The sequence below is a fragment of the Pseudomonas cavernicola genome (assembly GCF_003596405.1).
Classification (GTDB): Bacteria; Pseudomonadota; Gammaproteobacteria; order Pseudomonadales; family Pseudomonadaceae; genus Aquipseudomonas; species Aquipseudomonas cavernicola.
Window position 1 is genome coordinate 1,142,758 of sequence record NZ_QYUR01000006.1, and the last position, 57,671, is coordinate 1,200,428.

46 protein-coding genes and 7 pseudogenes (2 of these 53 only partly in view) are annotated in these 57,671 nt (G+C 62.8%); 27 read left to right on the forward strand and 26 right to left on the reverse strand.

Annotation, left to right across the window (positions count from 1 at the left end):
* The 6 genes from D3879_RS21470 to D3879_RS21490 all read right to left on the reverse strand — a co-directional run.
* Positions 1-1,163: the 5' end (the start) of a spermine/spermidine synthase domain-containing protein gene (locus D3879_RS21470; RefSeq protein ID WP_119956241.1), read on the reverse strand. Its footprint begins 1,255 nt before the window's first position; only the first 1,163 of its 2,418 coding nucleotides appear in the window; its start codon is at positions 1,161-1,163; the stop codon falls past the left edge of the window.
* Between the two features lie 2 nt (positions 1,164-1,165).
* Entirely contained in the window at positions 1,166-1,909 is a 744-nt protein-coding gene (locus D3879_RS21475; RefSeq protein WP_218567850.1) for a protein-L-isoaspartate(D-aspartate) O-methyltransferase, read from the reverse strand.
* A gap of 132 nt (positions 1,910-2,041) precedes the next feature.
* Complete coding sequence (locus D3879_RS21480) at positions 2,042-2,362, reverse strand: hypothetical protein (protein WP_147411204.1); 321 nt, start codon at positions 2,360-2,362, stop codon at positions 2,042-2,044.
* Positions 2,363-2,389: 27 nt separating this feature from the next.
* Entirely contained in the window at positions 2,390-2,899 is a 510-nt protein-coding gene (locus D3879_RS21485; RefSeq protein WP_119956244.1) for a BRO-N domain-containing protein, read from the reverse strand.
* Between the two features lie 66 nt (positions 2,900-2,965).
* Positions 2,966-3,091, reverse strand: coding sequence for a lysogeny maintenance protein PflM (pflM, locus tag D3879_RS28030; protein ID WP_158592105.1), 126 nt, complete (start codon positions 3,089-3,091; stop codon positions 2,966-2,968).
* Between the two features lie 3 nt (positions 3,092-3,094).
* Positions 3,095-3,310, reverse strand: coding sequence for a DNA-binding protein (locus D3879_RS21490; RefSeq protein WP_119956245.1), 216 nt, complete (start codon positions 3,308-3,310; stop codon positions 3,095-3,097).
* 127 nt (positions 3,311-3,437) lie between these two features.
* Here D3879_RS21490 and D3879_RS21495 point away from each other — a divergent pair, with 127 nt between their 5' ends.
* The 12 genes from D3879_RS21495 (at position 3,438) to ureC (ending at position 14,490) form a co-directional block, all read left to right on the forward strand.
* Entirely contained in the window at positions 3,438-3,707 is a 270-nt protein-coding gene (locus D3879_RS21495) for a DNA-binding protein (RefSeq protein ID WP_119956247.1), read from the forward strand.
* A gap of 75 nt (positions 3,708-3,782) precedes the next feature.
* Positions 3,783-4,196: a hypothetical protein gene (locus tag D3879_RS21500; RefSeq protein WP_119956248.1), complete on the forward strand. Its 414-nt coding sequence runs from the start codon at positions 3,783-3,785 to the stop codon at positions 4,194-4,196.
* A 235-nt stretch (positions 4,197-4,431) separates the two neighbouring features.
* A complete protein-coding gene (gene urtA, locus D3879_RS21505) occupies positions 4,432-5,700 on the forward strand; it encodes an urea ABC transporter substrate-binding protein (RefSeq protein WP_119956250.1) in 1,269 nt (422 codons plus the stop codon).
* 370 nt (positions 5,701-6,070) lie between these two features.
* Entirely contained in the window at positions 6,071-7,642 is a 1,572-nt protein-coding gene (gene urtB, locus D3879_RS21510; RefSeq protein ID WP_119956251.1) for an urea ABC transporter permease subunit UrtB, read from the forward strand.
* A complete protein-coding gene (urtC, locus tag D3879_RS21515; RefSeq protein ID WP_119956252.1) occupies positions 7,639-8,730 on the forward strand; it encodes an urea ABC transporter permease subunit UrtC in 1,092 nt (363 codons plus the stop codon). The genes urtB and urtC overlap by 4 nt, the downstream gene beginning before the upstream one ends.
* Positions 8,727-9,587 (forward strand): urea ABC transporter ATP-binding protein UrtD, encoded by an 861-nt coding sequence (urtD, locus tag D3879_RS21520; RefSeq protein ID WP_119956254.1) that lies wholly within the window; start codon positions 8,727-8,729, stop codon positions 9,585-9,587. The genes urtC and urtD overlap by 4 nt, the downstream gene beginning before the upstream one ends.
* A gap of 232 nt (positions 9,588-9,819) precedes the next feature.
* Positions 9,820-10,518 carry an urea ABC transporter ATP-binding subunit UrtE gene (gene urtE, locus D3879_RS21525; RefSeq protein WP_119956255.1) on the forward strand — a complete coding sequence of 233 codons (699 nt, stop codon included), beginning with the start codon at positions 9,820-9,822 and terminating at the stop codon, positions 10,516-10,518.
* 112 nt (positions 10,519-10,630) lie between these two features.
* The gene (locus D3879_RS21530; protein WP_119956257.1) at positions 10,631-11,470 is read left to right on the forward strand and encodes an urease accessory protein UreD; all 840 of its coding nucleotides are present in this window, start codon (positions 10,631-10,633) and stop codon (positions 11,468-11,470) included.
* Positions 11,470-11,772 (forward strand): urease subunit gamma, encoded by a 303-nt coding sequence (ureA, locus tag D3879_RS21535; RefSeq protein ID WP_119956258.1) that lies wholly within the window; start codon positions 11,470-11,472, stop codon positions 11,770-11,772. Before D3879_RS21530 ends, ureA begins: the two co-directional genes overlap by 1 nt.
* A 74-nt stretch (positions 11,773-11,846) precedes the next feature.
* Complete coding sequence (locus tag D3879_RS21540; RefSeq protein WP_119956259.1) at positions 11,847-12,365, forward strand: GNAT family N-acetyltransferase; 519 nt, start codon at positions 11,847-11,849, stop codon at positions 12,363-12,365.
* Positions 12,362-12,667: an urease subunit beta gene (locus D3879_RS21545; RefSeq protein WP_119956261.1), complete on the forward strand. Its 306-nt coding sequence runs from the start codon at positions 12,362-12,364 to the stop codon at positions 12,665-12,667. The genes D3879_RS21540 and D3879_RS21545 overlap by 4 nt, the downstream gene beginning before the upstream one ends.
* Positions 12,668-12,789: 122 nt before the next feature.
* Positions 12,790-14,490, forward strand: a complete 1,701-nt coding sequence (ureC, locus tag D3879_RS21550; protein WP_119956262.1) for an urease subunit alpha — start codon at positions 12,790-12,792, stop codon at positions 14,488-14,490.
* A 732-nt stretch (positions 14,491-15,222) separates the two neighbouring features.
* On the opposite strand, the gene D3879_RS21555 is transcribed toward ureC, so the two are convergent.
* A complete protein-coding gene (locus D3879_RS21555) occupies positions 15,223-15,489 on the reverse strand; it encodes a DksA/TraR family C4-type zinc finger protein (RefSeq protein WP_119956263.1) in 267 nt (88 codons plus the stop codon).
* Between the two features lie 93 nt (positions 15,490-15,582).
* Entirely contained in the window at positions 15,583-16,446 is an 864-nt protein-coding gene (locus tag D3879_RS21560; protein WP_119956265.1) for an isocitrate lyase/PEP mutase family protein, read from the reverse strand.
* Positions 16,447-16,933: 487 nt separating this feature from the next.
* Here D3879_RS21560 and ureE point away from each other — a divergent pair, with 487 nt between their 5' ends.
* The 4 genes from ureE to D3879_RS21580 all read left to right on the forward strand — a co-directional run bounded on the left by ureE (position 16,934) and on the right by D3879_RS21580 (position 19,496).
* Positions 16,934-17,434 carry an urease accessory protein UreE gene (gene ureE, locus D3879_RS21565; protein WP_119956266.1) on the forward strand — a complete coding sequence of 167 codons (501 nt, stop codon included), beginning with the start codon at positions 16,934-16,936 and terminating at the stop codon, positions 17,432-17,434.
* Positions 17,431-18,105 carry an urease accessory protein UreF gene (locus D3879_RS21570; protein WP_119956268.1) on the forward strand — a complete coding sequence of 225 codons (675 nt, stop codon included), beginning with the start codon at positions 17,431-17,433 and terminating at the stop codon, positions 18,103-18,105. The genes ureE and D3879_RS21570 overlap by 4 nt, the downstream gene beginning before the upstream one ends.
* Before the next feature lie 173 nt (positions 18,106-18,278).
* Positions 18,279-18,893: an urease accessory protein UreG gene (ureG, locus tag D3879_RS21575; RefSeq protein WP_119956269.1), complete on the forward strand. Its 615-nt coding sequence runs from the start codon at positions 18,279-18,281 to the stop codon at positions 18,891-18,893.
* 30 nt (positions 18,894-18,923) lie between these two features.
* Positions 18,924-19,496: a HupE/UreJ family protein gene (locus D3879_RS21580; RefSeq protein ID WP_119956271.1), complete on the forward strand. Its 573-nt coding sequence runs from the start codon at positions 18,924-18,926 to the stop codon at positions 19,494-19,496.
* A 42-nt stretch (positions 19,497-19,538) separates the two neighbouring features.
* On the opposite strand, the gene D3879_RS21585 is transcribed toward D3879_RS21580, so the two are convergent.
* The 8 genes from D3879_RS21585 to D3879_RS21620 form a co-directional block, all read right to left on the reverse strand.
* Positions 19,539-20,252, reverse strand: a complete 714-nt coding sequence (locus tag D3879_RS21585; RefSeq protein WP_119956273.1) for an NAD(P)H-dependent oxidoreductase — start codon at positions 20,250-20,252, stop codon at positions 19,539-19,541.
* Positions 20,253-20,314: 62 nt separating this feature from the next.
* On the reverse strand, positions 20,315-21,733 hold the full coding sequence (locus D3879_RS21590; RefSeq protein WP_119956274.1) for an aldehyde dehydrogenase family protein: 1,419 nt from the start codon (positions 21,731-21,733) through the stop codon (positions 20,315-20,317).
* The gene (locus tag D3879_RS21595; RefSeq protein WP_119956379.1) at positions 21,726-22,916 is read right to left on the reverse strand and encodes a pyridoxal phosphate-dependent aminotransferase; all 1,191 of its coding nucleotides are present in this window, start codon (positions 22,914-22,916) and stop codon (positions 21,726-21,728) included. The genes D3879_RS21590 and D3879_RS21595 overlap by 8 nt, the downstream gene beginning before the upstream one ends.
* Before the next feature lie 25 nt (positions 22,917-22,941).
* Positions 22,942-24,552 carry a 5-guanidino-2-oxopentanoate decarboxylase gene (locus tag D3879_RS21600; RefSeq protein ID WP_119956276.1) on the reverse strand — a complete coding sequence of 537 codons (1,611 nt, stop codon included), beginning with the start codon at positions 24,550-24,552 and terminating at the stop codon, positions 22,942-22,944.
* A 113-nt stretch (positions 24,553-24,665) separates the two neighbouring features.
* Complete coding sequence (locus D3879_RS21605) at positions 24,666-26,771, reverse strand: acetate--CoA ligase family protein (RefSeq protein WP_119956278.1); 2,106 nt, start codon at positions 26,769-26,771, stop codon at positions 24,666-24,668.
* An 18-nt stretch (positions 26,772-26,789) separates the two neighbouring features.
* The gene (locus D3879_RS21610) at positions 26,790-27,950 is read right to left on the reverse strand and encodes an acyl-CoA dehydrogenase family protein (RefSeq protein ID WP_119956280.1); all 1,161 of its coding nucleotides are present in this window, start codon (positions 27,948-27,950) and stop codon (positions 26,790-26,792) included.
* 29 nt (positions 27,951-27,979) lie between these two features.
* Entirely contained in the window at positions 27,980-28,771 is a 792-nt protein-coding gene (locus D3879_RS21615) for an enoyl-CoA hydratase/isomerase family protein (protein WP_119956281.1), read from the reverse strand.
* Positions 28,772-29,062: 291 nt separating this feature from the next.
* On the reverse strand, positions 29,063-29,605 hold the full coding sequence (locus D3879_RS21620) for a helix-turn-helix domain-containing protein (RefSeq protein WP_119956283.1): 543 nt from the start codon (positions 29,603-29,605) through the stop codon (positions 29,063-29,065).
* Positions 29,606-29,764: 159 nt separating this feature from the next.
* On the opposite strand from D3879_RS21620, the gene D3879_RS21625 reads away from it, so the two are divergent.
* Both D3879_RS21625 and D3879_RS21630 read left to right on the forward strand, forming a co-directional pair.
* A complete protein-coding gene (locus D3879_RS21625; RefSeq protein ID WP_119956285.1) occupies positions 29,765-30,547 on the forward strand; it encodes an aldolase in 783 nt (260 codons plus the stop codon).
* Positions 30,548-30,607: 60 nt separating this feature from the next.
* On the forward strand, positions 30,608-31,495 hold the full coding sequence (locus tag D3879_RS21630; protein WP_119956287.1) for a dihydrodipicolinate synthase family protein: 888 nt from the start codon (positions 30,608-30,610) through the stop codon (positions 31,493-31,495).
* 56 nt (positions 31,496-31,551) lie between these two features.
* Here the strand turns inward: D3879_RS21630 and D3879_RS21635 are convergent, their stop codons facing one another.
* Positions 31,552-32,964, reverse strand: coding sequence for an amino acid permease (locus tag D3879_RS21635; RefSeq protein ID WP_119956288.1), 1,413 nt, complete (start codon positions 32,962-32,964; stop codon positions 31,552-31,554).
* Positions 32,965-33,704: 740 nt separating this feature from the next.
* Here D3879_RS21635 and D3879_RS21640 point away from each other — a divergent pair.
* The 3 genes from D3879_RS21640 (at position 33,705) to pfkB (ending at position 37,406) form a co-directional block, all read left to right on the forward strand.
* Positions 33,705-35,069: a pyridoxal-phosphate dependent enzyme gene (locus D3879_RS21640; RefSeq protein WP_238474291.1), complete on the forward strand. Its 1,365-nt coding sequence runs from the start codon at positions 33,705-33,707 to the stop codon at positions 35,067-35,069.
* Between the two features lie 44 nt (positions 35,070-35,113).
* Positions 35,114-36,271: a trans-sulfuration enzyme family protein gene (locus D3879_RS21645; protein WP_119956289.1), complete on the forward strand. Its 1,158-nt coding sequence runs from the start codon at positions 35,114-35,116 to the stop codon at positions 36,269-36,271.
* A gap of 181 nt (positions 36,272-36,452) precedes the next feature.
* Positions 36,453-37,406 carry a 6-phosphofructokinase II gene (pfkB, locus tag D3879_RS21650; protein ID WP_119956291.1) on the forward strand — a complete coding sequence of 318 codons (954 nt, stop codon included), beginning with the start codon at positions 36,453-36,455 and terminating at the stop codon, positions 37,404-37,406.
* Between the two features lie 199 nt (positions 37,407-37,605).
* Here pfkB and D3879_RS21655 read toward each other — a convergent pair whose 3' ends face one another.
* The 6 genes from D3879_RS21655 to D3879_RS21680 form a co-directional block, all read right to left on the reverse strand.
* Complete coding sequence (locus D3879_RS21655) at positions 37,606-39,897, reverse strand: ATP-binding protein (protein ID WP_238474292.1); 2,292 nt, start codon at positions 39,895-39,897, stop codon at positions 37,606-37,608.
* Complete coding sequence (locus D3879_RS21660; protein ID WP_119956293.1) at positions 39,894-40,667, reverse strand: substrate-binding periplasmic protein; 774 nt, start codon at positions 40,665-40,667, stop codon at positions 39,894-39,896. Before D3879_RS21660 ends, D3879_RS21655 begins: the two co-directional genes overlap by 4 nt.
* Positions 40,668-40,672: 5 nt before the next feature.
* Positions 40,673-41,395 (reverse strand): response regulator, encoded by a 723-nt coding sequence (locus D3879_RS21665; protein WP_119956295.1) that lies wholly within the window; start codon positions 41,393-41,395, stop codon positions 40,673-40,675.
* 113 nt (positions 41,396-41,508) lie between these two features.
* Entirely contained in the window at positions 41,509-42,156 is a 648-nt protein-coding gene (locus D3879_RS21670; protein WP_119956296.1) for a TetR family transcriptional regulator C-terminal domain-containing protein, read from the reverse strand.
* Between the two features lie 124 nt (positions 42,157-42,280).
* Entirely contained in the window at positions 42,281-42,811 is a 531-nt protein-coding gene (locus D3879_RS21675; protein ID WP_119956298.1) for a hypothetical protein, read from the reverse strand.
* Between the two features lie 242 nt (positions 42,812-43,053).
* Complete coding sequence (locus D3879_RS21680) at positions 43,054-44,526, reverse strand: amino acid permease (RefSeq protein WP_238474296.1); 1,473 nt, start codon at positions 44,524-44,526, stop codon at positions 43,054-43,056.
* Between the two features lie 932 nt (positions 44,527-45,458).
* Here D3879_RS21680 and D3879_RS27675 point away from each other — a divergent pair.
* Positions 45,459-45,938: pseudogene (locus D3879_RS27675) on the forward strand (IucA/IucC family protein); the annotation flags it as partial.
* A 97-nt stretch (positions 45,939-46,035) separates the two neighbouring features.
* On the forward strand, positions 46,036-48,144 hold the full coding sequence (locus tag D3879_RS21690) for a TonB-dependent receptor (RefSeq protein ID WP_119956300.1): 2,109 nt from the start codon (positions 46,036-46,038) through the stop codon (positions 48,142-48,144).
* Between the two features lie 551 nt (positions 48,145-48,695).
* On the opposite strand, the gene D3879_RS21695 is transcribed toward D3879_RS21690, so the two are convergent.
* The 3 genes and pseudogenes from D3879_RS21695 to D3879_RS21705 form a co-directional block, all read right to left on the reverse strand.
* Positions 48,696-49,514 carry a carbon-nitrogen hydrolase family protein gene (locus D3879_RS21695; protein WP_119956302.1) on the reverse strand — a complete coding sequence of 273 codons (819 nt, stop codon included), beginning with the start codon at positions 49,512-49,514 and terminating at the stop codon, positions 48,696-48,698.
* A gap of 13 nt (positions 49,515-49,527) precedes the next feature.
* Positions 49,528-51,213, reverse strand: a pseudogene (locus tag D3879_RS21700) (flavin monoamine oxidase family protein).
* A 178-nt stretch (positions 51,214-51,391) separates the two neighbouring features.
* Positions 51,392-51,852: pseudogene (locus D3879_RS21705) on the reverse strand (Lrp/AsnC family transcriptional regulator).
* Positions 51,853-52,214: 362 nt separating this feature from the next.
* Here D3879_RS21705 and D3879_RS21710 point away from each other — a divergent pair.
* From D3879_RS21710 to D3879_RS21725, 4 pseudogenes are all read left to right on the forward strand, one after another.
* Positions 52,215-53,018, forward strand: a pseudogene (locus tag D3879_RS21710) (class I SAM-dependent methyltransferase).
* Between the two features lie 2,051 nt (positions 53,019-55,069).
* Positions 55,070-55,489 (forward strand): annotated as a pseudogene (locus tag D3879_RS26730) (Lrp/AsnC family transcriptional regulator).
* Between the two features lie 178 nt (positions 55,490-55,667).
* A pseudogene (locus D3879_RS21720) lies at positions 55,668-57,352 on the forward strand (flavin monoamine oxidase family protein).
* Positions 57,353-57,365: 13 nt separating this feature from the next.
* Positions 57,366-57,671 (forward strand): annotated as a pseudogene (locus D3879_RS21725) (carbon-nitrogen hydrolase family protein) (it continues 512 nt past the right edge of the window).

Here is a 57,671-nt window from a genome sequence, read left to right on the forward strand (position 1 = left end):
AGGGCGATCTGGATCAGGTCGTAAAGCTCGCTGCGCGAAGCCACCAGGCCGCGCGCCTCGCCGATCAGCACACGGACGTTGGGCGCGCTGTACGGCTTGCCGGAGAAGTCGGCGAAGCGGCGCTGGACCAGATCGATCACCTGCGGGTTCAGTTCGATGGCATCCACCGCGCTGGCGCCGTGGTAGAGCGCCTGCAGCACATCGGCGCCGGCGCCACTGCCCAGCACCAACACGCGGGGCTGCCGCAGCAGGTGGTAAGGCAGGGCCGAGGTCAGATAGTCCAGATAGGCGAGCGGCTCGCGGCGCCCGTCATGGCGGTTCAGTACGGAAAGGCCGTCACCGTCGGTGAAGATGGCCAGTTGCGCGGGGGGCTCCTGCGTGGCGTTGAGGCTCAGTCCCGGTGCGTGGCGCAGGGGAATGGTCGGGCTGTCGACCACCGTGAGCAGGCCCAGCGGACTCCAGGTCTGGGCGATCGCGCGGGCATTCTTGATGCGCAGCGTCTGGCTCAGCTCCTTGTACTCGGAGGGCGACAGGGCGATCCAGCGCCCGGGCACGCCGGCCGGCAGCGCCACCGCCAGCGCCAGCAGCAGCGCCGCCAGCCAGCGCTGGCGTCTTCCGCAGGCCAGCGCCCCGGCGGCGATGCCGCTGCCGCCCAGCAGGCGCAGCGCATCGACCGGCGTCAGAACGAACAGCGCGGCGACGATCGCCAGGCTGCCCATGCCGGCACCGAGGATGTCGAAGGCGTAGATCCGGTGAATCTGTTCCTGAAAGCAGGTGAAGGTCAGGCAGATGCACAGCGCCGCGCAGAAGAACGGCACGAACAGCAGCAGGTAGATCCACAGCAGACGCGCCAGCTGCCCAGGGTCCCAGAGGATCTCAAGGGGATTGAACGGAACGTGCTGGGCCAGGCTGAAGCAGGCGATGGCGCTAAGCCCGAACAGCAGCGCGCCACCGATGAACACGCCGTGGAAGCGCGGCGCCAGCACAGGCCGCGCCAGCGCCACGGCGGTGCCGGCGGCGCCGTAGCCGAGCAGCGCGACGCTGATCATCATGTAGGCGAAATGGTGCCACTGGATGATCGACAACAACCGCACCAGGAGCACCTCATAGCCCAGTGCGGAGGCCGACAGCAGCGCCAGGGCGAGCAACGGCGGCGAATGCATGCTCAGCCGCCCCCGACCAGCGGCACAAAGCGGACGGGCAACACCTGCCGGGTGGACAGGCTGCCATCGCCGGCCTTCTCGATCAGCAGCAGGTACTGGGTCATGAACGGCGCGCCGACCGGGATCACCATCCGCCCGCCGGCCTTGAGCTGGGCGATCAGTGGCGGCGGCACATGGCTGGCGGCGGCGGTGACGAGGATGGCGTCATACGGGCCATGCTCGGGCCAGCCTTGGTAGCCGTCGCCCAGCCGGGCCCGCACTTTCGAATAGCCCAGCCGGCCCAGGCGTTCCCTGGCCTGCATTGCCAGCGGCTCGATGATTTCCAGCGTGTAGACCGCCTGCGCCAGCTCGGCGAGGATCGCCGCTTGGTAGCCCGAGCCGGTGCCGATCTCGAGCACCACGTCGCCGGGCCCGACCTGCGCCAGGTCGGTCATCAGGGCGACGATGTAGGGTTGGGAGATGGTCTGGCCGTAGCCGATCGGCAGCGGCCGGTTTTCGTAGGCGTAGGGTTGCTCATCGGGCGGGACGAACTGGTGGCGCGGCACCCTGACCATGGCGACCATTACCGACGCCGCGAACTCGGCCCGGCCGGTTTCGGCGCGGGTGACGGACGACATGGCGGCGATTTCCCGCACCATGGCGTCGCGCAACGGCGCGAACTGGTCGTCGGCATGCAGGCCGGCGGATGCCAGCGCCAGGGCGATGGCAGGCGCCAGGATGCGCATCAGGAGCGTCACCGGTTTCACGATGACTCCTCCGGCTGAGGAACAGTCGAATCGTATGACTGGTGGCCAGGCGCAGCAAGTGCCGGAAGCGCCATTTCGCGAATGGCGTAAGGATACTTTCGCAGTCTCTGCGTTCAGCCTACGCTCCGCCGTTCAACCGGCGAGCAACTGGCGGACATCGAGGCGATACCAGTTCACGCCACTAACATCCTGGTCGGCCACCACCTGCCCTCGCAGCTGCAGGTGATTGAGGGTGGCCAGCGCCTCGCGGGTGGCGAAGGACAGCAGGTCGCTGCCGATTTCCCGGGTGAACAGCGCACCGAACAGATCGACCGCGCGTTTCGGCCCTTCCGCCAGCGCCGCCCGCACCCGGAATTGCCGCGCGGGTTGCACCCGCCCTACCAAAACTTCATCCGTAGGGTCTGCGAGTTGCCACTTCACGCCCTGAGACAGTCCGGCAACCTGCGGACTCATGCCGCTGAGCCCTGAGTCTGTCGGCGATCAGTGCGGCCTGCGCAGAATCAGGCTGCGCCAGACCGATTCGTGGTTTGACGGGGCGCCGTGGTGGTGGCAGAAGTTGGGTAGGTCGTGTATCGGCACCCAGAGCTCGCCCTGCCACTCCAGCACGCTGACCCGTTTCGAGCCCCAGCCCATCAGCACCCGGCGTGGGGCTGCGCTGGCTTCATTGCGCATGTCCAACAAAGCGGGAATCACTTCATTGCTGAGCCAGACTCGCAGGCTGCGGTTTTCCGGATGCTGGAAGCGGAACAGCGCCTTGTAGGCGCCGGATTCGTTGATGACCTGCACCTGCTCCTTTGTGCCTGAAGCATGCCCCAGCCAGATGGTGCCGAGCTGGTCTTCGTCCATCCTGCGGCAGATGCGGTCGCTGTGGCGTTCGCTGATCAGGCGACCGAAGTCATCGGCGACGAACCAGGGCTGCTGGTCGATCAACACCGTGCGCAGTTGGCGGTTGTAGCGTTGAAAAACGATCGGGGTGTATGCGTCATGCATGGGTGGAGCTCCAATGTCGAAATGAATACCCATGTGCCCGATATAGACAAACATTGGGTGCGCGGGTCAGCACTGCTCACATGCAGTGGGCCGGCAGCGAGCGCTCCTAGCTGCCTCGCGTTGCGACCAGCAGACAGAGCAGTCGCCGTTGGCGGCACGCGTGGGCTGTAGATAGCTGCTCAGGCTTTTCATGGTTCACGCCGTCCACTTCTGTTCCAGCAGCCAGTTGCGGAGCATTGCGCTGTTAACCATGCGGCGTTTGCCAAGCTTCACCGTCGGGATCACGCACTTCATTGCCCAGGCACGGGCTACGCCGTAGGGAATGCCGTTACGGTCAGCCCAGCTCTCTATGGTTTCTACGTCCTGTTGTGGCCCCACCAGCTTGGAGGGCTCTAGCTCTTCCAGTTCCATGCTCGTTCCGTCACTATTCGTGTCATTTACAGAATTCGCACTGATAAATAATTTATCAATGGACGCATCTTATCTTTGATTAACTATTCATCAATAAATTATTTATCATTTTTAAGAGCTTTTTGGAATGATTGAAGAAAGGCTTAGAACCTTGGTTCGCCACATCGGGGCAACCACTCTGGCCGAAGCTACGGAGATCAAGGAGCGCCAGCGGTGGCAGACCGTGGCCACCAATCGGAAGGTGAAAGCTCGAATCGAGGACATGGAAGAGCTGCTGAAAGCTTTCCCCCAGTACGAGCTATGGCTTTGGAAAGGCGAAACAGACCCAAATAGAGGTCAAATTTCCCCGGACTATGAAGCGGCTGGTTCAAACTTGACCGAACAAAACGCGGGATAGCGATCACAACGGAAGTGGCTAGGCGCTGGTTTGCCCGAGCACAGGAAGTCAAGAAGGGTTAGCAAGGAGCACTGAATGAAAGCGGACTGGGATGACGCCCCGCACTACCTAAAGGCATCGAGAGGGGCTGGCAATATCGGCAAATGGCTAATCGCTGGCCTCATCGGAACCTGCATCACTGGAGGCCTGCTTCACCTGGCAGGCGTCCAAATCCCCTTCCTGCAAGACTCCACTCCGGTGGCACAGATCGAGCAGCCGCAAGAGGGCTACTCTTCCCTCCCCTCTTTCGAAGAACCGGACCCAACACAGCCGACCGCTGAAGAAATGTTCTGGTCCAGCGTCAAACAGCAAGATGCAGAGCGGAAAGCCCGGATCAAACAAATCGACTACAACGACCAGAACTACACACCGCGAACCGATCAGGCTTTGCGACACGCAGCGCGGCACTCCTACCGACCACTCGACATAGACACCTTCCAGTCGACCTGACCCGCATCGCCCATAAACGGTGCACCAATGTACCTATACCGTTCTCACCGCCCCCATATCGCCCCAAATGTGCGCAGCAAATCCTTCGTAAAAAAGCACCTGAGAGAGCCGGCAAGCCCAGCCGCATAAGGCTCTTGGCTGTTTGGCACGGATGCTGCCATTGCATTCAGCGCTGCACCGACGACTTCGTCGCCCTACCCCAGTGTTGTGCATGGACCGCCAAGGAGCTGCCCACATGAAACGCCGCCCGTTCCTGAAAGCCACCCTCGCCGCCAGTACCCTGATGCTCAGCGGCCTGTTCCCGTTCAGCCTGCAGGCCGCCGAAACCATCAAGGTCGGCATCCTCCATTCGCTGTCCGGCACCATGGCGATCTCGGAAACCTCGCTGAAAGACATGGCTCTGATGACCATCGACGAAATCAACGCCAAGGGTGGCGTGCTCGGCAAGAAGCTCGAGCCGGTAGTGGTCGACCCGGCTTCCAATTGGCCACTGTTCGCCGAGAAAGGCCGCCAACTGCTGACCCAGGACAAGGTCGATGTGGTCTTCGGCTGCTGGACTTCGGTGTCGCGCAAGTCCGTACTGCCGGTGTTCGAGGAGCTCAACGGCCTGCTGTTCTACCCGGTGCAGTATGAAGGCGAGGAAATGTCGCCGAACGTGTTCTACACCGGCGCCGCGCCGAACCAACAGGCCATTCCGGCCGTGGAATACCTGATGAGCGAAGACGGCGGCGCCGCCAAGCGCTACTTCCTGCTCGGCACCGACTATGTCTACCCGCGCACCACCAACAAGATCCTCCGCGCCTTCCTGCACAGCAAAGGCGTGGCGGACAAGGACATCGAAGAGGTCTACACCCCGTTCGGGCATAGCGACTATCAAACCATCGTCGCCAACATCAAGAAGTTCGCCGCCGGCGGCAAGACCGCGGTGATCTCCACCGTCAACGGTGACTCCAACGTGCCGTTCTACAAGGAGCTAGGCAACCAGGGCATCGAAGCCACTGAAGTGCCGGTGGTGGCTTTCTCCGTGGGTGAAGAAGAACTGCGCGGCATCGATACCAAGCCGCTGGTTGGCCAGCTGGCGGCGTGGAACTACTTCGAATCGCTGGATAACCCAGCGAACACGAAGTTCGTGGACAACTGGAAGGCTTATGCCAAAGCGAAAAACCTGCCGAACTACCAAAGTGCCGTGACCAACGACCCGATGGAAGCCACCTATGTGGGCATCAATATGTGGGCTCAAGCGGTCACCAAAGCCGGTACCACCGATGTCGACAAGGTCCGTGAAGCAATGGCCGGGCAGACCTTCACCGCGCCGGACGGCTACACCCTGACCATGGACAAGATCAACCACCACCTGCACAAGCCGGTGATGATCGGCGAAGTCCAGGAAGACGGTCAGTTCAATGTGGTCTGGCAGACCGAAGGCCCGGTCCGCGCCCAGCCGTGGAGCCCGTACATCCCCGGCAACGACAAGAAGCCGGAATACGCGGTGAAGTCGAACTAAAAGGACGAATCGTAGGCTGGGTAGAGTCGCGCAGCGCCGAAACCCAGCATGGCAGTCGAGCGCTGGGTTTCGCTGCGCTCTACCCAGCCTACGTCTGTACTCCCCTCTCCTGTTTACGGGAGAGGGGCCGGGGGAGAGGATTGCGGATGCACATACCCTCTCCCTAACCCTCTTCCATAAATGGGAGAGGGGACTGATTCGGCGTACCGGTTGAGCACCGCACTCACCCCAAACTCGAACCTGCTTGTCTCCCCTCTCCCGTTCACGGGAGAGGGGCCGGGGGAGAGGGTTGCGAATGCATATCCCCTCTCCCTAACCCTCTCCCATAAATGGGAGAGGGGACTGCCGGTGCACTACGAAGGACCTTGTAATGCCCACTGCCCTGTATCGAATACTCCTGGCGCTAGCCCTGCTGCTCCCGCTGGCCGCGCACGCCGGTGACGCTGCGGACTTCGTCGCCGCCAACCCGACCAAGCAGGCCGAACTGCTGGAAGGCTGGGCCGCGCGGCCCGATCCCGCACGCCTGCCGCTGCTCGAAGCCCTGCAACAGGGGCGCGTCGGCAATGACAGCAACAAGATCCCCTTTATCGAAAACGCCGGCACCTGGCAGGCCGCCGAAGGCGATGCCCAGCCCGCACAAACGCCGCGCAAGCTGCGCCTGAATAACCGTCTGCGTGGCCTGCTGACCACCGCCCAGGCCAGCCACCAGTTGCTAGTCGCCGAGCCGGCCGCGCGCCTGGCCGCCGCCCAGCAGCTGCAGAAGAGCGCCAAACCGGCGCAACTCGAACTGCTCAATGCGCGCGTCGCCAGCGAAAGCGACGATACGGTGCGCGCCGCTCTGGCCCTGGCGTTGGCCAACCTGCAGTTGATCGACCCGGACCCGGCGATCCGCCTGGCCGCCGTGCGCCTGCTCGGCGACACCGGCGAGCCGCTGGCTCGTACCCGTCTGGAGGCCCTGCTCGCCGCAGACGCGGAAAGCGATACCGGCGTGCGCACCGCCGCAGAGACCAGCCTGGCCCAGGTCAAGCGCCGGCTAATGGTCGGTGAACTGCTTGGCCAGGCCTTCAGTGGCCTGTCGCTTGGCTCCATTCTGCTGCTCGCCGCCCTTGGTCTGGCCATCACCTTCGGCCTGCTCGGGGTGATCAACATGGCCCACGGCGAGATGCTGATGCTCGGCGCCTACACCACCTACATGGTGCAGATCCTCTTTCAGCGCTTCGCCCCCGAAGCCCTCGCGTTCTACCCGCTGGTGGCGCTGCCGGCGGCCTTTTTCGTCACCGCCGCCATCGGCATGGCCCTGGAACGCACTGTAATCCGCTTCCTCTACGGCCGCCCGCTGGAAACGCTGCTGGCCACCTGGGGCATCAGCCTGATCCTGATCCAACTGGTGCGGGTGCTGTTCGGCGCGCAGAACGTCGAGGTGGCCAACCCGGCCTGGCTGTCCGGCGGCATCCAGGTATTGCCCAACCTGGTATTGCCCTACAGCCGCATGGTGATCATCGGCTTCGCGCTGTTTGTCGTGGCCTTGACTTGGTTGCTGCTGAACAAGACCCGCCTCGGCCTGAACGTGCGCGCCGTCACGCAGAACCGCAACATGGCGGCCTGCTGCGGCGTGCCGACCGGGCGGGTGGACATGCTCGCCTTCGGCCTCGGCTCCGGCATCGCCGGCCTCGGCGGCGTGGCCTTGAGCCAAATCGGCAACGTCGGCCCGGATCTCGGCCAGAGCTACATCATCGACTCCTTCCTGGTGGTGGTGCTTGGCGGCGTCGGTCAGTTGGCCGGCAGCGTGATGGCGGCCTTCGGCCTCGGCATCGCCAACAAGATTCTCGAACCGCAGATCGGCGCCGTGCTAGGCAAGATCCTCATCCTCGCGCTGATCATTCTCTTCATCCAAAAACGCCCGCAGGGTCTCTTCGCATTGAAAGGACGGGTGATTGAATGACTATGCCCCTTAACCAAACCCTGCTGGCTCGCGCCAGCGCCAAGCTCGGCCCGCAGTTGTCGGTTGGCATCGGCTTGCTTGTGCTCACCGTGCTGATCGCCCTGCCGCTGCTGCACCTGCTGCCGGCAGATAGCGCCCTGCAGGTGTCGGCCTATACCCTGACCCTGGTCGGCAAGATTCTCTGCTACGCCATCGTCGCCTTGGCGCTGGACCTGGTGTGGGGTTATGCCGGGTTGCTGTCGCTCGGCCACGGGCTGTTCTTCGCCCTCGGCGGCTACGCCATGGGTATGTACCTGATGCGCGAAAGCGCCGGTGACGGACTGCCGGCGTTCATGACCTTCCTCTCGTGGACAGAGCTGCCCTGGTATTGGAGCGGCACCGACAACTTCCTCTGGGCCCTATGCCTGGTGGTGTTGGCGCCAGGTTTGCTGGCTCTGGCGTTCGGCTTTTTCGCCTTCCGCTCGCGGATCAAGGGCGTGTACTTCTCGATCATGACCCAGGCGCTGACCTTCGCCGGCATGCTGCTGTTCTTTCGCAACGAAACCGGTTTCGGCGGCAACAACGGCTTCACCAACTTCCGCAGCATTCTCGGCTTCGACATCACCGCGCCCGGCACCCGCGCAACACTGTTCCTCGCGACCGTGCTGCTGCTGACCGGCAGCCTATACCTCGGCTGGCGCCTGGCCCGCAGCAAGTTCGGCCGGGTGCTCACCGCCCTGCGCGATGCGGAGAACCGCCTGATGTTCTGCGGCTACGATCCGCGCGGCTACAAGCTGTTCATCTGGGTGTTGAGCGCCGTTTTATGCGGCCTGGCCGGGGCGCTCTATGTGCCGCTGGTGGGCATCATCAACCCCAGCGAGATGTCGCCGACCAACTCCATCGAGGCCGCGGTGTGGGTCGCCCTCGGCGGACGTGGCAGCCTGATCGGCCCGCTGCTCGGTGCCGGTCTGGTCAACGGCATGAAGAGCTGGTTCACCGTGGCCTTCCCCGAGTACTGGCTGTTCTTCCTCGGAGCCCTGTTCATCCTCGTCACCCTTTACCTGCCGAAGGGCGTGATTGGCCTGCTTAAAAAGGGGGACAAGCAATGAGAGCCACCCCGGTACCCGACTTCATGCTGGAACCCGCCTACGACCCGAACCACGACGCCGGCACCAGCCGCGACGCCCTCGGCCTTGGCCGTATCGCCGGCCAGGGGCTGGATGTGCGCCACGGCACCATCCTCACCCTTGAGGAAATTAACGTCAGCTTCGACGGCTTCAAGGCGCTGACCAACCTTACTCTATACATCGGCGTCGGCGAGCTGCGCTGCATCATCGGCCCCAACGGCGCCGGCAAGACCACCATGATGGACGTGATCACCGGCAAGACTCGCCCAGACAACGGCAAGGCCTACTTCGGCGAGACGCTGGACCTGACCCGCATGAGCGAGGTGGAAATCGCCCAATCCGGCATCGGTCGCAAGTTCCAGAAACCCACGGTGTTCGAGGCGCTGAGTGTGTTCGAAAACCTCGAACTGGCGCTGAAGGCCGACAAGTCGATGTGGGCCAGCCTGCGCGCCAGACTTAGCGGCGAACAACGTGACCGCATCGACGAGGTGCTCGCCACCATCAAGCTGGAAAGCTCGCGCAATCGCCCGGCCGGTTTGCTCTCCCACGGGCAGAAACAGTTCCTGGAGATCGGCATGCTGTTGATGCAAGACCCGCAACTACTGCTGCTCGACGAGCCGGTAGCCGGCATGACCGACGCCGAAACCGAATTCACCGCCGAGCTGTTCAAGTCGCTGGCACGCAAGCATTCGCTGATGGTGGTGGAACACGACATGGGCTTCGTCGGCAGCATCGCTGACCACGTCACCGTGCTGCACCAGGGCAGCGTGTTGGCCGAAGGCTCGCTGGCCGACGTGCAGGCGGATGAACGGGTGATCGAGGTGTACCTGGGCCGCTGAACTTTTTCCCTCTCCCTAACCCTCTCCCATAAATGGGAGAGGGGACTGGAACGGAGTGTCGGCTGAACACTGCGCTCGCCCCGAACTCCACGCCGCTTGTCTCCCCTCCCCCTTCGGGAGAGGGGCCGGGGGAGAGGGTAACGCCAGGGCGGTAGGGTGGGCTTCAGCCCACCGCAGCAACCACACAATACTCACGGTGGGCTGAAGCCCACCCTACGTCAGGGATGCCGACATGCTCCAAGTCGACAAGCTTCACCAGTTCTACGGCGGCAGCCACATCCTGCGTGGCCTGTCGTTCGACGCGAAAATCGGCGAAGTCACCTGCCTGCTCGGGCGCAACGGCGTGGGTAAGACCACCCTGTTGAGATGCCTGATGGGCCTGATCCCGGCCAAAGAAGGCGCTGTGACCTGGGAAGGCAAAGCCATCACCGCGTTCAAACCGCACCAGCGCGTGCACGCCGGCATCGCCTACGTACCGCAAGGCCGGGAGATTTTCGGCCGTTTGACCGTGGAGGAGAACCTGCTGATGGGGCTCTCACGCTTCCCCGGCTCGCAAGCCAAGGAGGTGCCGGCCTTTATCTACGAGCTGTTCCCGGTGCTCAAGGAGATGCAACTGCGCCGCGGTGGCGACCTCTCCGGCGGCCAGCAGCAACAGCTGGCCATCGGCCGCGCCCTGGCGAGCCAGCCGCGCCTGCTGATCCTCGACGAGCCCACCGAAGGCATCCAGCCCTCGGTGATCAAAGAGATCGGCGCGGTGATTCGCAAACTAGCGGAAAGAGGCGACATGGCGATCCTGCTGGTCGAGCAGTTCTACGACTTCGCCGCCGAGCTGGCCGACCAATACCTGGTGATGTCGCGTGGCGAGATCATCCAGCAAGGCCGCGGCGAAAGCATGGAAACCGACGGTGTGCGCGGACTGGTGGCGATTTGAGCGGCCGACTTGTAGGGTGGGTTAGGCCGCAGGCCGTAACCCACCGGATGCCCCCTGACGCCTACGGTGGGTTACGCCGCTTCGCAGCCAACCCACCCTACGAAAAAAAGCCATGAACGCACCAGCCACCACCGCCCTGTTCACCCCCAGTTGGCAAGCCGAGCTGGAACTGGGCTACGCGCGCATCGGCGATGCCACGCGTCCGGTGCAGCGCCGCCACCTGGGCCCGCTGCGGGTGCAGAAGCACCTGTACGCCGAAGGCCCCGAGGTATGCCAGCACATCATCGTGCATCCGCCGGGCGGCATCGCCGGCGGCGATCGCTTGAACATTTGCGCCAGCGTCGGCGAGCACGCCTGGGCACAGCTGACCAGCCCCGGCGCCGCCAAGTGGTACCGCGCGGCAGGTCCGGCGTACCAGCGACTCGACCTGCGTGTCGAGGCCGGCGCCACCCTGGAATGGCTGCCGCAGGAAACCATCGTCTACTCCGCCGCCCAGGCCGAACTGCATACCCGCATCGAACTGTGCGGCGACGCCCGCCTGTTTTACTGGGACATCGTCGCCCTCGGCCGCCCGGCCAGCGGCGAACGTTTCGACCAGGGTCACTTCCAGGCGCAACTGGATATCCGCCGTGACGGCCAGTTGCTCTGGCACGAACGCCAGCGCGTGATCGGCGGCGACGGCCTGCTCGACTCACCCATCGGCCTGGCCGGCCAGCCGGTGTTCGCCAGCCTGCTGGTCACTGGTGAAGTCGACGCTGAATTGCTCGAACGCTGCCGCAACTTGCCCTGCCGTGGACGCGGCGACCTCACCCAATTGCCCGGCCTGCTCGTGGCCCGCTGCTTGGCCAGCGAAGCCCTGCACGCACGCGCCTGGCTGATCGACCTCTGGCGCCTGCTGCGCCCCGCATTACTCGGACGCGAAGCCGTCCCCCCGCGAATCTGGAGTACCTGATGGATTTAACGCCTAGAGAAAAAGACAAACTGCTGATCTTCACCGCTGGACTGGTGGCCGAACGGCGCCTGGCTCGCGGCGTGAAGCTCAACTACCCGGAAGCGATGGCCTACATCTCCGCCGCCCTGCTGGAAGGCGCACGCGACGGCCAGACCGTGGCCGAGCTGATGCACTTCGGCACCACCCTGCTGAGCCGCGAACAGGTGATGGAGGGCATCCCCGAGATGATTCCGGAGATCCAGATCGAAGCCACCTTCCCAGATGGCACCAAACTGGTCACGGTGCACCAGCCCATCGCCTGAGCCGGCGAGCCAAGTAGGGCGGGTGCAACCCGCGCGTTGGAATGGCGGGTTTCACCCGCCCTACGACCCAAGGAATGACTATGCACATCCGTAACGCTACAAGCGCCGACCTGGCCGCCATCCGCGACATCTACAACGACGCCGTGCTGAACACCACGGCGATCTGGAACGACAGCCCGGTGGACCTGGCCAACCGCCAGGCCTGGTTCGACGCGCGCACCCAGCAGGGCTATCCGATCCTGGTGGTGGATAACGCCGCAGGTGACGTGGTCGGCTACTCCTCGTTCGGCGACTGGCGCCCCTTCGACGGCTTCCGCAACAGCGTCGAACACTCGGTCTACGTGCGCGCCGACCAACGCGGCAATGGCCTCGGCCCGCTGCTGATGAAGGCCCTGATCGAGCGCGCCAAACAGTGCGGCAAACACGTGATGGTCGCCGCCATCGAGAGCAGCAACGCCGCCTCCATCCGCCTGCACGAACGCCTCGGCTTCGCCATCACCGGGCAGATGCCGCAGGTGGGCTGCAAGTTCGGCCGCTGGCTCGACCTGACCTTCATGCAGCTGATCCTCAGCCCGGACAGGAGCGCACCATGATCCCCGGCGAATACCAGATTCAGGACGGCAAGATCGAACTCAACGCCGGCCGCCGCACGATCACCCTGAGCGTGGCCAACAGCGGCGACCGGCCAATCCAGGTCGGCTCGCACTACCACTTTTTCGAAACCAACGACGCCCTCGTCTTCGACCGCGCCGCTGCGCGCGGCATGCGCCTGAATATTCCGGCTGGCACCGCCGCGCGCTTCGAGCCGGGCCAGTCGCGCGAGGTCGAACTGGTCGACCTGGCTGGCCATCGCCGCGTGTTCGGCTTCGCCGGGCGGATCATGGGCGACCTTTGACGGATGGTTCCCATGCTCCGCGTGGGAACCCATGACGGGACGCTCCGCGTCCCTGCGACGCAGAGCGTCGCTGGCTGCATTCCCACGCGGAGCATGGGAACGATCAAATCCGAGGAATGACAATGAAAATCTCCCGCCAAGCCTACGCCGACATGTTCGGCCCCACCGTCGGCGACAAGGTGCGCCTGGCCGATACCGAGCTGTGGATCGAAGTAGAAAAGGACTTCACCACCTACGGCGAGGAAGTGAAATTCGGCGGCGGCAAGGTCATCCGCGACGGCATGGGTCAGGGCCAGCTATGCGCCGCCGAGGTAGTCGACACTTTGATCACCAACGCACTGATCATCGACCACTGGGGCATCGTTAAAGCCGACGTCGGTCTCAAGGACGGCCGCATCGCCGCCATCGGCAAGGCCGGCAATCCGGATATCCAGCCGGACGTGACCATCGCCGTCGGCGCCGGCACCGAAGTCATCGCCGGCGAAGGCATGATCCTCACCGCCGGCGGCATCGACACCCACATCCACTTCATCTGCCCGCAGCAGATCGAAGAGGCATTGATGAGCGGCGTCACCACCATGATCGGCGGCGGCACCGGCCCGGCCACCGGCACCAATGCCACCACCTGCACCTCCGGCCCCTGGCATCTGGCACGCATGCTCCAGGCCGCCGACGCCTTCCCGATGAACATCGGCTTCACCGGCAAGGGCAACGCCAGCCTGCCGGAGCCGCTGATCGAGCAAGTGAAAGCCGGCGCCATCGGCCTCAAGCTGCACGAAGACTGGGGCACCACGCCCGCCGCCATCGACAACTGCCTGAGCGTGGCCGACCAGTACGACGTGCAGGTGGCCATCCACACCGACACCTTGAACGAATCCGGCTTCGTCGAAACCACCCTCGCCGCCTTCAAGGGCCGCACCATCCACACCTACCACACCGAGGGCGCCGGCGGCGGCCACGCACCGGACATCATCAAGGCCTGCAGCCTGCCCAACGTGCTGCCCAGTTCGACCAACCCGACCCGGCCGTTCACCCGCAACACCATCGACGAACACCTCGACATGCTCATGGTCTGCCACCACCTTGACCCAAGCATCGCCGAGGACGTGGCCTTCGCCGAAAGCCGCATCCGCCGCGAAACCATCGCCGCCGAAGACATCCTCCACGACCTCGGCGCGTTCAGCATGATCAGCTCCGACAGCCAGGCCATGGGCCGCGTCGGCGAAGTCATCACGCGCACCTGGCAAACCGCCGACAAGATGAAAAAGCAGCGCGGTGCCTTAGCGGGCGACGGCACCAGCAACGACAACTTCCGCATCAAACGCTACATCGCCAAATACACCATCAACCCGGCCATCACCCACGGCATCAGCCATGAAGTGGGCTCCATCGAAGTGGGCAAATGGGCCGACCTGGTGCTCTGGCGCCCGGCCTTCTTCGGCGTCAAACCGACCTTGATCCTGAAAGGCGGCGCGATCGCCGCCAGCCTGATGGGCGACGCCAACGCCTCCATCCCCACCCCGCAGCCGGTGCACTACCGCCCGATGTTCGCCAGCTACGGCGGCTCACGCCACGCCACCTGCCTGACCTTCATCAGCCAAGCCGCGCTCGACGCCGGCATTCCCGAGCAATTGGGGCTGAAGAAGAAAATCGCCGTGGTCAAAGGCTGCCGCACGGTGCAAAAGTCCGACCTGATCCACAACGACTACACCCCGGATATCGAGGTCGACCCACAGACCTACCAGGTGAAAGCGGATGGGCAATTGCTCTGGTGCGAACCGGCCGATGTACTGCCGCTGGCACAGCGGTATTTCCTGTTTTGAGTTCGGACTACCCCCTCTCCCGTTTACGGAAGAGGGTTGGGGAGAGGACAAAAAGCTGATCGTTCCCACGCTCCGCGTGGGAATGCCGCCCAGGACGCTCCGCGTCCGCCCCTGCCCAGCGTTGCGCACTGGGACGCGGAGCATCCCTGGAAGGGTTCCCACGCAGAGCGTGGGAACCATCGCAACCTACCAGAGCCGCAGCTCAACCATCGCGAAGCCAGCTGATCGTTCCCACGCTCCGCGTGGGAATGCTGCCCAGGACGCTCCGCGTCCGCCCCTGCTCAGCGTTGCGCGCTGGGACGCGGAGCATCCCTGGAAGGGTTACCACGCAGAGCGTGGGAACCATCGCAACCATCGCAACCGGCGACTGATGTCGCCTTGTTGGCCATAGGCCTGCCTGCTCGGGATCAGCAAAACACTGATCGTTCCCACGCTCCGCGTGGGAATGCTGCCCAGGACGCTCCGCGTCCGCCCCTGCTCAGCGTTGCGCGCTGGGACGCGGAGCATCCCTGGAAGGGTTACCACGCAGAGCGTGGGAACCATCGCAATTCGTCGATTCATCGTTATGTGCGCGAGGGTGTGTTGACGGAGGATTGGGCCGGAGGTTGAGCGCGAGGGGTTGAGAACGAGGGCGACGCACGCGTCGCCTTGTTGGGCATCGCTACGCTCAGCGCCAACCTACCAGAGCCGCAGCCCGATATGCAGGACGCAGGCCTGCCCGCTCAGGATGGCTCAACGCAGCTGGCTATCCTTGCTGCCTCGCCTGTTATAGCCCGCGTAAGTGGCCTGGTGCTTGTCATGCTCGCTCTGGCACAGGATGCACAGCCGCACACCCTTGATCGCTTCGCGGCGGGCCAGGGGGATTGGCGCGTCGCACTCTTCGCAATGGGTCAGGCTTTCACCTGTCGGCAGCTGGCTGCGCGCCCGCTGGATGGCGTCCTCGATGCTGCTGTCGATCTGTTCCTGTACTGCCCCGTCACTTGCCCAGCCGCCGGCCATACCAACCTCCTACCAGGTCTCGGTCTCTTTCACAGATATGAGCACCTTCGTGATGTTTTACAAGCGCAGGTCGTCGGCCGAACAATCAGCGCGCTACTCCTTCACATCCATAAACTCCTCGGCCCAGACGAAGTATTCCTCGGGCTGGGTGTATTTGTGCGCCAGCTCGGAGGCGCTGAGGTCGCTGGCGACGACCTGGCGTTGTTCACGCAGGCAGTCGTAGGTGGCTTTGATCGCGGCGAAGTAGGCGGCGTGGCCGTTGACCACGATGCGCACGCCGAGGCTGGCCAGGCGGGCGTTGTCGCGCAGCTTGGGGTTGCCATAGGTGACCAGCATGAGCGGGATGCTCAGGTGTGCGGCGATCTTTTCCAGGTGCTCGAAATCCTCGATGCCGACGATGCAGATGCCATCGGCGCCGGCAGCCTGGTAGGCGACGGTGCGGCGGATCACTTCATCCGGCGCCAGCACGCCGGCATGGGTGCGGGCGATGATGGCCAGCTCCGGATCGACCCGCGCTTCCAGCGCCGCACGGATTTTGCCGACGCCCTCTTCCACCGAGATCAGATCGGTGGACTTGCGACCGAACTGGGCGGGCAGCAGGGTGTCCTCGATGGTCAGCGCGGCGATGCCGGCACGTTCCAATTCGACCACGGTACGCATCACGTTGAGGGCGTTGCCGTAGCCGTGGTCGGCGTCGGCGATCACCGGCAGGCGCGCGACGCGGCCGATACGGGTGGCCTGTTCGACGAACTCGCTGAGGGTGATGAGGGCGAAGTCCGGTGCGGCCAGCACCTGGAGGGACGCCACCGAGCCGCCGAGAATGCCGACCTCGAAGCCGAGGTCGGCGGCGATACGCGCGGACATGGGATCGAACACCGAGGCGGTGTGGTAACAGGAGTTCGAATTGAGCAAGGCGCGAAAAGCGCTGCGCAGCTCATGGTGAGAGGCTCTTTGCATAGGTGGTTCCAACTGCAGGGTAACTCTTATGAGTCGTTGCTTTACCTTAGCAAGACACATACCCGCCGCCGCAAACGGCGCAGAGTCGCCTGCGCGCCCTGTACGCTCGGCCCTGACCAAGGCAAGAGCTCCACTCAAGTGGCGAGTTCACGCCCTTGCGGCGGATGTAGGGGCGATAAACCGCCACTACCCGCAGCGCTCCGTCAGCTAGGCCGACCCCGACTGAGCGTCGTCATGGGCCAGACAGAAAATTCCATAGCGCTTGAGGGCAACTAGCGTCGCCTTGTTGGGCAGGCCGCAGGTCTGCCTGCTCGGAATCAGCAGAAGCACCAAATAGAGGCACTACATCCCCTGGCGCACCAAACAAAACCTGACCGACGTCCCAGTTTTTACCAAGCCGGCAGCCCAGACCGCTCCAGCTCTGCGCTGCGGGTGTTTGGCACCGCCCTTGCTCTGCTAGCAGCATTCAACCTGCTGGACTGCCGTCATGCTGGTCATCCAAAGCCGAATCCCGCCGCAACCGCACTGGGACGCCGAGCTGCTGCTCAGCTACGCGGCGCGCAGCAAGAGCCGCCTGCGCTGCTTCACTACCGCAGGCGAAGACGTCGGCCTGTTCCTCGAACGCGGCCAGCCGCCGTTGCAAGATGGCGAATGCCTGCAAGCGCAGGATGGCCGCATCGTGCGGGTCTGCGCGAGCCCGGAGCAGTTGCTGCATGTCACCTGCGCCAATGCCTTTGAACTGACTCGCGCCGCCTATCACCTGGGCAACCGCCACGTCGCCCTGCAACTGGGCGACGGTTGGCTGCGCCTGCCCGACGACTACGTACTCAAGGCCATGCTCGAACAGCTTGGCGCCACTGTGGAACTGATCGAGCAGCCCTACCAGCCGGAGCAGGGAGCCTACGGCGGCGGCCACCACCATTCGCATGCCGGCGCCAGCGAGTTCAGCTACGCGCCGCGCTTGCATCAGTTCGGCGTGCGCCCGTGAACCCCGCCTGGGCCCTGCTGCGCCTGGCCAGCCCGCAACTGCCGATTGGCGGCTACAGCTATTCGCAGGGCCTGGAAATAGCAGTCGAGCAGGGGCTGGTCCATGACCCGGAAAGCGCCCGGCGCTGGATCGGTGACCAGTTGTTGCTCAACCTGGCGCATTTCGAGGCGCCGCTGCTGCTGGCCCACTGCTGCGCCGCGTCTAGCGCCGACTGGGATGTTCTGCGAGACCTCGCCGAACGCCAGCGCGCCAGCCGCGAAACCCGCGAGCTACAGCAGGAAAGCCGGCAGATGGGCTATTCGCTGCAACAGCTGCTGGAGGGCTTGCCGGAATTGGATGCGGAGGCGCGCGACTGTCTCGCCAGCCTCCGCGAACCCGGCTTGGCCGTGACTTGGGCACTGGCCGCGCGGGCCTGGCGCATCGCCCCGCCAGACGCTCTGGCCGCCTGGCTCTGGGGCTGGCTGGAAAACCAGTTGGCGGTGCTGATGAAAACCCTGCCGCTCGGCCAGCAAGCCGCCCAGCGCCTGACCTCGGCATTGCTGCCGCTGCTCGAACAGGCGCAGCGCCAGGCCAGCGCCCTCGAACCCGCCCACTGGGGCAGCGCCGCCTTCGGCCTGGCCCTGGCGAGCATGGCGCATGAGCGCCAGTACAGCCGGTTGTTCAGGTCATAGGAGAGCACGCACAAGTCCCGTAGGAGCGGTAATGCCGTTCACTTAAGCATGCATCAGCGCTTTTTATCCCCTCGCCCCTCAGGGGAGACGACTGCAAGGATGCAGGAGGTAGAGCGACGCAGGATGCCAAAGCCGGCAGACACAATATTGAACATGGGAGTGAGAACAACGATATGAACAGCCAACCCCTGCGTATCGGCATCGGTGGCCCGGTCGGTTCCGGCAAGACCGCCCTGACCCTGGCCCTGTGCCTGGCCCTGCGCGAGCGTTACAACCTGGCCGTGGTGACCAACGACATCTACACCCAGGAAGACGCCCAGTTTCTGGTGCGCAACGAGGCCCTGGCGCCGGAACGGATCATTGGTGTGGAAACCGGCGGCTGCCCGCACACCGCCATTCGCGAGGATGCCTCGATCAACTTGGAGGCGGTCGACCAGCTCAATCGGCGCTTCCCCGGCCTCGACCTGATCATCGTCGAATCCGGCGGCGACAACCTCTCTGCCACCTTCAGCCCCGAGCTGTCCGACCTGACCCTCTACGTGATCGACGTCTCCGCCGGCGACAAGCTGCCGCGCAAGGGCGGCCCGGGCATCTGCAAGTCCGACCTGTTGGTGATCAACAAGATCGATCTGGCGCCGATGGTCGGCGCCTCGCTGGAAGTGATGGAGCGCGACGCGCGGAAGATGCGTGGCGACAAGCCATTCGTTTTCAGCAACCAGAAGATCGGCCAGGGTCTCGACGAGATCATCGCCTTCATCGAAAAACAGGGGCTGCTCAATGCAGCCTGAACCGCATCCTTCGCGACTCAAGGAAAGACCATGAACCTGCGCAAAGTCCTCTATAGCCTGGCCCTGTTTCTCACCCCCGCCGTGGCCTTCGCCCACACCGGACACGACACCTCCGGCATGCTCGCCGGTGTGGCTCACCCGATCACCGGCCTCGACCACCTGCTGGCGATGCTCGCCATCGGCCTCTGGGCGGCGCAGCAGAAAGGCGCAGCACGCTGGGCGCTGCCGGTCACCTTCGTCGCCAGCATGCTGGTCGGCGGCCTGCTCGGTTTCGAGGGGTTTGAAATACCCTTTATGGAAACCGGGATCGCCGCTTCGGTGCTGGCCCTCGGTCTGCTGGTCGCGGTGGCGGCGTGTCTGCCAATGGCCCTGTCCATCGGCCTGACTACCATCTTCGCCCTCACCCACGGCGTCGCCCACGGTCTGGAGCTGCCGACGCTGGCCAGCCCATGGGGCTATGTCCTGGGCTTCGTCGCCGCCACCGCCAGCTTGCATGCCGCGGGCTATGCCATGGTGCGCTTGCTGCCGCGCACGGCCGCGCCGCTGGTACGAATTGCCGGTGCAGCCTCTGCCGGTGTCGGGGTCTGGCTGCTGGCCGGTTGAGCCGGCCTACCCTGATGACTCAGGCAGGCGGGGCGCAGACTGCTATCGAGTGTTCTGGGCCAGCGGGTAGAGCCCGTCGTCAAACTGGCTCAAGCGCGGGAACTCGATGGGCTGATCCTGGCCGAGGTTTTCCAGCCGCTGTTGATAGCTCGCCAGGAACTCCTGTCGAGCCTCGGCACTGATGTAGGGCACATGCCAGGCGACGAAAGGCGGCAGAACATCCAGCCCGACATAGGCCAGAGTACCGCGCAGGATCGGCCGCAACATGTCCTCCAACGGGCCATGAATGGCGCCCTCGCCGAACATGTGTTCACGCCCACCCAACGTCACCGAGACCAGCGCTTTCTTACCGCGCAGACCGCCCTGATCGTAGAAGCGCTTGCCGCCATAGCAGATGCCGGAGACCAGCACGCGGTCGATCCAACCCTTGAGCATGGCCGGCGCCGAGAACCAGTAAATCGGGAAGTTGAGGATCAGCAGATCGGCCCAGAGCAGTTTGTCCAGCTCCTGCTGGATATCGGCCGCGAGCGTTTGGCTCTTGACGCCCAACCGTTGCTCCAGGGCGTAGACCAGGTACTCCGGATTCTCGCGGGCGGAGAAGTCGTCGGCACTGGCCACCGGGTTCCAGTCCATCGCGTACAGGTCGGAAACCTGCACCTGATGCCCTTGGGCTTGCAGCGTTTCGACAGCCTGATCGCGCAGAGCGGCGGTAAAGGACCTGGGCTCGGGGTGGGCATGCACGAGTAAAACGTTCATATCGGCTCCTTGGAATTCAATACGCGTGTTGGTGTAGGTCGCGCGGGCTGAGGCGGCGGCGCTCAGAGTTGGATGGCCTTCACTTCGACAAACTCGGCCAACCCCTCTTCGCCCCACTCGCGGCCGTTACCCGACTGCTTGTAGCCGCCGAAGGGTGCCAGATAATTGAAAGCCCCGCCGTTGATGAAGCACTGCCCGGCGCGCAATTGCCGCGCCAGCTTCAGCGCGCGTCCAGAGGTGGCGGCCCATACGGCGCTGGACAGGCCGAACGGCGAGTCGTTGGCCAACTGCACGGCCTGGGCCTCATCCGCGTAGGGAATCAGGCACAGCACGGGACCGAAGATTTCCTCCTGGGCGATGCGCATGCGGTTGTCGACGTCGGCGAACAGCGTCGGCTTCAGGTAGTACCCGCGCTCGAATTCGGCTGGCGCTTCGGCGCCACCGCAGAGCAGGCGCGCGCCCTCCTGTTGGCCGAGCTGGATGTACTCGCGCACCGTGCGCCGCTGCGCGGCCGAACACATCGGGCCGAGGAAGCTTTGCGGATCGAGCGGGTCACCCAGGCGCAGGCTCTGGCACTCCGCTCGCGCCAGTTCCAACGCCTCGGCATAGCGGCTGGCCGGCAGCAACATGCGGGTCAAGGCGGTGCAGGTCTGCCCGGAGTTGATCATCACGTCCTGCACGCCGTAGCGCACCGCGGCGGCCAGGTCGGCATCCTCGCCGATCAGCAACGGCGACTTGCCACCCAGCTCCAGGCAAACGCGCTTGACCGACGGTGCCGCGGCCTGGGCCACGCGCACACCCGCGCCCGTGGAGCCGGTGAAGGAAACCATATCCACGTCCGGGTGCTTGGCCAGCGCTTCGCCGACCTTCGAGCCCGGCCCGCTGACCAGATTGAACACCCCCGCCGGCAGGCCGATGGCCTCGATCATTTCCGCCAGCAGGAAGGCATGCAGCGGTGTTTCCTGGCTCGGTTTGACCACCACCGTGCAACCGGCGGCGAGTGCCGGCGCGAGCTTGCCGATCAATTGATGCAGCGGGTAATTCCACGGGTTGATAAAGGCACACACACCGACCGGCTCACGCAGCACCAGCGAGTTGCCGACCTCGCGCACTTCATCCATCAGCGCGGCGATTTCGACGTAGTGCTCCAGCCCAGCGATCGGTCCCTCCACCTGCACCGACCGGCACCATTGCACCGGCATGCCCAGCTCGGCAGTGATCACCGCAGCCATCTCGTCGGCCCGCGCGTTCAGCTGTTCGGCCAGTGCGCGGATATAGCCCGCGCGCACGCTGGACGGTGTGCGCGCCCACGACGCAAATGCCTGACGCGCGGCAGCCACTGCGCGCTCGACATCCCGCTCATCGCCCAACGGCACCTGGCCGATGACCGCTTCCGTGGCCGGATCGATCACCTCGGCCAGCCCCTGGCCGGAGGGCGCCTGCCAGGCGCCATCAATAAACAGGGCTGTGTGCTTACGCATAAACCTGCTCCTTCATCAGCTCGGCGGCGCAGCGGGCAATGCGCCGGCAGGCGTCCTGCAGCGGCGCACTACCAAGCACCAACCCCAAGCGGATATGCCCGGCGGCACTGGGGCCGAAAGCTTCGCCGGCCAGCACCGAGACACCGTGGCGATCCAGCAGGCGGTCGGCGAAGGCTTGCGCGCTAAGCCCGGTGTCACGGATATCGACCATCACGAACATCCCGCCGTCGGGCTTCAGCGCGCGCAGGCCGGGACAGTCGGCGAGGCATGCGCAGACCAGGTCGCGGCGCTGCCGATAGGCTTCGCGCATCGCCTCCAGTTCCGGCAATTGCGCTTCCAGCGCCACACAGGCGGCGTCTTGGATGAAGTCCGGTGAGCCATAGAGCATGCACAACGCCAGGTTGCCGAGATGCTCGGCCAGCGCCGCTGGCGCCACCACCCAGCCGACCCGCCAACCGGTCATGGCGTGGGATTTCGACAGACTGTTGAGGGTCGCGGTGCGTTCGGCCATACCCGGCAGACTCGCCGGGCTGATGTGCTCGCCCTCGAACAACAGCTCGCTGTAGACCTCGTCGGAAATCAGCCACAGGTCATGGGCGATGCACAGTTCCGCCAGCGCTTGCCAGGTCGCGCGCGGCAGGCTGGCGCCGGACGGGTTGTGCGGGCTGTTCAAAGCCAGGGCGCGGGTGCGCGGGGTGATGCGCGCGGCGACATCCTCGGGCTGCACGCGGAAGCCGTTTTCCGAGCGCACCGGCACCGGAATCACCGTAGCTCCGCAAGCGCCGAACACTGCCTCGTAGGTCACGTACATCGGCTCGGCGACTATCACTTCATCGCCGGGGTTGAGCACGCATTGCGCCACGCTGAACAGCGCGCACTGGGCGCCGGCGAGGACCACAATCTGCTCGGCGTCGACCTGCTGGCCGCTGCGCTGGCGATGCCGCTTTGCGATGCTCTCGCGCAAGGAGCGCTTGCCGCGCACCTCGGCATAATGGGTATTGCCGGACAGCAAGCTGTCGATGGCGGCCTGGACAATCGGCACCGGAGTATCGAAATCCGGGTCGCCGACCGACAGCAAGAGCACGTCCTCACCTTGCTCCAGGCGTGCCAGGGCGCGGTAGTGAATATCCCAGGCGGCAGCACCGTCACCGGCGATACGTTGAGTCAGCGCGGAAAAACGCATGGTTTGATCCTCGAAGGGGTTGGCCTTAGCAGGCGCAGGCATGTTTGAGCTCGATCAGAGTCACGCCGGGATGGCTGAAGCCCGCACGCAGATCGTCTTGCAGTTCATCGAGGTTTTGCGGCTGCTTCACCGTGCAGCCGAATGCACGACCGAGCCCGGCGAAATCCGGGTTGCGCGGCAGCACGCCGATGGGTTCGATATCCAGCCCGAGCATGTCGTCGCGAATCTGCCCCAGCGCATCGTTGTTCCACAGCAGCACCACTAGCGGGCTATCCAACTCCTCCACGGCAGTTGCCAGTTCCTGCGCGGTGTAGAGAAAACCGCCATCGCCGACCAGCACCAGACCGGGCCGCTCGGGCGCGCCGAACTTGGCGCCGATGCCGGCCGGCAGGCCGTAGCCGAGGGTGCCGTAGCCGGTCGGGTGCAACCAACTGCGTGGCGCCCGGCTGGCGAAGGCGTAATTACCGGTGTAGGCCAACTGGGTCATGTCGCTGCTGATGCAAGCGTTGTCCGGCAGCACTGCCGCAACCCGGTCGAGGATCGCCTGATGGATCGCCTGCAACGGCCCATGCCCAGTCTTGACCGCCGTGCGCAACGCGCTTACCGCTTGCGTGGCGGCACTCGCATCGCGCTGCTGCTCCGGCAAGCGCGCCAGCAAGGCGGCGAGGGTTTCCCGCGCATCGCCGTGCAGGGCGACTGCGCAGGGGTAGAAGTCGTTGAACTTGCGCGGGTCGATATCGACGCGAATCACTTCGCCGGAGAGCGGCAGGCGCTCGCGCCAGAAGTCGGTATCGGCCATTTCGGTGCCGACCGCGAGCACCACATCAGCCTGCGCGATCAGGTTCCAACCCGGCTCGACGCAGAGCGTCGAACCGACATTCAATGGCGCTTCCGGCGGCAATAAGCCCTTACCGGCGACGCTGGTGAAGAGCGGCGCGGCCAGTCGCGTGCTCAGCGCTTGCAGCGCCTCGCCAGCATGCAGGGCACCGCCACCGGCGATGATCATCGGCCGCCGCGCTGCCTGCAGTTTCGCCACGGCTTGCATCAAGGCATCGGCCGACGGCACGCCACGGCCGGGGCGGCGCACTACTTCATTGCTCCAGTCACGCGCGACCGGCGCGGCGAGCACGTCCAGCGGCACCGAGATATGCACCGGACGCGGCCGCTCGCTATCGAACACGGCGTAGGCGCGAGCGATCAGTTCCGGCAGGTCCTCCGCACTCAAGGCCACCGCCGAGAACGCGGTGATCGGCGCGGTCATCGCGCGTTGATCCTGGGTTTCGTGCAGGCAGCCCCAACCTTTGCCGAGGCTGGCGGTGTGGTTGACGCTGGAGATCACCAGCAGCGGAATCGAATCCGCGTAGGCCTGGCCAATCGCCGTGGCGGCGTTGGTGACGCCGGGGCCGGTGATGATGAAGCACACGCCCGGCTTGCCGCTGACCCGCGCATAGCCGTCGGCCATGAAGCCGGCGCCCTGTTCGTGACGGGTCAGCACATGACGGATGCCGCTGCCGGGCAAACCACGGTAAAGCTCCAGGGTGTGCACACCGGGAATGCCGAACACGGTGTCGACGCCATAGTTGGCCAGCAGGCGCACCAGCGCCTGGCCTCCGGTCAAAGTTTTCACTGCTTGCATGGGGTGTCTCCTCGAAAGCTTTTGCTCCCTCTCCCTTGAGGGAGAGGGCTGGGGAGAGGGTGCATGCGAGCGCCCTTCTCCCCCGGCCCCTCTCCCCCTAGGGAAGAGGGGAGTTATTTACCCAGGCGGATCAGCGCGTCGACCGCAACGGCGCCTTGCGCATTCACCAGCAGAGGGTTCACGTCCAGTTCCAGCAGTTGCCCGGCGTTCTCGCAGGCGTAGTCCGCCACGGCCCGGATCGCGGCGACCAACGCGTCCAGGTCCGCCGCCTCGCGACCGCGAAAGCCTTGCAGCAACGGCGCACTGCGCAAGCTCAGCAACGCCGCGCGGATCGCACCATCGGTGGTCGGCAACAGCAGGCTGCGGCTGTCCTTGAGCAGTTCGACGAGAATCCCGCCGGCACCGATCACCAATGCCAGGCCGAAGCCCGCTTCACGCTTGATGCCGACGATCAGCTCCGCCAGCGGCGGGGTCGCCATGCGTTCGAGCAGCAGTTGATCGAAAGGCACACCCGGCGCGTAGTCGGCGATGCGCTGACGCATCTGCTCCAGCGCGTTCTGTAAGGCCGGGGCATCGCGCAGGTTGAGGGCCACCGCACCGGCTTCGGTCTTGTGCGGCAACTCGGCACTGACCGCCTTGAGCACCAGCGGATAGCCCAGCTTCGCCGCCGCTGCCAACGCCTCGGCAGGCGTACTCAGAACGCCCTGCGGCGTCGGCAGGCCGAAGGCGCGCAAAGCCTGCTTGGACTGCCACTCATCGAGCAACTGGCCCTGGCCTTCCAGCGCCTGCGGGCAGAGCGGCAGCAATGCCGACTCGCCCAGTGCCAGTAGCGCTTGGCGGCGCTGCTGATAACCGGCAATCCGGCCCCACGCGGCCAGGCCATCTTCGACCCCTTGCAGAGCCGCCACGCCCTGCACATGCAGGCGTTCGCGGGCGCTGGCCGGCAGCAGCTCCGGAAATGCCGAAGCGACAAAACCGGTCTTGCCATGCCGTGTCAGCGCGGCGCAATACAGCTCCAGCAGCAGGTCGCATTGCGGCCTCTCGCCTGTCGCTTCACCCGGATAATCGAGAACCAACAAAGCGGCGTCGGCCGGTGTGCGCAGCGCGCTGTCGAGCATCTGGTCGAGGGCATCGCGGTCGCCCCAGATGGCGGTGGTGAAGTCCAGTGGGTTGGCCAGGTTGGCGTAGCTCGGCAGCACCTGCGCCAGCTCGACGCGCTGGCTGTCATCCAGCTTCGGCAGGCTCAAGTCGTTGCGTTCGGCATAGTCGGCGATCAGCCCGGCATCACCGCCGGAGCAAGCCAGCGCGATCAGGTTGCCGCCCGCGGGCAGGTTGCCGCAGGCAGCTGCCTTGAGGGTTTCGACGAAGCTCACCGGGCCGCTGACGCGGATCACCCCGAGACGCTCGAAAAGGCTGTCGTACAACGCATCGGAGCCGGCCAGCGAGCTGGTGTGGCTGAGCGCCAGTTCGGCACCGATCTGCGATACGCCGGTTTTCAGCGCGATGATCGGGATGCCCTTCTCCAGCGCCTTGTGCGCCGCGCGGGCGAAGCCGGGGACGTTCTTCAGGCCTTCCAGGTGCAGGCCGATGGCGGTGACGCGCGGCTCGTCGAGCAGCACGTCCATCAATTCGGCCACGCCGAGCTGCGCCTGGTTGCCCACCGAGGCCATGTACGCCACCGGCAGCGAACGGTCGCTCATCGACAGGTTGTAGGCGAAGTTGCCGCTCTGGGTCAGCACCGCCACGCCCTTCTCCACCGGTTTGCCACCGTGCGCCACCGGCCACAGCGCGGAGCTGTGCAGGTAGTCGAGCAGGCCGTAGCAGTTGGGCCCGAGCAGCGCCATGTCGCCAGCAGCGTCGAGCAGTTGCTGTTGCAGGGCTTGGCCTTCGGCGCCGGTTTCGGCAAACCCGGAGGCATAGCAGATCGCCCCGCCCGCGCCTTTCGCGGCCAGTTCGGCCACGCAGGCGAGGGTCAATTCGCGGTTGGTGGCGATGAACACCGCATCCGGCCCACAGGGCAGGTCCGCCACCGAGCGCACGCAAGGTACGCCTTCGAGACTGTCGTGCTGCGGATTGACCAGCCACATCTGGCCTTGATAACCGCCCTCGGCGCAGCGCTTGAGCGCACGCGCCATGCTGCGCCCGCCGATGAAGGCCAGATGGCACGGCGCGAGCAGGCGTTTGAGGTTGTCTCTGATTCGTGCAGCGTGTTGGGACATGACTGTTCTCCTGCCCGATCAGCGCAGCAACGGCCGCAGCAGCTCGCGGGAAATGATGTGGCGCTGGATTTCCGAGGTGCCTTCCCAGATCCGCTCGATCCGCGCGTTGCGCCAGATGCGCTCCACCGGGCCTTCGTCCATCAGGCCCATGCCGCCGAAAATCTGCACCGCTTCATCCGCCACCCGGCCGAGCACTTCGCTGGCGAACAGCTTGGCCATGCCGGCCTCGCCGTCGGTCATCGTGCCCTGGTCCATCTTCCAGGCGGTGTGCAGGGTCAGCAGCTCGGCGGCGCGGATTTCCGTGGCCATGTCGGCCAGCTTGAACGACACGCCCTGGTAGCTGCCGATGGGTTGGCCGAACTGTTTGCGATCCGCCGCCCATTGCAGCGATACATCCAACGCGCGCTGGGCCTGGCCGATGCAGTTGGCGGCGACCATCACTCGCCCGGCGGTGAGCCAGGCGTTGGCGACGTCCCAACCCTTGCCCACCTCGCCGAGCACTTTCGAGGCCGGTACGCGGCAGTCGTCAAAGAAGATTTCATAGGTGTGGTAGCCGCGGTTACTCACGCACTTCGGCCCGCGGCGGATGGTCATGCCGGGGGTATCGCGGTCGACCAGGAAGGAGGTCACGGCGTTGCGCTTGCGGCCGTTGTGTTCGTAGGTATCGGTAACGGCGAAGACGATGGCGAAGTCGGCGTGCCCGGCGTGGCTGATGAAGTGCTTGCTGCCATTCAGCACAAAGTCGTCGCCGTCAGGCACGGCGCGGGTCTTGATCGAGTTGGCATCGGAGCCGGCGCCCGGCTCGGTGAGTGCGAAGCAGTCGATCTTCTCGCCCTGGATGCTTGGCAGCAGGTAGTCCTCGATCTGCTGGCCCTTGCAGGCCATGAGGATTTTCGACGGCCGCGCGACGAACACATGCAACGCCCATGAGCATTTCGCCAACTCACGCTCGATCAGCGCCTGCGACAGGTAGTCGAGGCCACCGCCGCCGACTTCTTCCGGCATGTTGAAGGCATAGAAACCAGCGGCGATGGCCTTGCCGCGAATCTGCGCGGCCAGCTCCGGGGAGACCGCATCAGCACGGTCGACCGCCTCTTCATGGGGCAGCAGCTCCTTCTCGACGAAGCTGCGCACCGCGGCGACCAACATTTCTTGTTCTTGGCTCAGTTGGAAGTTCATCTTTCTTACCTGTCGAGGCTGGCTGGCGATCAGCGGCCGATGAAGTTAGGGGAGCGTTTTTCCACCGCTGCGCGTAGCGCTTCGGCGCCGTCTTGGCTGCGGCCACAGAGCAGGCCGGCGGTCAGTTCCGCGCTCAGCTGCTCGGGCAAGCTGCGCTGCGCACCTTCACGCAGCAGTTTCTTGGTCTGGGCGAATGCGAAGGTCGGGCCGCTGGCCAGCCGCGAAGCCAATTCGCCAACGCTGGCGAGCAATTGCTCATCGGCGCACAGCTCACCGACCAGCCCCGTGGCCAAAGCACGCTCGGCATTCCAGAGTTCGTCGAGGAACAGCAGACGCTTGGCCTGTTCGCTGCCGATCAAGCGCGGCAGGTGCCAGCTCGCACCGGCATCCGGCGAGTAGGCCATGCTGGTGTAGCCAGCCTTGAAGCGCGCGGACTGCGCGGCGAGGCGAAAATCGCAGCACAGCGTCAGATCCATCCCGGCGCCGACGGCAGTGCCGTTGATGGCGGCGATGGTCGGTTTATCCAGGCTGTGCAGGCGGGTCATCAGGGCATGGGCGGCCTCCGTCCAGCCATAGCTTTCCAGCGCGCCACGGGCTTCGGCCTCGGCCCATTCGGCGAGGTCGGCGCCGGCGCAGAAGCTGCGGCCATTGCCGGTCAGTACCAGCACGCGCACGGCCGGGTCGGCATTCAGCTCATCCAGCAAGGCGTGCAGTCCCTTCAGCGTCGGGATGTCCAGTGCGTTGCGCTGCTGCGGACGATTCAGGGTGATCCAGGCGATGCCGGCTTCCACCTGGCTGAGCAGAGGCGATTGAGTAGTCATGCGAATCCTCGTCTTGTTGTGTTTGTCATGAGGTAGGGAAGTGCATGGGGAGATACTAAACGAGTGTTCAACAAGCTCACAATCCACCCGCATGAGGGCCTGTAACGCCTGTAACAATCGCGCTAAGCAGCTGTTCTGGAAGGGGAATCAGGAAAGAGAGGTGGCTCGAGCGAGCGCAGTTGTTACAACTTTGAACAACTCAGGACCGACACCGAGGGCGGAAGCCGAAGCAAGGGTGATCGCAACGAACCAGAGGGAATCCGCTGCGAATAGGAAGGGAACGAAGCACTATCAGTCTTCGCTGCTGTGCACTACCACCAGTAACTCGGCCTGGGTGTCGCCCAGCGAGCGAATGCGGTGGGGTTTCTGTGCGTTGAAATGCAGGGCGTCGCCGCGATTGAGGATGACTCGCTCAGTCATGAAATCGACCTCCACCTGGCCCTCGTGGACGAAGAGGAATTCCTCGCCGAGGTGTTCCTTGAAGGTGGAGGTGCTGAAGTCCGCTGGCGGGTAGATGATGAACGGCAGCAGCGTCAGCCCGCTGACCTGCGTCGCCAGCACCGCATAGGCCGGGGCCTCGTCGTTCGCCGCAAGCGACTTGCGCTGGTCGCTGCGCACCAGGCTGTAGCTGTCGAGCTTGTCGCCCCCCTCCGAGAACAGCTCTTCGACGTTGACGTTGAGGGCCTTCGAGAGTTTCAGCGCCGCCGCGATCGACGGAGTGTTCAACCCCCGCTCCACCTTGGACAGGTAGCTTTTCGTCATGCCGGTTTTTTCGGCCAACGTCTCCAGCGTGACGCCAAGTTTTTTTCTCAACAGTTTCAAACGGATAGACATGCTTTAAGCCATCACTCTGGGGATGCAGCAGTTTTCGACTTGCGAATGACACATTGTGTCATGTAGCTTGTTTTGTGTCATTCGCAGCCTGGCGTGCTCGATCCAGCAGCCAGCAAAGGCGAATCCCCTTGTGCATACCCTGCAACCAGGAGCCCAAAAATGGCTGAGACACTCGCGTTACCCAAAGACCAACTGATCCAACAAGCGCTTGTGCAAATGAAGACCAACCTTGCCGATAATACGTGGAGCGACCGGCAAAAGCTGGCCCTTACCTGCCGCATTCTGTTCGAAGGGGGCCACGATTCCGGCCTCGCCGGGCAGATCACCGCGCGTGGCCCGACACCCGGCACCTACTACACCCAGCAACTGGGCCTGGGCTTCGATGAAATCAGCGCAGGCAACCTGCTGCTGGTCGATGAAGACCTCAAGGTATTGCACGGCTCGGGCATGCCCAACCCGGCCAACCGCTTCCACAGCTGGGTGTATCGCGCCCGTCCAGACGTGAACTGCATCATCCATACCCACCCGGTGCATGTCGCCGCGCTGTCAATGCTCGAAGTACCGCTGGTGATCTCGCACATGGACCTGTGCCCGCTCTACGACGACTGCGCATTCCTGAAAACCTGGCCCGGCGTGCCGGTGGGTAACGAGGAAGGCGAGATCATCTCCAAGGCCCTCGGCGACAAACGCGCCATTCTCCTCTCGCACCACGGCCAGTTGGTCACCGGCGCCAGCATCGAGGAGGCATGCGTGCTCGCGGTACTCATCGAGCGCGCGGCGAAGATGCAGCTACTGGCCATGGCCGCAGGCGAGATCACGCCGATTCCCCCGGCCCTGGCCAAGGAAGCGCACGACTGGATTTCCACCCCGAAACGCCATGGCGCTGCCTTCAACTATTACGCCCGGCGCAGTCTGCGTGAGCACAGCGACTGCCTGAGCTGAGTCTTCGGCGCGTTCAACCCGCACTCCCAAGTGCTACCCACTCGAATACAGGTACGCCTCATGTCCAGTTTGTCCATCCACGGCATCATCGGTTACACCATCACGCCCTTCACCAGCGACGCTGACGGAATCGACCTCGAAGCGCTCGGCCGCTCGATCGACCGGCTGATCGCCGGTGGCGTGCATGCCATCGCCCCGCTCGGCAGTACCGGCGAAGGCGCCTACCTCAGCGAGCCCGAATGGGAACAGGTGACGGAGTTCAGCCTCGCCCATGTCGATAAACGCCTGCCAAGCATCGTCAGTGTCTCGGACCTGACCACGGCAAAAACCATCCGCCGCGCCAAATACGCCGAAGCCCATGGCGCCGAGGCGGTGATGGTGCTGCCGATTGCCTACTGGAAACTCAGCGAAGCCGAGATTCTCCAGCACTACCGTGCGGTCGGCGAGCAGATCGGCATCCCGATCATGCTCTACAACAATCCGGCCACCAGCGGTGTCGACATGCCGGTGGAGCTGATCATGCGCATTTTCAACGAGGTCGAAAACGTCACCATGGTCAAGGAGAGCACCGGTGACATCCAGCGCATGCACAAGCTGCGGCTGCTGTCGGAGGGCCATATACCCTTCTACAACGGCTGCAATCCGTTGGCGCTGGAAGCCTTCGCGGCGGGCGCCAAAGGCTGGTGCACGGCCGCGCCAAACCTGATCCCGGAGCTCAATGGCCTGCTTTACCAAGCAGTGCTGGAAAACGATCTGAACAAGGCGCGCGAGCTGTTCTACCGGCAGTTGCCGTTGCTCGACTTCATTCTCAAGGGCGGCTTGCCGGCCACGATCAAGGCCGGCCTGCGCCTGACCGGGCTGGAAGCAGGCGTACCGCGGCTGCCGGTCAGTGAACTGAGTGAGGCGGGCTATCGTCAACTGAAAGAACTGCTTGGCACCCTACGCTGAAAGCCGCACGAACAGAAACGCCGCCGTAGTCCGGCGGCGTTTTTGTCGGCCGCTCCTCAGCCTGGGTTGCCGACCACCTGCACCTGCGCGACCCGTTTGCGGTTGATCAGGAAGTAAGCCGCATAGCAGATCGCGATAAAACCGAAGCCCCAGTACAGCGACGGTCGCTGTGTCGGGTCGATGGCCAGGAACACGAACAGCGAGCTGCACAGGGCGATGCACGCCAGCGGTATGAAGGGATACAGCGGAGCGGAGTACTTCAGGTCGGCAACCGTGCCGCCGGCCTTCAGGTGTGCACGACGGAAGCGGTATTGCGCCAGCGCGATAACGATCCAGGTCACGGTGCCGGACATGCCGCTCACCGCCATCAACACCATGAACAACGTGTCCGCGGCGATAAAGCTGGTCAACAGCGAGATCAGCGCGAAGCACAGGGTGATGCTCAGGGCACGCAACGGCACGCCGCGCGAACTCAAGGTCGACAGGCTTTTCGGCGCCATGCCGGTTTTCGACATCGCCCAGAGAATCCGCGTGGACGCGTAGAGGCCCGAGTTACCGACCGAGAGAATCGCCGTGAGGATAACGAAGTTCATCAGGTCGGCGGCATAGGGAATGCCGACCATGTCGAACACCTGCACGAACGGACTCTCCATCAGCCCGGCCTGCTGCCAGGGCACGATGGCGGACAACACCACGATCGCCAGCACATAGAAGATCAGTACGCGGAACACCACGTTGCGCACGGCCTGGGGAATGCTCTTCTCCGGCTGATCGGTCTCGCCGGCGGCAACGCCCATGATCTCGCAACCCTGGAAGGCGTAGACCACCGTCATCATCACCGCGAACACCGCCGAGATCCCGTTGGGGAATAGCGAGTCGCCGATCAGGTTGGACATCATCGGTGCCGGCGCCCCGCTGCTCAGCGGTATGCCGCCGAAGATCACCAACAGGCCGACCGCGATGAAGATCAGGATCGCCGCGACCTTGATCCCGGAGAACCAGTACTCGGCCTCACCGAAGGCGCGGGTGGCCAGGGCATTCAGGCCGAACAGCACGGCGACGAAGAAGGCCGACCAGTACCAGATCGGAATGTCCGGAAACCAGCGCGTCATCAGCATGCCCGCCGCGGTGAACTCCAGCCCTACCGTAGTCGCCCAGCTCATCCAGTAGACCCAGCCGATCATGAAGCCGGTAGCCGGCCCGATATAGCGCGTGGCATGGGCCTGGAAGGAACCGGAAACCGGCATCTCCACCGACAGTTCGCCCAGGCAGACCATCACCAGGTACATCAACAGACCGGCCACCAAATACGCCAGTACCGCGCCCACCGGCCCGCCCTGGTTGATGGTGACACCGGAGCCCATGAACAGCCCGGTACCAATCACGCCCCCGAGGGAGAGCATGAAAATGTGCCGGCTTTTCAACGCGCGGGTCAGTTGGACGCCTTGTCGCTCTTGAGATTCAGCCATGACGCACCTCCTAGGCTCTGACGGTGCGCGGGACGGATGACCCAAGGTCATCGCGGGGGGAAAGGTCAGCTTTACGGCGGTTCATTATTGTTATCTCCAATAAGCTTCGAAGGCCGCGTCGAGCGCGGCTAGTCTCGATTATTGGAAGGCGATGTAAGCTCGTGTTGAACGCCAGGATCGAAGATGTAAAAAATCGTAAGGATTTTGTGCGCTGCCCGCCGGGCGACTGCAACAGATCGGCCGGGGCCACCTCGAGCATCGCAGCCATCGTCGCAAGGCCGGCGCGAGCTCCGTCAGGGCCGATTCCACCTCGTCGAGGGCCAGGGTCTCGACTTTCCGCGGGCAACCACCGCTGCCCTGTAGGCCATCCGCATCGTCCCCATGAGGGGCGGCACATGCTTCTCGAACATTTCCCGCAACAGCGCCAGCAGGTCCATCAGCTTCCATAAAATAAATCCGCCCCCTTTCCCGTCCGTCCCCTTTCCGACATTCAGATGGGTGGCGTAGCAGAACTGGCCTTGGGAAATTCGAGTTGCAGGCGAGTCATGGCGGATCTCGTGGGCAAGAGACGCGAGTCGGAGCGCCTTTCTACGTGGCCAGACCCGGCTGGCCCAGCGACAGGGAAGTGCCTATAACTAAAACAAGGCCGATCCGCTGTGCTCCGGCTCTGCATAGGTCTGCGCCAGGGTGCGGGCCGACAGGACCGCGCCGTATCGGCAGCTGTAATGAGGACCAAGCCTATGTCCGCCAATCCCTTACTCGACATGATCGGCAACACGCCGATTCTGCAGCTCACCCGTTGCGACACAGGTCCTTGCGAGCTGTTCGTGAAGTTGGAAAACCAGAACCCTGGTGGCTCGATCAAAGACCGCATCGCCTTGACCATGATCGAGGCCGCGGAAAAGAGCGGCCAGCTGCAGCCGGGCGGAACCATCATCGAAGCCACTGCCGGCAATACCGGCCTGGGCCTCGCCTTGGTGGCCTCGCAAAAGGGCTACCAGACGCTGCTGGTGGTGCCGGACAAGATGAGCCGCGAGAAAATTTTCCACCTCAAGGCGCTGGGGGCCGAGGTGCGTCTGACCCGTTCCGATGTCGGCAAGGGCCACCCCGAGTATTACCAGGACTTGGCGCGCTCCATCGTCAATGAGCTGCCGGGCGCCTACTACATCGACCAGTTCAACAATCCGGCCAATGCCTGGGCCCATGAAAGCGGCACCGGCCCGGAAATCTGGCGCCAACTCCAGCAGCGGGTGGATACGCTGGTGGTGGGAGTGGGCTCGGGCGGGACGCTGGGCGGGTTGACGCATTTTTTCCAGCGGGTCGCACCGCACACCGAGTTCGTGCTGGCCGACCCGGAGGGTTCGGTGCTGGCCGATTACGTGGAGACCGGCCGCACCGGCGAAGCGGGCAGTTGGCTGGTGGAAGGCATAGGCGAAGACTTCGTGCCCGCGCTGGCGGACTTCTCCTTGGTGAAGCGCGCCTATCGCATTTCAGACGCCGAGAGCCTGCACACTGCGCGCCTGCTGCTCAAGCAGGAAGGGGTGTTGGCCGGCTCCTCGTCCGGCACCCTGCTGGCTGCCGCCTTGCGCTACTGCCGCGAGCAGACCACGCCGAAGCGGGTGGTGACCTTCGTCTGCGATAGCGGCAACAAGTACCTGTCGAAGATGTTCAACGACTACTGGATGATCGACCAGGGGCTGATCGAGCGCCCCAGAGCGGGCAATCTGCGTGATCTGATCGCACGCCGTTACGACGAAGGCACGACCGTCACCTGCAAGCCGGGGGAAACCCTGGCGGCCGTGTATGCACGCATGCGCTTCCATGACATCGATCAGGTGCCGGTGATGGAGGGCGATCGGGTGGTGGGCCTACTCGACGAATGGGACCTGCTGCGCGCCGTGAAGGACGCAGCGGAGCATTTCCAGTTGCCGGTGCGGGAGGCGATGGTGACCCATCTGCAGACCCTGGGGCCGGATGTGCCGATTGAACGCCTGTTGCAGACCTTCGATGAGGGCCACGTGGCGCTCATCGTCGAAGAGGGCCGTTTTCTCGGCTTGATTACCAAGAGCGACGTGCTGAACCTCTGGCGGCGTACCCTGCGTTGAGGGGATGACGCGCTCTGGTTGGCCGGTAGCGCATAGGAGCCGCCATGTCCGAATTCGAAACCATGACCGTGCATGCCGGCTACGAGCCGGACTGGACCGGCGCGGTGATGCCACCGATCTACGCCACCTCGACCTTTCGCCAGCAGTCGCCCGGGGTCCATGCCGGTTATGAGTACGGGCGCAGCCAGAACCCCACGCGCCAGGCGCTGGAGCGGGCCATCGCCGAGCTGGAGGGCGGCGCCCAGGGATATGCGTTTTCCTCCGGTCTGGCGGCGATTGCGACTGTGCTGGACATGCTGCCGGCGGGCAGCCACATAGTCGCGGTGGATGACCTGTACGGCGGCACTTACCGCTTGTTCGAGCGGGTGCGCAAGCCCAGTGCGGGCTTGCAGATCAGCTATGTGGCGGCAGACGCCGGCGCCGATGAGCTGGCCGCGGCACTCCGGCCCGATACCAAGATGATCTGGGTCGAAACCCCGACCAACCCCACGCTCAAGCTCTGCGATCTGGCGCTGGTCGGCCAGTTGGGGCGCGCGCGCGGCATCCTGACCGTGGCCGACAACACCTTCGCCTCGCCCTATCTGCAACGGCCGCTCGAGCACGGTTTCGATATCGTGCTGCATTCGGCGACCAAATACCTGAACGGCCATTCCGACGTGATCGCCGGGCTGGTGGCGGTGGCCGATCGGCCGGAACTGGTCGAGCAGCTGGGGTTTCTGCAGAACGCGGTGGGCAGCATATTGGATCCCTTCTCCAGCTTTCTGACGCTGCGGGGCATGCGCACGTTGGCGCTGCGCCTGCAGCGCCATGGGGAGAACGCCTTGCAGTTGGCCGAATGGCTGGAGCGCCAGCCGAAGGTGGCGGCGGTGCTCTACCCTGGTTTGCCGAGCCATCCCCAGCACGCCTTGGCGGCGCGCCAGATGCGCGGCTTCGGCGGCCTGATCAGCCTGTATCTGGCCACCGATGGCGAAGGCACCCGGCGTTTTCTGGAGACCACCCGACTGTTCACCCTGGCGGAAAGTCTGGGCGGGGTGGAGAGCCTGATCAGCCAGCCGGCCAGGATGACCCACGCCTCGATCCCGCCCGAGCGGCGAGCGCAGCTTGGCGTTACCGATAACCTGGTGCGGCTGTCGGTGGGGATCGAGCATGCGGATGATTTGCGCCGTGATTTGGAACTGGCCTTGGCGGCGATACCGGCTTAGACGAACCGCACGGAGGCGGCGTGTTTGCCAGGGCCGACGCAACGTTGCGAGGGTTCCCATGCTCCGCCGTGGGAACCCTCGAAGCAGCCCTGCTTATGACCGGTGAAGTGGTAGCTTTATCGGTAATGGCCGCACCCGTGTGCGCGGCCAGTCAGGGGCTCCGCCCCGGGGAGGAGTTCCTATGCCCAGCATCGTCACCCTGACCCTCAGCCCGGCGCTCGATAGCGCCACCAGCACCCCACGCCTCTATCCGGACGCCAAGTTGCGCTGTAGCAAGCCGAGCTACGCCCCGGGGGGTGGCGGTATCAACGTCGCCCGCGCCATCCACAAGCTCGGCGGCCACGCCCTGGCGCTATTCCCCGCCGGCGGTCCGAGCGGCCGGCACCTGGTCGATCTGCTCGGCGCCGAAGGGGTGCCCTGCCAAGCGCTGCCGATCGCCGAATGGACCCGCGAATGCCTCAATGTGGTGGAGCAGGCCAGCGCGCAGCAGTACCGCTTCGTCATGCCCGGCGCCAGCCTGAGCGCGGCGGAGCAGGAGCAACTGCTGGCGGCGCTGGCCGCCCTGCCGGCCCTCGACTATCTGGTGATCAGCGGCAGCCTGCCCGCCGGCCTCGCCGCGGATTTTCTGCCGCGCCTGCTGCACTGCGCCGGGCAGCGCGCGGCCCGCTGCATCCTCGACAGTTCCGGCGAGGCGCTGCGCCAGGCCCTGGACGTCGGCGGGGTGTTCCTGATCAAGCCCAACCTCCATGAGCTCGGCGTCCTGGCCGGGGTGGAGATAGGCGAGCCGGAACAGCTCGCCGGCATCGCTCGCGGCCTGGTCGCGGCCGGCAAGTGCGCGGCGCTGCTGGTCTCGCTCGGCCCCCAGGGCGCGCTGCTGGTCACCGGCGAGCTGAGCGAGCGGATTCCGGCGCCGACGGTGAAGAAGCTCAGCACCGTCGGCGCCGGCGACAGCCTGGTTGGCGCGCTCACCCTCAAGCTGGCCGCCGGCGCCGCTTGGCCGGAGGCCGCGCGCTACGGCGTAGCCGCCGGCAGCGCCGCGCTCATGAGCGAGGGCTCGGAACTCTGCAACCGCGCTGACACCGAACGGCTGTTCGCCTGGCTACAGGCGCACCCTCAGGGCGGCGCGCAGGGCTGAAGCCGAACCTGTTCACGATCTGCTGCGCAGAAGCTGTAGAGGCGAACTCATTGGCTGTAGCTGATGCGATGAACTGAAAATCCTGTAGGAGCCAGCTCTGCTGGCGATGCTTTTGCGCTGGCGGCTATCGCCAGCAGAGCTGGCTCCTACATAAAGCGAGATCGTGAACAAGCCCTTAGAGACGCGGCGGCAAGCGGGCTTAACCGGCAGCCTCGCCAGCCAGCAGCAACGTCAGCCGGGTCTGGGCCTGCGCCAGCGCCTGCTGCACGGCGGCGGCCTGGCCCGTCAAGGCGTTGTCGTCGTCCTGCTCGGCGGCCCTTTCCACTTCGCGCAGCTGCCGCGCCAGTTGGCGAAAGCCCATGGAATCGGCCGAGCCCGCCAGGCGGTGGGCCAGGGCGGCGGCTTGCGCGCAATCGGCCTGGTCCAGGGCGGCCCGCAAGGGTTCGCCCTGCTGCCGCAGGCTGGCGTCGAGCAGGCGCAGCAAGTTGAGCAGTTTCTGCGGGCCCAGCAGTTGCCTGTGGGTCTCGAGGACGCGCAGGTCCAGGGCCTCATCGTCCCTGGCGGCTGGTGCGGCGCCGTGCAGCTGGCCCAGGGCCTCGCGCAGGGCTCCCAGGCGCAGGGGTTTGCCGATCACTCCGTGCATGCCGGCAGCCAGGTAACGCTGTATCTGTTGCGGCTGCAGGCTGGCGGTGAAGGCGAAGATCGGGGTGTCGCGATTGAGCCCTGCAGGGTCTGTGCGGATCTGCTGGCACAGCTCCAAACCGCCCAGGCTCGGTAGGTGCATGTCGAGGAGGATCGCCGCGAAGCGCTGGGAGCGGCACAGGGCCAGGGCCGGCGCAGCATCCTCGGCCACGCTCAGCTCATGCCCCTCGCGCTCCAGCAGGGCGACGGCCACCTCGCGGTTGAGCGGCACATCCTCCACCAGCAGCAGCCGCAACGGCGTCACCACGGTCGGCGCCAGTATCGACAGCGGTGCCGCCGAGCGCGGCTCGCCTTCACGGCTGCGTTCGAGCCAGAGCTCGAACCAGAAGCAACTGCCCTCGCCCTCCCGACTGTTGACGCCGATGCTGCCGCCCATGGCCTGCAGCAGGCGCTTGCTGATCGCCAGCCCCAGCCCGGTGCCGCCGTAGCGCCGGGCGACCTGCTCGCTGGCCTGGGTGAAGCGCTCGAAAATCTGCGCCTGCACGGCCTGAGGAATGCCGATGCCATCGTCGCTCACGCTGACCCGCAGCCGCTGCCCGGCGGCGCCCTGTTCCAGCACCCGCACCTCCAGTTCGACGCTGCCGGCCTCGGTGAACTTGATGGCGTTGGCCAACAGGTTGGTCAGCACCTGGCGCAGGAACTGCTCCGAGCCATGGCAGCCTGGCTGCAGGCGCGGATCGAGGATGCGTCTGAGCCTCGTGCGGTTCGCCTCGGCCCGCGGTTCGAGCAAGGTCAGCACCTCATCGAGCAACTGCGCCAGGGAGAAGTCGAGCCGTTCGGGGACCACCGCGCCCTCCTCCAGCTTGGCGATATCCAGCACGTCATTGAGAATCGCCAGCAACCCCTCCCCGGCCTTGTAGAGCGCCTCCAGACGTTTGCCGTCGCGCTCATCGAGCGTTGCACCGCGCAGCAACTCGGCCATGCCCAGGATGCCATTCAGCGGGGTGCGTATCTCATGGCTCATGGTCGCGAGGAAACGTGATTTGGCCAGGTTCGCGGCCTCGGCATCATCCTTGGCGCGCATCAGGCTAGCCGTGCGGCGCTCGACCATTTTCTGCAATTCGTCGCGCTTGTCTTGCAGCGCCACACGATCCGCCTCACGCCGATGGATATCGCTGAGGATGGCGCGGCGCATGTCGTCCAGCGCGTGCGCCACCGTATCGATTTCGTCCTCGGCAGCGCCGCTGCGTTTGTCCAAATGCAGCGGCTCATACCAGTCGCCCGCAGCAATCCGCCGGGCGAAGTCGGCCATGACCTGCAGATGACGGGTGACCAGGCGGTAGAACAATCCGGAGAGCGCAATCGCCAAGCCACAGAGAAACACACTCATCCACAGCAGGCTGGTCAGCCCGGTGGCATACAAACGCCGGTAGACCGCGCCAAGATCGATGCTGACTTCCAGCTCACCGAGCTGCCGCGAGGCCCCCAGCGGCGGCTGGTAACGCAGCTCGAAGCGCTCGATGCGCAATGGCCCAGGCGGCTGTTGGTTACCCTGCAGCAGTTCGAAGTCGGCACTGTCCAGGCGGACGCGGGCGATATCCGGAAAATCCACCAACCCACGCAGCTGCACGTTCAGCTGTTCCTGGTTGAGGTCCCACAAGCTGCGCTCCAAGCTGGCGAGATAACCGGCGCGGATCAGTTCCAGACGCGCCTCGATGTCCCGCATTTCGCGGCGATATTCGAAATACAACTGCACGGCGCTGGCGAGCATGGTGAAGCACAGGCTGAACAGCAGGATAAACAGCAGCAGACGCCGCAACAGCCCACTGGCCCCCGGCAAGCTGCTCACCGTGCGCCCGCCGGCAGGCTGATCATGTCGCGATAGGTGGCCTCGCTCTCACTCAGCCAGAGCTCGATCGACCCGGCGTCAACCAACCGTTGCAGCTCGGCGTCGATCTCCGGCATGTGGGTGGCCAGGCCAGAACGGCGGGACACGGCCAGGCGCAGGTAATCCACGCTCAGCGACATCGGAAGGACCTGGATATCCGCGGCCCCCGGCAGATGCTCGACGAACAGCTGGCCGGTGCGCCGCTCATGGGTGATGAAGTCGATGCGGCCGCGGATCAGCTTGCCGAAGTTCTGCTGGCTATCGGACACCCACTCGATATTGCCGTGCTGGGTGACGAAACGATCGAAGTCCGGCCCATAGCTTTCGCCAAACAATAGGCCGCCCCGGTAGTTCGCCAAATCCTCAAGGCGCTCGATGTGCACCGGATGCCGGCGGTTAACGAATACCGCCACCTCCTCGCGCAAGACCGGCACGCTGGAGAAACGCATGCTCTCCTCGCGTTGCGCCGTGCTGTAGGCCAGCACCACATCCACTCGCCCCTCGGCGGCGTCCAACAGACAACGTTTCCAGTTGCCGAGCACCACTATTTCAACCTCATAGCCGAGGTTGCCGAACAGCGTCTGCACCACCCTTGGCGCAAGGCCGCGCACCTGTTTGCCATCGCTCCAGGAAATCGGTGGATAGACCGGATAGTCGCAATAACGAATGCGCTCAGCCGCCGGCACAGCCGTGGCCATCAACAGGAGCAACAGGCTGCCGACACGCCACATGGCGATCAGGCGGCATCTGCGCTGGCGGTGAACAGGTAACCGGCGCCGTGGATGGTGATGATCAACTGGGGCTCGGCGGGGTCGTCATGCAGCTTGCGCCGCAGCCGACCAACCAGCACATCGATGGAGCGATCATTGGGCAGCCACTCGCGGTTGCGGATTTGATCCATCAACTGATCGCGGCTGAGGGTGTGCCCACTGTTACGCAGGAACACGCAGAGCAACTGGTATTCACCGTGGGTCAGCAGGGTTTCGCCACCCTCGCGGTCGATCAGCCGGCGGCGGTCGGTGTCCAGGGTCCAGGCGGCGAACTGTTTGACCTGCTGCTTGGCCTGCACTGCCGGCGGAGTCTGAACTTGCGCATGGCGCACGCGGCGCACCAGATTCTTCGCCCGCGAGACCAGCTCGCGCGGATTGAGGGGTTTGATCACGTAGTCATCCGCACCGCACTCGAGGCCGACGATACGGTCGACTTCATCGTTGCGGCCGGTGATCAGGATGATCCCCACTTCCGAGCGAACCCGCAGTTCGCGGGTGAGGGTCAGGCCATCCTTGCCCGGCAGGCGGATATCCAACATCACCAGATCAACCGCCGTGGTCGCCAGGCAGGCTTCGGCCAGCTCAGCCGTGGCGGCGCAATGCACGTCGTAGCCTTCCTGCGAGAGGTAGGCCTGAAGGAGTTCGCGAATCAGCGGATCGTCATCGACGATCAATACCCGAGGAGCCATCGCTTGTTGTCCTGCATGTGCCGCCGAATCAGTCCGGGGGCGCGTTTCTTATTAGAGGTTTTGCATTCTGCAGCGTCCAGCCAGGGGCAGAGTATCTATTGCTGAACGACCGATCAACAGCTGCCGGTCGGGCGCTGGAAACGTTGCCGTCCGCCCGCCTGCAAACCATCCACCCAGGCCTCGCATATCTGTATGCCCTGCTCCGGAGTGAAGGTGCCGGGGTTGAGGCCGGACTCCAGCCACAGGCCATCGAGCAGCGCGCTCAGGCTGATCGCGGCGAGGTCGGCATCGAAATCACTCCAGCCCTCCTCCAGCGCCAACTCGGCAAGCACCTTGCTCAGCACGGTGCGGTATTCGCCATAAGAATGCTCGTGGGCCAGGTTGATCGCCTCTGCGGTTTTCACTGCGCCCCAAAACGCCAGCCAGGCATCCAACAATTGCGGGTCGAGCAGTTCGGGGGAAAATGAGGCACGAAAAAACGCCGACAAGCGTGCCCGCGCGCTGGGGGCGGCTTGGGCAATAGCCTCGCGAAGCAGGCTCATCACCCGTCCGGTGACCGCCAGGTAGGCTTCGGCAACCAACTCGTCCTTGCCCGAGTAATGGTGATTGATCAGCCCGACCGAAACGCCTGCCTGCGCACAGATCTTGCGGATCGAGGCGCCCTGAAAACCATGGAGCTTCAGGCAGACCAGGGTCGCCTCGATCAGGTTCGCCTTGCGCAGCTCCGGCTCCAGACGGGAAAAACGGGCTTCCTGAGTCATCCTGGCGCATCTCCTCGGGTCGGTCGTGGGGCTCGCCTAGGCGTGCCGCCCAAGCTTGTGCTGAACGACTGTACAGCAAGACCGGGACTGTCGTCTGCTGGCCCTGCGCACGCTCGTCAGCGCCTCAATTGTGGACTGCCACCCGTAGGGCTTCGTAGGACGCGGCGGCGGCAATCCCCACCTCGGCGCACAGCTCCAGCACCCGCGACAAATCGCAGCTGTAGATCAGCACGGCCTGAAGTTCGTCATCCAGCGGCTGGCTGAAATTCATCAGCACATAACCGCCTTTCTCCGGGTTCATGCTGCTCAGCTGCACCTGGATGCGGTTCAGCGCCGTCAACGCCTCTGTTTTGGCCAATTGTTTGGGCTTGATATTGAACAGCACATCCTTGCCGAACGAGTCGACGATCTGCTGAAACAGATCGGCATAGGTGTCCGCCTGGAACAGCACCGTCGCCGGCAAGCTGCCCACCACCACCCACTCCCCCAGCGGGATGGGGAAGGTGTCGTCGTAGTTGATGTCCGGATTGGCCGCGAGGAAAGCCTGCGGGTCGGCATAGGCCTGCGCCGCTTCATCGGCGACCCGCTCGATCTCCTCCTCGCCCATGCAGCCCGAACTTATTTTGCCGATCAGTTCAACGAGCTGGTTTTTCATACCGGGAGTCCTGCGACGGAGAGTGGATTGGGTTGAGGGTGCACAGGATATATCGAAATGAATCGCAGGGTTCTTGCCGGACACTTTCGCAGGGCTGCTTGGCAGCGCATGCCGCCCTTGATCATCACCGCTTTCGCGCTGAACTCTCGGGCTCGCCGAGTCGGCTACCCAAAAAAGATCAGCGCCGGAGGCGCTGATCTTTCACCGATGGAACTCCGGGGGAGCTCTATATAAGGGTTGCCCTAGCGATGTGTCAGGTCGAGATGACCGTCAACACGCGTGTCTGCTGCTGGCCGAGCGGCGGGAGCCTCTTCAGCGCTGTTCTGCAGACCACCCACATCCATTTCGGTGTACTTGACCAGACGGCAGCGGTGCTTGAAGCGATAGCCTAACCAGATCGCCAGGAACAAGGGCAGGCTGACATAGGTGGCTATCAGTCCGCCCCAATCGATGCGGTCGCCGAGCAATGCACTGTAGTTCTGCCCCAGGGTAATCAGCAGGCACAGGGTAAAGGCGAACAGCGGCCCGAAGGGGAACAGCATGGCTCGATAGGGCAGGTCTTCCAGACGTCCGCCCTGGGCCATGTAGCCTTTGCGGAAGCGGTAATGCGATACCGCAATACCCAGCCAGGCGATGAATCCGCACATGCCTGAGGTATTCAGCAGAGCGGTATACACCGCCTTGTCACCGAACACCGAGGTCAGAAAACACAGTGCACCGACAAGGGTGGTGGCATACAGCGCATTGCGTGGCACGCCGCTGCGAGAAACCTTGGCGAACAGTTTCGGAGCCTTGCCTTGCACCGCCAGGCTGTAGAGCATTCGCGTGGAGGCGTACATGCCCGAGTTACCGGCCGAGAGTATCGCGGTCAGAATCACAGCATTCATCACTGCCGCGGCCGCCGCAAAACCGGCGCGCTCGAACAACAGGGTGAAGGGCGACACGCTGATGTCCGTGGCCTCATTGCGCAGCAGGCTCGGGTCGGTATAGGGAATCAGCATCCCGATCACAAAGATCGCGAGGATATAGAACAGCGTGATGCGCCAGAACACCTGGCGTACCGCGATGGGAATGTTCTTCCTCGGGTCCTTCGACTCTGCAGCGGCAACCCCGACCATCTCGGTGCCCTGGAACGCGAAGCCGGCGATCATCACCACTCCGACCATGGCCTGAAAGCCGCCGACGAAGGGGGCTTCACCGCTGGTGAAGTTGCTGAACCCGGGTGACTCTATGCCATGCATCAACCCAAAGATGGTCGCCAGGCCGATGATGATAAAGACTACGACGGCGACCACTTTGATCAGCGCGAACCAGAACTCGCTCTCGCCGAAGTTTCTCACCGACACCACATTGAGCAAGAACATCAAGCCCAGGAACAGCGCACTCCAGTAACCCCCCGGCACATCCGGAAACCAGAAGCTCATTATCAGCTGCGCAGCCACCAGTTCGGCGGCAATGGTGACCGCCCAGTTGTACCAGTAGTTCCAGCCGAGGGCGAAGCCGAAGCCATCTTCGACGAACTTACTGCCATAAGTGCTGAACGAGCCAGCGACCGGCATATGCGCCGCCATTTCGCCCAGACTGGTCATCAGGAAATAAACCATCACCCCGATCAGCGCATAGGCCAGCAAGGTCCCCCCAGGGCCGGAGCTCGCGATGTTCGCTCCAGAGGCGACGAACAGCCCCGTACCGATGGAGCCGCCAATGGCGATCATATTCAGGTGGCGGGGCGAGAGCGTCCGCTTCAAGCCAGGTTTAACTGCACTCACTTCAGCACCTCCTGTTCGACAAACACAGGATCAGGCGCAAAGGGGTAGTCGGAGGCGGTCGTCCCGCCAACGAAAGTACTGCGGCTGTTGTTGTTGATCATTGCCGACCTTTTTATTGGATTTATTGTAAATCCACCCCGGACTGTCACCAGGACAGATCAGCGAGGACGGATGCATGCAAGGCGCTGAGCTCTACGACCTGCTCCTGACAAGTCGGGCTCCTGGTGCATAGGAGGCAATGGACATGGGTGTATATCCTCTCCAGCCCCAGGCAAAGCTCGCGGGGGAAGAAGTCTAGAAACAAGTTGGTGCGACGATAAGACGCAAAGTGCATTGATTTGACGGATGATTGGTCATTATGACGAATAATAATGGCGATATGACGGCCAAAGGCAGTTTCAGCAACGATGAAGCGTCACTGGATACGCAACACTTCCGCTGAAGGCGCCACTACGAAGCATCCACAGCACGGCCTCGACTTTCGGCGACAGCTCGGTGTTTTCAGTAATCGAACTCTCTTCGTGGCACCCAGCAGGCTCCGTATACGCGCCAATCGTTACTGCTCAGTTGGCTTCTGTCGGGCATGGCAAAAGAAAATTCTAGCGGTGGACTTACGTCAACAGAGCCTAGATTGCGTAATTGCATCGACCTGACCACCCATTTGCATCACCGCTGACCAGTCATTTGCATTCGCGCTGAGCACCCAATTTCATTCGAATGGCAGTTACGCCCTCGACCAATGAGCATCACACGCGGTGTGATGCATTCAAGGGCCTCCTTCAAAAAAATTAATGGCAATAGTTATCATTGGCACTCTCTTCTTTGGAGCGTATTCTCTGCGCGCTTTGTACCTGAACTGCGTCCATAAGGAGCCGGATTTGAAGCACGCCTACCCGGAAAAACAGCAGCAATTGCTCTCGCGCTGGAGCGCTTGGCACCCCAGCCTTCAAATCCCACCGAATTACGCTCGAGCATTTGAACAATGCATTGGAACCCGCTTCGCAGCGCTGCTTCCAACGTCTGATCCAGGCGCCGTTTCGCGAACCTCGACGAACGTGAATACGACGAACACAACCGCTGCTGGTTGCCGCTTGAGAATGGCGCCCAGCTTTGTTTCGAGCACCTGTCGGCAGGGCGGATGAACAGCCGGGACGTGCGCGCCAGTATTACCCTGCACAGCCCCGCTGTGCCTACCTCAAAAGATCCAGCTTCCGCCTGAACTGCTCGCCCTGCTCCGCACCCGGCTCAACCCTGCGGCATCAAGGGAGGTGCTGGACTGCCTGGCTCAGGAGTTCGATGACAGTTTCAGCAATGACACGCTTTGCCTGGCCTTCCATCACGGCTGGAACCTCCAGTTGGCAGCTTTGGGCATCCGCTGGGTACTGGCATCAACGTCGATGCCACAGCCAACAGTTTTTTCTACCAACACTCATCAAAACTAAAAAAGACCACACCATGACCCGTACCAAACTCTCCCTGCTGATTCCGCTGCTCGGCTCCTTCAGTGCCCCAACCTGGGCCGAAGAAACCGAGCAGCCAGGCACCCTGAACATGCAAGCCACAGTTGTCTCGGCCACCCGCAGCGAAGCGAGCATCGCTTCGATTCCAGGCTCGGTGCAGGTCATCGACGAACAGCAGATCCGTGAGCAGAGCGGCACCGGCCGCCGAGTCGCCGATATCCTCGGGCAACTGGTGCCAGGCCTGGCACCCTCCAGTGGCGGGATGAGCAACTTCGGTCAGACCCTGCGTGGGCGCAACATGCTGGTGTTGATCGACGGCGTGTCGCAAAACGCCACCCGCGACAACTTCCGTCAACTCAACAGCATCTCGCCCGCCAGCATCGAGCGCATCGAAGTGGTGTCTGGCGCGAGCAGCATCTACGGCGCCGGGGCTTCGGGCGGCATCATCAACATCATCACCAAACGCAACCAGGGCCAGGACCTCGCCTTTAGCAGCAAACTGGGCCTGGGCAGCGGCAACAACCTCAATCCCAAGGGTTTCGCCTACGAGGCGTTCCAAAGTGCGACAGGCCGACAGGACGCACTGGACTGGTATGTCTCGGCAGACCTGATCCAACGCAACGACCAGTTCGACGGCAACGGCAAGCGCATTCCCCAGGACACCTCCCAGGGCAGCAACATGGATACCGAAACCTATGACCTGCAAGGTCGGTTCGGTTACGAGTTGGATGCCGACAAAAAGCTCAACCTGTTGCTGCAAGACTACAAGGATCAGCAGGACACCGACTACACCAAGGATCCGAAGAACCGCCAGGAAGCCGTCGCGATCAAGGGCTTGAAGCTCGACGACCAACCCTACACCCACAACCAGGCGGTCAACCTCAACTACACCGATAAGGATTTGTACGGCCAGGGCCTGGTGGTCGAAAGCTACTGGCGCCGTGCCGACGCGCTGTTCTTTCCCGATCTGGCTCGGGGCAAGGCCGGTGTCTCGGACAACAACAGCGTGCAAGATGTATACGGCCTGCGTGCTGCCATCGATAGCCCGTTGCCGTCCATCGGCGATGCCACCGGCAACCTGGTCTGGGGGGCCGACTACGACCACGAGCGCTCCCGCCAGCGTGGCGACCAGTACAAGGTCAACGGCCTGAGCTACAGCAAGACTGGCGCCACCTTTGAATTGGGGCCGGACATCGAAACCACCACCAAGGCGTTGTTCGGGCAAATGTCCTGGGACATCGCTGACTGGACCCTGCGTGGCGGCATACGCCGTGAGTGGATCGAAAGCGAAGTCGCCGACAGCATCGCCTACGGTGAAATCGTTCAGACCGGCAAACGCTCGACCTTGCCCGGCGACACTCTCAACTATGACGACACCCTCTACAACCTGGGAGCGGTCTATCACCTGAGTGAAAACCAGGACCTGTTCGCCAACTTCAGCCAGGGCTTTTCGCTGCCGGACATCCAGCGCTTCATGCGCGATGTCAGCAGCACCTTCAACATCCAGAGCCTCAACGCCCAGGCGATCAAAGTCGACAGCTACGAGCTGGGCTGGCGTGGTACTTGGGATCAATGGCAAGCCGACGTCACCGTTTATGAGAACACCTCGGACGTCACCCAGTTCTTCGACGCCAACGACCGTGTGCTGCGCCTGATCAACCAAAAGGAACGCGTACGCGGCATCGAGAACAGCCTGACGTATCGTGCGACCGATCACTGGTCGGTGGGCGGCACTTACGCTTGGGCCAAAGGTGAAACCGAACAGAACGGCAAATGGATCGACCTGCCGGCCACCCGCATTTCACCGGCTAAAACCACTTTGTTCGTCGGCTATACCGAAGACGACTACAGCCTGCGTCTGCAGGGCATGCATCTGTCCAGCTACGATGCCGCCGCCAAAGACAACAATGGCCGCGATATCGAGGGCTACACCCTGGTGGACATGCTCGGTTCGGTGGAGCTGCCGGTCGGCCGCCTTGAAGGTGGGGTCTACAACCTCACCAACCGCACCTACCAGAACCTCTTCGCCCAGGCCAACGCCCGCGCGCCTTTTGCCAATGCCGAAGGGCGTACGCTGAGCGTCAGCTACTCGGTCGACTGGTAACTCAAGAGGTACATAACTTGAGAGCTGTCATCGTTTTTTGAACGATGACAGATTACCGGAGCTCGCTCGGCGGGAGTGCTTCACATCGACCGCTCATGATGCAGTCCCAACCCCACTTGCGTAGTCGTGCTTTGCGCCAGTAGTCCTTGACGACATCTTCAGGGATGTCCTGATCATCATTGAGGGCGAACTGCGGGGCCAGGGCGTACTTCACATCCAAATGCCTGGTCAGTGGCAATGCACTTAGGTGGTCAAGCGAGATGTAATTTCGCACCTGGATCGGCCAACAGCTCGCAGGCGCTGACTATCCGTTGACAGTCCAAAAGCTCAATGTGCGCAGACCAAGTGCCAGTGCCAGGTCAGCCAGGCCGCTTGCTTGAGACGCTCGACCCGACCTATACCCTGCTGAAAAAAACGGAACATGCCGTAGATATCCACCATGGATTCAAGCGCCCCCCGGCAGACGGGGCGCCCAACTTTCAATATCTGACCAATCCCGATGGGAGTGAACGAGGTCGATAATGCCTTGGTGGTTGGCCTTAGGGCGAACCTCAGCGCTGAGATCTGTCCGCAGCAGTCAGGGCACCATAGAGCTCGGGACGCCGGTCCTGTAGGTAGGGCGTCTGCTGCCTTGCCTGCTCGACCACACGCCGGTCGAGATCAGCGAGCAACAGCTCCTCATCGCGTCCAGCCTGTGCCAGCGGCGTTCCATCAGGTGACGAAACACTGCTAAGGCCGCAGTAGGTGATATCCCCTTCGGCGGCGCAATAGTTGCCATAGGCCAAGTAGAACTGATTTTCATACGCTCGCGCCCGTACCGTGGTGGTCGCGACGAAATCATAGGGAAGCATGTTGGCCGTCGGCACCAGCACCAGATCGGCACCAGCCAAGGCCAGTCTGCGGGTGTTTTCCGGAAACTCAACGTCGTAGCAGATCAACAGCCCCAGGTGCCAGCCCTGCCATTCGATCAGCGCGGTATCCAGCGCCTCACCCCGGCTGAACAAACTGTGGTCCAGCTCGCCATACAGATGCGTCTTGCGGTAGTTGCCCAGGCGCTGGCCCTGGGCATCGATTAGTTGCACCGCGTTATAAACGAGGCCAGCTCCAGCGCGCTCGGGATAGCCATAGAGAATCGCCACACCGGCAGCCTGGGCAATCCGGGCGATGACCTGCGCGGAGGGGCCATCGCAAGGTTCGGCAAGACGCGAGACCGCCTCGGCACCGATGTTATAACCGGTCAGGAACATTTCAGGGCAGACCAGAAGGTCTGCCCCCTGCTCCGCCGCACGCAGTGCCGTGGCCTCCAAACGACGCAGGTTGCCTGCGACATCCAGAGGCGATGACGCGCATTGATAGACGGCCAGACGCATCTTGCTCACTCCTTCACTCAGGCAATTCGATAGGACCGATCTCATGGAAGACATCGCCGGGCCCGGGGTTTTCCGGATAACTGCGGCCACCAAAGTGAGTCATGATCCCCCACGCCGCATTGAGCGAGGTCTGCACTGCGCCCTCGACCCAGGCCGGAGTCCAGGACACATCGTCGCCGGCGATGAAGATGCCACGCTGTTCCGCCGGCATATCGGCCTGCATGAAGTGCGCGTACATGCGCTGGTTATAGCGGTAATGACCCGGTAGCGCCCCTTGAAGGCGCCGAGGAAGTGCGGATCGGCTTCCCAGGAGACAGTGATTGGATCACCAATGATATGGCTGGCGATATCCACATCCGGATAGATCTTCTTCAACGCATCCAGCGCCAGTTTGACGCGCTTCTCGATTGGTTGCGGCAGCATTTTCAAGGCATCGCTCATCCAAGAGTAGGACAGGCAGATCACCCCGGCTTGTCGTCGCCGTTATCGAACAGATAGGTGCCACGAGTCAGACGGTCGGTCAGGGTCATGCTCATGACATCGCGCCCGGTTTTCGGGTCTTTGTCTTTCCAGAACGGCCGGTCGACCATCACGAAGGTCTTCGAAGACTGCATGTAACGGGTACGGTCCAGTGCCATCCACATCTTCTGCGAGAACAGCGACTCTTCGCATTCGATCTGGGTAGTCAGCAACCAACTCTGGCAGGTGGTCAGTACAGCCTCGTAGTGGCGGCTCACCCCCCAGTAGTCAGTCACTTCGAAGTGGCCGTTGCTATCGCGGGCAATCCGTTTCACTCCCGGGCGCGGCGCGCCACTGTGCAGCGAAGACAGGGTAGTGCCTTGCGGCCAGTGTGCGCATTTTTCCGGCGCATGGCGCCAGATACCCAGCGGGACCTGCTCTACACCGCCCTCGATCAGGTGCTGGTGATCGTCGCAGTTGGTCATCACCACGCGGAAGATTTCCAGCATGGAGTTGGGGAAATCGGAATCCCAGCCACCGGTGCCGAAACCGACCTGACCAAAGACCTCACGATGATGGAAAGTCAGACGGGCAAAAGCCTCGGAACTGGCGACGAAATCATAGAAGGTGCGGTCATCCCACAGCGGCACCAGGGTATTCCACAGCTCTTTGAGCTTGGCCACATCGCGATTGCGGATGGCCTCCTGGATACCACTGAACTGGGCTCCGCTCTCCAGGGCTTCAGCCCAGGCGTCGGCGACTTCACTGAACAGCGCCGGCAGATCGGCCAGGCGGTTGGCGTAATAGGTCTTGCCTTCCAGGTCGACCACGGTACTGCCTGAGGCAGGCGTCAACGGGTTAGGGAACGGCTTGGTCTTCAGTCCCAGCTTGTCGACATAGTGGTAAAAGGCCGTGGACGACACCGGGAAGCGCATGCCACCCAGCTCGGCAATGATACCCTCGGCGCCTTCGAATGCCTGTGAGCGCAGACGGCCGCCCATGCGCGAAGCTTCGTAGACGACAGGCTTGAGGCCCAACTTCATCAATTCATAGGCAGCCACCAGACCGGCGATCCCGGCGCCGACAATGGCCACTTCCTTGCCATGGTTCTCGGCTGGAATGCTGCCCAGCCCGCCGGATGCTCGATCCAGTCGTCGAAGGCAAACGGAAAGTCAGGACCGAAAATGGTGATGGGCTTCTTCCCGTGGCTATCGGGATGGCGATTGTTCTTAGCAGTCATGGCAAGGCCTTGAGAAAACCAGAATGGATGTTCATCACCCTGCCCGCCGGCAAGGTGTCATACGGTGAACAGCAGTCTAGGGAACATCCAGGCTGACTATAAGACGCAAAATGCAGCGATTAGACGAAGCCTGACTGCATTACGACGACAAAACCAAGCTAATTGACGAAGCACATCCTCAAAGCGGATGGCCACGGTCAACTTTAGTAGACAAAATGATCGAGGTCGTCGTCTTCTCCACCCCGTCGAAACTACCGATTTGATCGAGCAGCTGATCGAGGCGCTCCGGGGAGTCCACCCGCAGCCAGGCCACATAATCGAACTCGCCACTGACCGCACAGAGCTGCTGGACTTCCGCCATGCCGCTCAACCGGCGCAGAACCTCTTTGCCGGAACGCGGTTGCAAGGTAATACCCACATAGGCCTGCAAACCTCCATCAAGCACCCGCTGACCCAGGCGCACGCCATAGCCGGTGATGATTTTCGACTTTTCCAGGCGTGCGATGCGGGACGTTACCGTGGTACGCGCAATCCCCAGGCGACGGGCCAGCACCGCCACACTTTCTCGAGCGTTGATCTGCAAGCAGCAATCAATTGACGGTCGATATCGTCGAGGGCAGGTAAATACAAATCAGGCATGAATAATCGCTCGGACCAAATAGACAGCAGTGCAAGGGTCGGGTAGGGAACATCGTATTGTCAAAGCTTCTGCGATCGGACGGGGCATGTCACGGCAGAGAGGTTGCTGGACAGGGCGTAATTGCAGCCCAACACCTTGATGCCGTTCAGGACCATCTGGTCACTTAGCTCGAACAATGCCCAGAGCCTTGGCCTCGTTGCTGCGGCTGACGATGCAGCCGTTGTTGCCCAGTCTGAACCTACCGAACCGCCGCTCCTCCCGACTAACTCGACCGGATCAAAACGACCTGAAGCCGACGCTCACAGCTAATATCTAGCGCTGTTGGAGTAAATGTCTGACCCGTTAATGATAGGAGATCATGATGGCGATACCACCGACTCAAAGTGTCGTGGCAAGCAACAGAGAGGCCTGGAACGACTCGGCGAAGCATCACAAAGATACCGATGCGTGGCGGGCACTTCTCGGGGCGGTCGGCCAAGCAGATTTCTCATGCTTTGATCCCATACTCACTCATTTGCTTCTGAGCCTAGGCGTCGAAGACAAGAACATTGTCCAACTCGGTTGCAATAATGGGCGCGAGTGCCTGTCGTTGTTAGGACTTGGGGCTCGAACCGTGGTCGGAGTCGATCAATCCGCAGCTTTTCTCGCTCAAGCACGGGAACTGGCATCGCTTTCCCCTCACGATCCGGTATTCGTCGAGGCCGACATCCATTCCTTGCCGCCTGCGCTCCATGATCGTTTCGATACTGCGCTAATCACGATTGGGGTATTGAACTGGATGCCGGATATCGCGGTTTTTTCTCTCGTGTCGGCGCCACTCTCCGACAGAGTGGAACCCTGGTGATCTACGAAACCCACCCTTTCCTAGAGATGTTCGCACCCGAGACGGCCGATCCCTTTCGACTAGCGGAGTCCTATTTCCGCACCGAGCCTTCGTCGAGAACGGGTCATCGTCTACGAAGGTCAGAGCCAGGCGAAAGGCGCTCCTTCCTATTGGTTTGTCCACCGGTTGAGCGACATCGTCACTGCGTTAATAGAGGCCGGCCTCCAGATCGCACACTTCAAGGAATATCCTCACTCCAATCGCGAGGACGCCTACGATCTGTATCAGCATCAAAAGGCGCAGTTGCCGATGTGCTACACCCTGACGGCGATAAAGCGATAGTCGGCTTTCGAAGAAGCGGACTGTCGCAATAACTAGCGTCTGAACTAAGTCGCCCGCGAAGCGGGGTCGGCTGGTATGAATTGTTAGGCCAACACATGAAGGCCAGGGTCACGGCTATCCAATCAGCTTGTCTCTGCGCACCTTACTTAGCGACCCCAAAGCCTTGTTGTATGACCACTCAACCAACTCGGCCAAATATTACCAGGCGGCACGCTCTGGACATCAACGATTGTCACCGCTCAAACGCCCAGCTTGCTCCCAAGTTCGATTTGGCAGCAGTCCATAGAACGCCATGTAAAGTGCCATCATTCTGTCCACTGGACCGACAGGCTGATCTGACCATCACAGCAAAGGAGCGCCTCCTGGCCACAAGCTGGCCACGGGGAGCTAAGTTAGATACGGATCGCCCTTGCCGGCCTGCAACCCGCTGGGAAATTTTTTCTGCTGTTTCGAACGGCTTTCGGGATGGCTCAGATCAGGCCTGTGTGCGGTCAGTGCATGATAATGATGGATCTTTACTGGCGTTGCTTGGACTGCTGCCAATCGACTTGCAGCCGCCTGTGGCTGGTGAGGGGTCGATTGAGATGTCCAGACGCGTGCGGCCGGATTTGGCGCGATGTTGGTTTGAGTGGTATACAACAGGCTTTGGGTCGCTAAGTAAGGTGCGCAGAGACAAGCTGATTGGATAGCGTGACCCTGGCTTCATGTGTTGGGCTCAATTCATACCAGACACGCTTCCGCGGGCGACTTATTCACGTAGCGCTAGTTATTGCGACAGTCCGCTTCTTCGAAAGCCGAACTATCGCTTTATCGCCGTAAGGGGTGGTAGCACATGGCTAACTGCGCATATTTGATGCTGATACAGATCGTAGGCGTCCTCGGATTGGTAGTGTAGGATATTCCTTGAAGTGTGCGATCTGGAGGCCGGGCTCTATTAACGGCAGTGACGATGTCGCTCAACGGTGGACAAACCAATAGGAGAGCGCCGTTTCGCCTGGGCTCTGACCTTGTAGTACGATGACCCGTTCCTCGACGAGGGCTCGGTTTGCGGAAAAGGACTCCGGCTAAAAGTCGAAGGGATCGGCGTCTCGGGTGCGAAATCTTCGTAGGAAACGGGTGGGTTTCGTCAGATACACAGGTTCCCACTCTGTCGGGAGAGTGGCGCCGAACTGAAGAGAAAAAAACCGGATAGTCCCTGGCTCAGTTCAATACCCAATCGTGATTGCGCAAGTAATCCGGAAACGATCATGGAGCGCAAGGGCGGCAAGGAAATGGATGTCGGCCTCGACGAATACGGGATCGCGTGAGGGGAAAGCGATGCCAGTTCTTCCCGTGCTTGAGCGGAAAAAGTCTGCCGGATTGGATCGTACTCGACCAGGTTCGAGGCCCCAGTCTAACCACCGCAGGCCTCGCGCCCATTATTGAACCGGAGTGTGGACAATGGTTCTTGTCTTCGACGCCTAGGCCTCAGAAGCAAAGTGAGTGAGATATGGGATCAAAGCATGAGAAATCTGCTGTGTCGCGGCCCCGAGAAGTGCCCGCCACGCTCGGTATTCTTTGTGATGCTTCGCGAGTCGTTCCAGGCTCTCTGTTGCTTGCCACGACACTTTGAGTCGTGGTATCGGCCATCATGGATCCTAGCTCATAGCATTGGAACGGGGTCAACCTTTACTCCAACAGCGCTAGATATTAGCTGTGAGCGTCGGCTTCAGGTCGGTTTTGATCGGTCGAGTTAAGTCGGGAGGAGCGGCGGTTCGGGTAGGTTCAGACTGGGCAAACACCGGCTGGCATCGTCAGCCGAGCACGAAGGCAAAGGCTCTGGGCATTGTTGAGCTAAGTGACAGATGGTCCTGACGGCATCAAGGTGTTGGCTTGCAATTACGCCCTGTCACGCACCTCTCTGCCCGGTTGACATGGCCCGTCCGATCACGGGCAAGAAGTTTGACAATACGATTTCCCTACACGACCCTTGCAACTGTGGTCTATTTGGTCCGAGTCGATTATTTCATGCTGATTTGTATTTACCTGCCTCGACCGATATCGAACCGTCAATGATTGCTGCTTGCAGATAACGCTCGAGAAAGTGTGGCGGTGCTGGCCCGTCGCCTGGGGATTTGCGCGTTACACGGTAAGTCCCGCATCGCAACGCCTGAAACAGTCGGCAAATCATCACGGCTATGGCGTGCGCCTGGGTCAGGCGGGTGCTTATGGAGGTTTGCAGCCTATGTGGGTATTCCGTTTGCAACCGCGTTCCGGGCAAGCAGGTTCTGCGCCGGTTGAGCGGCATGGCGCGAGTCCAGCAGTCTGTGCGGTCAGTGGCGAGTTCGATTATGTGGCCTGGCTGGGCGGGTGGACTCCCCGGAGCGCCTCGATCAGCTGCCCTCGATCAAATCGGTAGTTTCGACGGGGTGGAGAAGACGACGACCTCGATCATTTTGTCTACTAAAGTTGACCGTGGCCATCCGCTTTGAGGATGTGCTTCGTCAATTAGCTTGGTTTTGTCGTCGTAATGCAGTCAGGCTTCGTCTAATCGCTGCATTTTGCGTCTTATAGTCAGCCTGGATGTTCCCTAGACTGCTGTTCACCGTATGACACCTTGCCGGCGGGCAGGGTGATGAACATCCATTCTGGTTTTCTCAAGGCCTTGCCATGACTGCTAAGAACAATCGCCATCCCGATAGCCACGGGAAGAAGCCCATCACCATTTTCGGTCCTGACTTTCCGTTTGCCTTCGACGACTGGATCGAGCATCCGGCGGGGCTGGGCAGCATTCCAGCCGAGAACCATGGCAAGGAAGTGGCCATTGTCGGCGCCGGGATCGCCGGTCTGGTGGCTGCCTATGAATTGATGAAGTTGGGCCTCAAGCCTGTCGTCTACGAAGCTTCGCGCATGGGCGGCCGTCTGCGCTCACAGGCATTCGAAGGCGCCGAGGGTATCATTGCCGAGCTGGGTGGCATGCGCTTCCCGGTGTCGTCCACGGCCTTTTACCACTATGTCGACAAGCTGACTGAAGACCAAGCCGTTCCCTAACCCGTTGACGCCTGCCTCAGGCAGTACCGTGGTCGACCTGGAAGGCAAGACCTATTACGCCAACCGCCTGGCCGATCTGCCGGCGCTGTTCAGTGAAGTCGCCGACGCCTGGGCTGAAGCCCTGGAGAGCGGAGCCCAGTTCAGTGGTATCCAGGAGGCCATCCGCAATCGCGATGTGGCCAAGCTCAAAGAGCTGTGGAATACCCTGGTGCCGCTGTGGGATGACCGCACCTTCTATGATTCGTCGCCAGTTCCGAGGCTTTTGCCCGTCTGACTTTCCATCATCGTGAGGTCTTTGGTCAGGTCGGTTTCGGCACCGGTGGCTGGGATTCCGATTTCCCCAACTCCATGCTGGAAATCTTCCGCGTGGTGATGACCAACTGCGACGATCACCAGCACCTGATCGAGGGCGGTGTAGAGCAGGTCCCGCTGGGTATCTGGCGCCATGCGCCGGAAAAATGCGCACACTGGCCGCAAGCACTACCCTGTCTTCGCTGCACAGTGGCGCGCCGCGCCCGGGAGTGAAACGGATTGCCCGCGATAGCAACGGCCACTTCGAAGTGACTGACTACTGGGGGGTGAGCCGCCACTACGAGGCTGTACTGACCACCTGCCAGAGTTGGTTGCTGACTACCCAGATCGAATGCGAAGAGTCGCTGTTCTCGCAGAAGATGTGGATGGCACTGGACCGTACCCGTTACATGCAGTCTTCGAAGACCTTCGTGATGGTCGACCGGCCGTTCTGGAAAGACAAAGACCCGAAAACCGGGCGCGATGTCATGAGCATGACCCTGACCGACCGTCTGACTCGTGGCACCTATCTGTTCGATAACGGCGACGACAAGCCGGGGGTGATCTGCCTGTCCTACTCTTGGATGAGCGATGCCTTGAAAATGCTGCCGCAACCAATCGAGAAGCGCGTCAAACTGGCGCTGGATGCGTTGAAGAAGATCTATCCGGATGTGGATATCGCCAGCCATATCATTGGTGATCCAATCACTGTCTCCTGGGAAGCCGATCCGCACTTCCTCGGCGCCTTCAAGGGGGCGCTACCGGGTCATTACCGCTATAACCAGCGCATGTACGCGCACTTCATGCAGGCCGATATGCCGGCGGAACAGCGTGGCATCTTCATCGCCGGCGACGATGTGTCCTGGACTCCGGCCTGGGTCGAGGGCGCAGTGCAGACCTCGCTCAATGCGGCGTGGGGGATCATGACTCACTTTGGTGGCCGCAGTTATCCGGAAAACCCCGGGCCCGGCGATGTCTTCCATGAGATCGGTCCTATCGAATTGCCTGAGTGAAGGAGTGAGCAAGATGCGTCTGGCCGTCTATCAATGCGCGTCATCGCCTCTGGATGTCGCAGGCAACCTGCGTCGTTTGGAGGCCACGGCACTGCGTGCGGCGGAGCAGGGGGCAGACCTTCTGGTCTGCCCTGAAATGTTCCTGACCGGTTATAACATCGGTGCCGAGGCGGTCTCGCGTCTTGCCGAACCTTGCGATGGCCCCTCCGCGCAGGTCATCGCCCGGATTGCCCAGGCTGCCGGTGTGGCGATTCTCTATGGCTATCCCGAGCGCGCTGGAGCTGGCCTCGTTTATAACGCGGTGCAACTAATCGATGCC

What these genes read in the sequence shown, in the direction of transcription:
- D3879_RS21480 (WP_147411204.1), bottom strand. Translation starts at nt 2,362, where the DNA reads ATGAGTCCGCAGGTTGCCGGACTGTCTCAGGGCGTGAAGTGGCAACTC.
- D3879_RS21485 (WP_119956244.1), bottom strand. Translation starts at nt 2,899, where the DNA reads ATGCATGACGCATACACCCCGATCGTTTTTCAACGCTACAACCGCCAA.
- pflM (WP_158592105.1), bottom strand. Translation starts at nt 3,091, where the DNA reads ATGAAAAGCCTGAGCAGCTATCTACAGCCCACGCGTGCCGCCAACGGC.
- D3879_RS21490 (WP_119956245.1), bottom strand. Translation starts at nt 3,310, where the DNA reads ATGGAACTGGAAGAGCTAGAGCCCTCCAAGCTGGTGGGGCCACAACAG.
- D3879_RS21495 (WP_119956247.1), top strand. Translation starts at nt 3,438, where the DNA reads ATGATTGAAGAAAGGCTTAGAACCTTGGTTCGCCACATCGGGGCAACC.
- D3879_RS21500 (WP_119956248.1), top strand. Translation starts at nt 3,783, where the DNA reads ATGAAAGCGGACTGGGATGACGCCCCGCACTACCTAAAGGCATCGAGA.
- urtA (WP_119956250.1), top strand. Translation starts at nt 4,432, where the DNA reads ATGAAACGCCGCCCGTTCCTGAAAGCCACCCTCGCCGCCAGTACCCTG.
- urtB (WP_119956251.1), top strand. Translation starts at nt 6,071, where the DNA reads ATGCCCACTGCCCTGTATCGAATACTCCTGGCGCTAGCCCTGCTGCTC.
- urtC (WP_119956252.1), top strand. Translation starts at nt 7,639, where the DNA reads ATGACTATGCCCCTTAACCAAACCCTGCTGGCTCGCGCCAGCGCCAAG.
- urtD (WP_119956254.1), top strand. Translation starts at nt 8,727, where the DNA reads ATGAGAGCCACCCCGGTACCCGACTTCATGCTGGAACCCGCCTACGAC.
- urtE (WP_119956255.1), top strand. Translation starts at nt 9,820, where the DNA reads ATGCTCCAAGTCGACAAGCTTCACCAGTTCTACGGCGGCAGCCACATC.
- D3879_RS21530 (WP_119956257.1), top strand. Translation starts at nt 10,631, where the DNA reads ATGAACGCACCAGCCACCACCGCCCTGTTCACCCCCAGTTGGCAAGCC.
- ureA (WP_119956258.1), top strand. Translation starts at nt 11,470, where the DNA reads ATGGATTTAACGCCTAGAGAAAAAGACAAACTGCTGATCTTCACCGCT.
- D3879_RS21540 (WP_119956259.1), top strand. Translation starts at nt 11,847, where the DNA reads ATGACTATGCACATCCGTAACGCTACAAGCGCCGACCTGGCCGCCATC.
- D3879_RS21545 (WP_119956261.1), top strand. Translation starts at nt 12,362, where the DNA reads ATGATCCCCGGCGAATACCAGATTCAGGACGGCAAGATCGAACTCAAC.
- ureC (WP_119956262.1), top strand. Translation starts at nt 12,790, where the DNA reads ATGAAAATCTCCCGCCAAGCCTACGCCGACATGTTCGGCCCCACCGTC.
- D3879_RS21555 (WP_119956263.1), bottom strand. Translation starts at nt 15,489, where the DNA reads ATGGCCGGCGGCTGGGCAAGTGACGGGGCAGTACAGGAACAGATCGAC.
- D3879_RS21560 (WP_119956265.1), bottom strand. Translation starts at nt 16,446, where the DNA reads ATGCAAAGAGCCTCTCACCATGAGCTGCGCAGCGCTTTTCGCGCCTTG.
- ureE (WP_119956266.1), top strand. Translation starts at nt 16,934, where the DNA reads ATGCTGGTCATCCAAAGCCGAATCCCGCCGCAACCGCACTGGGACGCC.
- ureG (WP_119956269.1), top strand. Translation starts at nt 18,279, where the DNA reads ATGAACAGCCAACCCCTGCGTATCGGCATCGGTGGCCCGGTCGGTTCC.
- D3879_RS21580 (WP_119956271.1), top strand. Translation starts at nt 18,924, where the DNA reads ATGAACCTGCGCAAAGTCCTCTATAGCCTGGCCCTGTTTCTCACCCCC.
- D3879_RS21585 (WP_119956273.1), bottom strand. Translation starts at nt 20,252, where the DNA reads ATGAACGTTTTACTCGTGCATGCCCACCCCGAGCCCAGGTCCTTTACC.
- D3879_RS21590 (WP_119956274.1), bottom strand. Translation starts at nt 21,733, where the DNA reads ATGCGTAAGCACACAGCCCTGTTTATTGATGGCGCCTGGCAGGCGCCC.
- D3879_RS21595 (WP_119956379.1), bottom strand. Translation starts at nt 22,916, where the DNA reads ATGCGTTTTTCCGCGCTGACTCAACGTATCGCCGGTGACGGTGCTGCC.
- D3879_RS21600 (WP_119956276.1), bottom strand. Translation starts at nt 24,552, where the DNA reads ATGCAAGCAGTGAAAACTTTGACCGGAGGCCAGGCGCTGGTGCGCCTG.
- D3879_RS21605 (WP_119956278.1), bottom strand. Translation starts at nt 26,771, where the DNA reads ATGTCCCAACACGCTGCACGAATCAGAGACAACCTCAAACGCCTGCTC.
- D3879_RS21610 (WP_119956280.1), bottom strand. Translation starts at nt 27,950, where the DNA reads ATGAACTTCCAACTGAGCCAAGAACAAGAAATGTTGGTCGCCGCGGTG.
- D3879_RS21615 (WP_119956281.1), bottom strand. Translation starts at nt 28,771, where the DNA reads ATGACTACTCAATCGCCTCTGCTCAGCCAGGTGGAAGCCGGCATCGCC.
- D3879_RS21620 (WP_119956283.1), bottom strand. Translation starts at nt 29,605, where the DNA reads ATGTCTATCCGTTTGAAACTGTTGAGAAAAAAACTTGGCGTCACGCTG.
- D3879_RS21625 (WP_119956285.1), top strand. Translation starts at nt 29,765, where the DNA reads ATGGCTGAGACACTCGCGTTACCCAAAGACCAACTGATCCAACAAGCG.
- D3879_RS21630 (WP_119956287.1), top strand. Translation starts at nt 30,608, where the DNA reads ATGTCCAGTTTGTCCATCCACGGCATCATCGGTTACACCATCACGCCC.
- D3879_RS21635 (WP_119956288.1), bottom strand. Translation starts at nt 32,964, where the DNA reads ATGGCTGAATCTCAAGAGCGACAAGGCGTCCAACTGACCCGCGCGTTG.
- D3879_RS21640 (WP_238474291.1), top strand. Translation starts at nt 33,705, where the DNA reads ATGTCCGCCAATCCCTTACTCGACATGATCGGCAACACGCCGATTCTG.
- D3879_RS21645 (WP_119956289.1), top strand. Translation starts at nt 35,114, where the DNA reads ATGTCCGAATTCGAAACCATGACCGTGCATGCCGGCTACGAGCCGGAC.
- pfkB (WP_119956291.1), top strand. Translation starts at nt 36,453, where the DNA reads ATGCCCAGCATCGTCACCCTGACCCTCAGCCCGGCGCTCGATAGCGCC.
- D3879_RS21660 (WP_119956293.1), bottom strand. Translation starts at nt 40,667, where the DNA reads ATGTGGCGTGTCGGCAGCCTGTTGCTCCTGTTGATGGCCACGGCTGTG.
- D3879_RS21665 (WP_119956295.1), bottom strand. Translation starts at nt 41,395, where the DNA reads ATGGCTCCTCGGGTATTGATCGTCGATGACGATCCGCTGATTCGCGAA.
- D3879_RS21670 (WP_119956296.1), bottom strand. Translation starts at nt 42,156, where the DNA reads ATGACTCAGGAAGCCCGTTTTTCCCGTCTGGAGCCGGAGCTGCGCAAG.
- D3879_RS21675 (WP_119956298.1), bottom strand. Translation starts at nt 42,811, where the DNA reads ATGAAAAACCAGCTCGTTGAACTGATCGGCAAAATAAGTTCGGGCTGC.
- D3879_RS21680 (WP_238474296.1), bottom strand. Translation starts at nt 44,526, where the DNA reads ATGATCGCCATTGGCGGCTCCATCGGTACGGGGCTGTTCGTCGCCTCT.
- D3879_RS21690 (WP_119956300.1), top strand. Translation starts at nt 46,036, where the DNA reads ATGACCCGTACCAAACTCTCCCTGCTGATTCCGCTGCTCGGCTCCTTC.
- D3879_RS21695 (WP_119956302.1), bottom strand. Translation starts at nt 49,514, where the DNA reads ATGCGTCTGGCCGTCTATCAATGCGCGTCATCGCCTCTGGATGTCGCA.